A 54817-nucleotide genomic window follows, 5' to 3' on the forward strand; every position below is an offset into this window, starting at 1 on the left:
CTGCTGCAAGCCTGATCGTCATATCACGCTCATATGCGCTAACGCCCGTTGTTGCGTCTTTTGCGTCGATCGTAACCGTAAAAGCTGTCTCGTGGCTCGATGTATTTTTGGCTACCATTAGCGGCAGATCAAGCCTTTTAGCGTTCGCCTCATCCATCGCAAGACAGAGCACGCCCTTTGCATGAGTGATAGCAAAATTTACCTTTTGCATGTCGCTACTAGCTGCTGAAAATACTAGATCGCCCTCATTTTCGCGGTCCTCGTCATCGACCATAACGACCATTTTGCCATTTTTTATATCTTCGATCGCTCTTAGTACATTTTCTAGTGCCATAATTATCCTTTTATAAATTTTTACGATTATATTGATATTTTGATAACTAAGAGATAAAAATAATATTTTTTCTTTGTCGGTAATCACTTTTGAGAAAAAATAGAATTTACACCAAAATTTAAGCTTTTGAGACTAAATTTAACTATTTAGTAGGATAAATTTATCTCACAAAAGCATAAAATTTAAATGTATATTTCATAATAAAACAAATTTTGACTTTAAATTTTAAAATATGCCTTAGACAAAGACAAATTGCTATTTTAGTTCGCTAATGACGATATGAAAGATAATTGAAATTTACGTTAAATAAAAAATTACAGTTTGATAAGTAGGTTTAAAAATTTAAATATTTTTATTTAAAAACGCGAGCCAAATTAGGCTCTCATCGTTATTTTAGCTATAAAAGTAAAAAATTTTAATAGAGAAAATATATTCAATCTGTTTTAAAGACAATATTTTATGTATTATTTTACATATTATTTAATAGAATATTTTTATAAAAATTTTGCATTAAATTTAAAAAGACAAAAAAATAAAAATGGATATGAAAAATTTAAAGTAGATGGCGCAGCGGACGGGGCTCGAACCCGCGACCTCCGCCGTGACAGGGCGGCATTCTAACCAACTGAACTACCGCTGCACCTAAGAGCAATGGTGGTCGCTATAAGACTCGAACTTATGACATCCACCTTGTAAGGGTGGCGCTCTACCAACTGAGCTAAGCGACCTAAAATTTAAAATATCTGGCGACCCTTAGAGGATTTGAACCTCTGTTCCTACACAGAGAAAGTAGAGTCCTGAGCCACTAGACGAAAGGGTCATAAACCCAAAAAATGGTGTCCTGCGTTGGATTCGAACCAACGGCCCCCTCATTAAAAGTGAGATGCTCTACCGACTGAGCTAGCAAGACATGATTATTTAAAAAAGAATTGAGATTATACAAAAAACATTATTATATGTCAAGAAAAAACCTGCTATATCCGATCGTCTTGATATATTAAGATCAAAACCAAAAAAATACTATACAATTGCATCCAACTTAGTAGATAAAGGATGCTCTCTTTATGAAAATTTTTTTTATAAAATTTACACTTAGTATCATTGTAGTATTTATTGTAACACAAGTGTTTTTCTTAAGGATATACTTAGTTCCAACAAGCTCAATGGAACCAACATATAAGATTGATTCGGTTATAGTTGCAACTCTTTTTGACTACGGTATATTAAACCCATATAGCCCTTTCTCGCAGACACCTCTTATATCATCAAAAGCCGATAGTGGGCACATATTAGATTCTACTGCTCGTCCAGAGCGTGGAGAAGTGATAATTTTTAGAAATCCACTAAGTCCAAAAACTCATCTTATGAAACGCGTCTTCGCTGTTGGTGATGATGAGGTTCAGTTCGCTTGTGATGGTCTTTATTTGAAACGTCCGCAAGATAAAGAATTTATTTTTGATCCGTATAAAGAACAATTTGCGGGCATACACTATGATGAAGATAGTGTAATAATATTTAATACCTTAGAACATGAGTATCAAAAAGAGTTAAAAGAAACTCTTAATGACGCAGATACTTCAGAAATAGCTTCATCTAAATCAAATTTTGATACTCAAGATTGTCAAAATGCTTTTATATGGAAGTTAGAAAAAGATACGTTTTTCATGGTTGGCGACAACCGTAATCACTCTTTTGATAGTCGTTTTTTCGGGGCAGTTCCATATAAATTTTTAGTTGGCAAAGTTAGATGGTAGCTATTTTGACACAATTTAGAAAAACGTCTTGACCAAAGATTAAAATGAAGCAAATTATCGGATCAATGAAATTTAAAGAAGGTTATGATAATTTTTATCAATCATAATTAAAACAAAAAATATGACTTTATAAAACCCACTTGTAAAAGACAAGCAGGTTTTAAAATGTTTTATTTCTCTAGTTTTTCTTTAAGTTTTTCTTTTTTAGATTTAGCTTTTGAAGCAGCTTTTTCTTTCTTTTCTTTTACTTTGTCAACAACTTTGTCTTTTTCGCCTTTTGCTTTTTCACTCATACTAGTTTCATCTTCTTTACTAGAAGTTAGCTCTTCTTTAGTTTTAGAAGCTTTCTTTTTAAATTTATCTTTTTTATCAGAGATTTTTTCTTTCATCTCGTCTTTTGCCTCATCCATTTTCTTCTTACCAGCTTTTGCTTTTTCGCTTACTTCGCTCTTGCCAGTAGTAGAAATTTCACCTTTTAGGTTATCAAAAGTTTTATCACCGATGCCATTTACATTTTTGAGATCGTCGATTGAATTAAATTTATTTGCTTTTCTATACTCGATGATAGCATCTGCTTTTGCACTGCCGATACCATCAAGGCTCATAAGTTCCTCTTTTGTAGCTGTGTTTAGATTGATTGCTGCCATAGCCATAGACGCAATAGCTGCAAGTGAAATCAAAATCTTTTTCATTTTTTGTTCCTTAAAAGTAAATTTGAAGTAAAATTCTAGCAAAGAGTAATTAATGAAGTATAAATATGGAGTAATATAAAAATTATTTTAAAATGGTTTAGAGAAGAGAATCCCTGAAAAATTTCAGGGAAAAAGTTTTATTTTCTAAGTTCGCGGATCTTAGCTGCTTTACCGCGTAGTTCGCGTAGATAGAATAGCTTAGCTCTTCTAACACGACCTTTTCTAAGAACCTTTATCTCTTCGATAGAATCGCTAAATATTGGGAAAATTCTCTCAACACCAACACTGTTAGCGCCGATTTTTCTGATGATAAATGTTTCGCCAGTACCGCTACCACGTCTAGCTATACAAATGCCTTCAAAATTTTGAATTCTCGTTTTGTCTCCCTCGTGAATACGAGTAGCCACACGCAATGTATCTCCTGCACGGAAGTCAGGGATATTCTTACCAGCAATTTGAGCATTTTCAAACGCTTCAATGTATTTATTTCTCATGTTTTTCCTTATTTATGTGGCTTTAGCTTTTGATATAAATCAGGGCGAAAGTACCTTGTTTTGCAGTGAGCCATCTTGTTTTTTAAGTTGTGGATTTTAGCATGATTACCCTTTAAAAACTCTGAAACTACAAAGAGGGATTTAAAATTATCAGGTTTTGTAAAAGATGGGGCTTCAAGCAAATTATCTTCAAAACTCTCCACTTCAAGGCTCATGTCGTTTCCCAAAACCCCAGGCACGTTTCTTGATATCGCGTCACTCATACAAAGTGCTGGCAGCTCTCCGCCAGTTAAAATAAAATCACCTATGCAAAGAACTTCGTCCGCCCAAAGTTCAACAACTCTCTCATCAAGACCTTCGTATCTGCTGCAAACAAAGCAAATATGATCTTTTTTGGAAAGTCTTTTTGCATCATTTTGACTAAATTTTTTACCAGCCGGTGTCAAAAATATCACATGGGCATTTTTATCTTTTTCTTTTAGAAATTTGATCGACTCATCTAAAGGCTGCGGAAACATCAAAAGCCCTGCTCCACCTCCGATCATATAATCATCAACTTTATTATGTTTATCGTTGGTAAAATTTCTTGGGTTTATAAAATCAATTTCAATAAATTTATTGCTAATCGCACGTTTTAAAATAGAATCGCAAAAGTAAGGTTTGACTAAATTTTCAAAAAGTGTAATAAACGTAAATTTCATGAATTTTCTAAGATATCTCTAGCACCTTTTACCAAAATCTCTTCACTATCCAAATTTACGTTTTCGATAAAATGCTCCAAATATGGAATATAAAAATTCTTTGGTTTGCCACCCGCAATAAGCTCTTCATCAGTTTTTATGTATAAAAGTGAATTTGCAAAATTATCTTGGATATCTTCTACGATACCCAAAATTTCGCTATTTTCTATAACTTTTAATCCAATAATATCAAACTGAAAAAATTCATCTTTTTTTAGTTTGCAGTTTTTTCTAGTAAGCTCTTTTGTAGTGTAGATAGTTCTATTTACAAGTGTTTTAGCTATGTCTAAGTCATCAAAATTTTCAAACAAAACCAGCTCTTTTGATCTGTTATAGTCTTTTATGATGAGCTGATCATTGTTTTTATCAAAAAAAGTCGCGCCCTTTTTAAATTGCTCTGGGAAGTCGCTCTTGTTGTGAAGCTTTAAATAGCCCCTTAAACCAACACATCTCCCGATGGTAGCGACTTCAACAATATCACTATTCAATAGCTTTTACCGTTACTCTATAACTTGTATTGTCTTTAGCTTTACAGCCAATAATAACGGTCTTTATAGCATTTATCATTTTGCCGTCTTTGCCGATAAGTTTTCCAGTATCAACCTTATCAGCACTTATAATGATCTCGACAAAATTTTCACCAAGCTCTTGACGCTCAATAGTCACCTTTTCAGGAAAATCAGCTATCAGCTTGGCGTATTCGTATAAAAAATTTTCAACCATTATTTTGTAATTTGTGCAACTCTATCGCTAAGTTTAGCACCAACACTTTTCCAGTAGTCCAATCTCTCTTTGTTGAAATTTATAACATTTGGCTCAACCATAGGGTTATAATAACCAATGCTCTCTATCCAACCGCTGTCGCGTCTTTTTCTGCTATCTGTAACAACTATACGATAAAAAGGTCTTTTTTTACGTCCCATTCTTGTTAGTCTTACTACTGTTGCCATATTATATTCTCCTCTTGTTTTTAAATAAAGCTTAAATTTAGATAAAAAATATCCAAATTTAAACCCTTTTATCAAACAGGTCTTTTTAAATTTGCTTGTGAAAGCATATTTGCAAGTCCTTTTGCCCCACCCTTTCCTGAAAATTTCTTAGCAAGCTTTGAAGCATTTTCAAACTGCTTCAAAAAGCGATTTACCTCTACTTGAGATAGTCCTGAACCAGCTGCCAAACGCCTTTTTCTGCTATTGTTTAAAAGGTCTGGATTTTCACGCTCTTTTTGCGTCATAGAGTTTATCATAGCCTTAATATGCAAAATTTCTTTTGAATTATCAAGGTCTATATCTTTTATCTGATTTGCAATATTTGAAAGTCCAGGTATCATACCCATCAAAGACTTCATACTACCAAGCTTTTTAACACTTTCCATTTGATCCAAAAAGTCATTAAAGTTAAACTGACCTTTTTTTATCTTTTGATTTAGACGCTTTGCCTCTTTTTCATCGATAATAGTCGATGTTTTCTCGACCAAAGTAGCTAAGTCACCCTCGCCCATTATACGGCTTACGATGCGGTCTGGTATAAAACTCTCGATATCAGCTACTTTTTCGCCAGTACCGACAAATCTAAGTGGGATATTTAGCTGTTTTGCGATGCTAATAGCTACGCCGCCCTTTGAGTCAGAGTCAAATTTAGAAAGGATAACTCCAGAAATTCCCAAAATTTCATTAAAACTTGTAGCTGTCTTTACGGCATCTTGTCCGCTCATAGCGTCAGCTACATAGAAAATTTCATGTGGATTTATCGCATTTTTTACATCTTTTATCTCTTGCATCAACTTTTCATCGATCGCAAGACGACCAGCAGTATCCACTAAAAGCACGTCATAAAGGCCGCTTTTTGCTTTTTCTAGTGCTTCTTTTGCTACTTTTATAGGGTTGTTTTCGTTTTCTATATAAAAAAGATCGATCTCATTTGCAACACAGAGCTGTCTTAGCTGCTCAACCGCTGCTAATCTTTGCAAGTCGCAAGCCGCAACTAAAACTTTTTTCTTTCTTAGTTTTAGATAGTTTGCAAGCTTGATAGTTGTCGTTGTTTTACCGCTACCTTGCAAGCCAGCCATCAAAACAATGGTTGGCGCAACTGGCGCATAGACAAAGCCTTGATTGCCAGGAGCTGTTAAGATAGTCGTTAAATTTGACTTGATCGCATCTAGAAAATTCTTTTGGCCAACGCCAGTTTGCTTTAGTTCGCTTTCGATAGACGCGAGTAGATCTTTGGTGACTTTGTGGTGAACATCAGCTTTTAAAAGAGCTTTTTTTAGAACGTCAAGTGCGTTTTTTAGAGCTTTTTCGTCATCTACAAAACGTATCTTGCTAACGGCTAATCTAAAAGACTCGCTAATTTGTTCGAACACTAATCACCTTTCTAAGTTGTTATTAAAGGGCGTATATTACTAAATAATTTCTTTATTGCTCTTTAAATTTCAAATTTATTAGATAGCTCAAATCCAAGAGAGTTAAATTCTCTTGGGATCGGCGCTTTAAATTTATAGTCTAAAAGAGCGATAGAATAGGCATGCAAGAACATTCTATTTGCCCTATTTTTGCCGTATTTCTCGTCACCAACGATAGGTAAATTTAAACTAGCCAAATGCACTCTTATCTGGTGCGTCCTGCCTGTTTTTATGACAACTTTTACCAGCGTTTTTTTACCCACAACCATGAGCGGTGAAATTTCACTGATCGCTTCTTTGCCATCTTTTGATATCTTTGAAAAGGCGCCATTTTTATTTTTTATCGTTAAGATCGGCTCATTTACGACGACCTCCTCGCTCATAATGCCCCTAACTGCTGCCACGTAAATTTTCTCAACCTTCATCTTTTTAAACTCATTTATGGCAAGGCTAGCAAATTCGTCATTTTTTACAAGAAGCAGCACACCACTTGTGTCTTTATCGAGCCTATGAAGGAGTGGAAATTTATAAATTTGACTGATTTTTTCACTAGTTACGGCAGCTGGTTTATTAATTGCTATTAAATTTTCATCTTCAAAGATAACGCTTGGCTTTGGCATCTCTTCGACGCTAAATTTAGTATTTTCGCTCATTAGCGCACGAGCGATCATCACCTTTTGTCCCTTGGCATAGACTAGCCCGCTGTCGATTAGCTCCTTTGCCTCGTTGTTTGAGATGTTTTTTTGCTTGGCTAAAATTTTATACGCTTTTTCTTCACTCATAAAGTGCTCCTTATATCTTCTATAATCGCATCAGCGCTGGCCTGCACGGCGATCTTACTCTTTTTGGCGTCACTATCTATTATGTCGCCGATCTTGCTAGCCTTTGCGATATAGATATTTTCAACTAGGCCAAATAACGCCTTTTGGTTAAATATAAACTCACCGCTAATTATCACTGGGTTAAATTGTGCGCACTCGATTGGATTGTGTCCGCCGATATTTGGCACAAAACTGCCTCCAAGTACGACTATATCACTAATAGCATAGACATTTACAAGCTCGCCTAAAGCATCAAGCAAATTTACTTTAGCTTCAAATTTATGTGTTTGGCTAAATTTAGCAAAGCTAAAGTCATGCTTTTTAGCGTACTCGCTAGCTAGCTTTTCCACCTCTGCAAATCTCTCAGGGTGGCGTGGTGCGATGATTAAAAGATCATTTTCTTTTAAATTTAAATTATCTAAAATCATCTCTTCTTCGCCCGCATGCGTACTTGCTAGCACGATCACTCTAGCTTTTGGCTTTTCATAAACTCTACTCACGCTTGGTAAAAACGCAGCTTTTATGTTGCCAACAACCTCTATTTCACCTGCTCCTAGCGTTTTTAGCCGCTCTTTATCAAGCTCGCTTTGAGCGTAAATTTTATCTATAAATTTAAAAAGATATCTGTAAAAAAAGCCAAATTTCAGGTAGCTTTTGTAGCTTCTATCTGAAATTCTTGCATTTATCAGTATCACGCGACTACCTTTTAGCTTCGCCATGAAAACTAGCATGAGCCAAAGCTCAGCCTCAAAAATGACTAAAATTTTGCTCTTTTTTAACCAAAATGGCAAGAAAATTTCAAATGGCAAAAATCTCGTGTTAGAACAAATTTTGCTTGCCGCTTCAAAGCCCGTATTTGTCACAACGCTTAAGCCTTTGCTATCAAATTTTTGCATCAAAGGCTTAAGCGCTTGCACTTCGCCAAACGAGCAAGCGTGAAAATGCACATCTGCATCTTTAAATTTAGGATTATTAAAGAGAAAAAAACGTGCTGGGATTGATCTATGATATTTTTTTTTGAAACTTAATAAAAGTAGAAAAATAGCCCCAAAAAAATAGAGTATTGAGGCTAAAAAATAATATATTATTATCACGAAAGTGTGTTATTGCTCTTGTTTATACAAAATTCTGCCACAATGCGGACAAGTAACGATATCTTCGCCCTTTATAACAGACGAAAAAGTTTTATCATTTATCTGCATAAAGCAGCCATAACAAGCTTGTTTTTTAACAGGCACAACGGCTGTGTTGTGAGCCCATTTTCTGATCTTTTCGTAAAATGCTAGGATCTTTTGATTCATCGCAGCGACAAGTTTATCTTTTTTAGCATAAACCTCTTTGCGCTCTTTTTCGATCTTTTCAAGCTCAGATGAAACCTCGCTTTTTATCTTTTCTAAATTTCCTTCAAGCTCTGTTTTTTTAGCGTTTAGCTCATCTTTTTGAGCATTTTTATTGTCTATTAGTTTTTCAAGTCTAGCGATCTCTTCATTTGCTGCTTCAAGCTGCTCTTTTGCGATATCTTCTTCAAGACCTAGCGCTTTTATCTCTTTTTCGCTTTTTGCGCTTGAGCTTTTTTTAGCTACGTCTTTGATCTTTGCGCTAAATTCTGCGATATGAGCGTTTGTGCCTGATTTTTGTGATTTTAGATCATTTACTTCTTCGTCAAGTCTTTCTACATTAACCGCTATAGTTTCACACTCTTCTTCTATGCTTTTATAGGCTTTTTCTACTTCTTGTATGCGCGGCGTAAAACCATCTATTTGTTTGTCAAGATCAGATAATTCAACTAATTGTTGCAAATATTTATTCATAATGTTTCCTTTTTTTGTTAGCAATATGTAAATGGGTTTTTAGAATTGCTTATTATAACTTCAATTTTTAGATTTTGCAAATATTTTGCTAAAAAATCACTAAAATAACGCTCGCTTTCATAGTGGTTTATGTCGATCAAATTTAGTCCATTTTCCTTTGCATAAAGGGCTTGGTGATACTTTAAATCGCCTGTTAAAAAGGCGTCTGCTTTGACATCTTGCATGAGATCTGCGCCACTTCCAGTGCAGATGCAAATTTTAGAAATTTCATCTTTTGTATAAACTGCTCTTAAATTTTCTAGCCCAAGTTTTTCTTTTACAAATTTGCAAAGCTCAGCAAATTTCATCTTCACATCAGCGTAGATCAAAAAGCCCTCTTTACTTGAAATTTCAAGCCCCAAAACATGCGTCACAAATTTTTCATTTAAAAATGCAAGGTCGGCATTTGTGTGAAGTGAGATGAGCGAGATATTTTTTATCATCATCTCTCTTATGAGCGAGCTTGGATAGAGGCTGTAGTCTAGGCTCTTTAGCCCTTTAAAAATAAGCGGATGGTGAGTGATGATGAGCGAGTTTGGCAAGACATTTTGCAAAAGCTCGCTATCAAGATCAAGACTTAGATAAATTCGCTCAAATTCGCTATCAAATGAGCCAACTTGAAGGCCACTATTGTCCCAAGACTCTTGGCTCGCAAATGGGCAAATTTCATCTAAGATTTTATAAATTTCAGCTATTTTCATCAAATTTTACTTTTACTCTAAGCTCTCTTTATATGTTAGCGCGCACTCTTTTGCAAGCTCGCGAATTTTTAAAATGTAGTCTTGTCTTTGTGTAACGCTGATCGCTCCGCGCGCGTCAAGCACGTTAAATGTATGAGCTGCAAGCATGCAGTAGTCGTAAGCTGGCAGTGAAATTTTAGCCTCCAAGCAACGCTTACACTCGTTAAATGCGTTTTCAAACTGGTTAAAAAGCATATCAACATTTGCCACTTCAAAGTTATATTTACTCCACTCATACTCGCCTTGTTTATGCACGTCGGCGTAGGTTACGATGTTGCCATTAGAGTCGTCCCAAACGATGTCATAGACGCTATTTACGTCTTGTAGATACATAGCTAAGCGCTCAAGACCGTATGTTATCTCGCCAGAGATGAGCTCGCATGCGATGCCGCCAACTTGTTGAAAATAGGTAAATTGCGTAACCTCCATGCCATCTAGCCAGACCTCCCAGCCAAGTCCCCAAGCACCAAGTGTAGGGCTCTCCCAGTTGTCTTCGACAAAGCGGATGTCGTGATTTTTCAAATTTAGACCAAGTCTTTCAAGGCTTTTTAGATAAAGCTCTTGGATATTTTCTGGACTTGGTTTTATGAGCACTTGAAACTGATAGTAAGCGCCAAGGCGGTTTGGGTTTTCGCCGTATCTACCATCAGTCGGACGGCGGCTTGGAGCTACGTATGCGGTCGCCCAGGGCTTTGGTCCAAGGCTTCTTAAAAATGTCGCTTGGTGATATGTGCCCGCACCTGCTGGCATGTCGTATGGCTGAAGTATGACGCAGCCTTGCTCTTGCCAATAGTTTTGAAGCGTTAGTATTATTTGTGAAAATGTCATTTTTTGCCTTTTATTTTATTGATATATAAATTTCTATTTTATCTTTTAGGTATTTTTCAAAGTCTGTTTTATAGGTTCTTTCTAGCTCGCTACTTTCAAAATATCTCCAAATTTCATCCCAAAATTTTGCAACATTTTGTGGCTCATTTGCAAAGCTAAAAAGAGCGTACTTTCCGCTTTGTATATTTAAATTTTCACTATCTTTTTGGCGTGATATTGTGCCGATGAAGTTATCGTAATGTCCATTAAAATCACTTTCGTAGTTACAGTAAACACTATAAATTTCACTCTTGCCATCATAGTATTCACTCATAAATTTGGACCATAAAGCTGGAATTTTGCCGTTGCCGTCCATTTCATCTTCATTTTTAGTGCGAGTTTTTACTCCATAAATTTCAAAGCTATTTTCTAAATTTATAATCTTCATAAACTACTTTTGTCCGTTAAAATTTTCAACCGCTTGGTTCCACATGAGCTTGTATTTTCGCTTTAGAAATTCAACTTCATCTTGTGAAATTTTAAGCTGTTTTGTAAGCGTCTCGACCGTTTTTCTATCCTCGTCATAGAGCTCTTGCATCGAAATGAGCGCCTCTTTTAAAAATTTATTCTCATTTCTTAAGGTCTCAAGCGTCTCATCTTTTGCGTCAAGCACCTTTTCGTGTAAATTTAGTATCGTGCCGATCGTCTTTTCAACAAAGGTAAAACCATCTTGGGTTTGCGGCTGCAAAGATAAATTTTGCGAAACACTAGGCACCACGCTCATCGTTCCCTCGCTCGCTTCTATCAAAATTTCTCCATTTTCCTCTTTGGTTTTTAAAACGCCACGATTTATCATATCCTCGATAACTTCGCGCTCCAAGTGCACAAGTTTGCAAAATTCATCAACTCCAAGATAGGTCTGCACCGCTTCTCCTTTTATAGTATCACTTCAACCTTTGAAGAGTCTTCCTCTAAAGCCTTTATCTTTGCCTCTCTATCGGCCTTTAGCGCACTTGCTAGCCCCTCATCTTCAAGGGCTAAAATTTGCACCGCAAGATAGGCTGCATTTATTGCGCCAGCCTTGCCGATAGCTAAGGTTGCCACTGGCATACCACTTGGCATTTGCACAGTTGAGTAAAGTGCATCAACGCCGCTAAGAGCCGAGCCAGCCATTGGTATACCGATCACTGGCTTTGTTGTATTTGCAGCGATTGCACCAGCTAGGTGGGCTGCCATGCCAGCAGCTGCGATGAAGACTTTTGCGCCCTTTTTCTCGGCATTTGCGACGTACTCGCTAGTTCTTTTTGGGCTTCTGTGGGCTGAGCTGATTATCAGTTCATATTTTATGCCAAATTTCTCCAGAGTCTTTGCCGTCTCGCTAACGATCTCATAGTCGCTTTTACTTCCCATTATAATAGAAACAAATTTCATATTTTCTCCCTTAAAAAACTAAATTTTGGCAGCTTAACGCCAAGGTTTATCTCATTTTCATTGCCACTGTGAATTTCGCTCATGACCTTGCCTTTTTTGGTGATGAGCTGCTTAAATTTGATAAATTTCTTGCCATCTTGCGAATAGACCTTAGAGATTTCATTTTCACTATCAACTATATGCGAGCCAGTAGGTGCTACGATCTCATAGCTATTGCCTGGGAAAATTTTATACTTGCACTTAAAAAACTCGCCGTCTTCACTTATAGCATTTACCTGATGAGTGCCCTCTTCTAGGCTGCTCGTATGGTTTTGCGTATCGGTTCGCTCATAAGGTCTATGCACTAAGTAGCCGTCAGTAAAACCGCGATTTTTCAGCGTATTTATCTCATTTTCATAAATTTGCGCGTCAAATTTATCATTTAAGGCATCATCTATCGCCATTTTATAGGCTCTTGCTGTGCAAGCTGCGTAGTACTCGCTCTTTGTGCGGCCCTCTATCTTAAAGCTATCAATGACACCGCTATCAACGATCTCTTTGATGTGTGAGATGAGGCAAAGATCCTTTGAGTTCATGATGTGAGTGCCGTTTTCGTCCTCTTCTAATCGGAAAAGCACGCCGCTCTCTTCGTTTTTGGCGTAGAGTTCATATTTAAACCTGCAGTCATTTGCGCAGCTGCCGCGGTTTGACATACGTCCGCTTTGCACTGAGCTTACCAAGCACCTGCCAGAGTAGGCAAAGCACATCGAGCCATGGACGAAAATTTCGATATCAAGGGTTGGAATTTCCTCTTTTATCTTTATAACATCTTTTAAATTCATTTCACGTGCCACGACGATGCGTTTTGCGCCCATATCGTGATAAATTTTAGCGTCTAGCACGTTCATAACGTTTGCCTGAGTTGATAGGTGTATCTCGATATCTGGAGCGATCTCTTTTGCTAGGCTCATAACGCCCGGAGTTGCGATGATAAAGGCATCTGGCTTCATCGCTGAGATGGTTTGCAAGTGCCTTTTTAGCGGCTCTATCTGAGAGTTGAAAGGAAAGGCATTTATGGTCGCATAAAATTTCTTTCCCTTTTCGTGCGTGTAGTCTATCGCCTCTTTGAATGTTTCAAGGTTAAACTCCCTTGCCGATCTAGTCCTTAGCGAAAAGCTAGCCACCGAGCCATAAACAGCGTCGGCTCCGTATTCAAGGGCGATTTTAAGTTTTGTTAAATTTCCAGCTGGAGATAAAAGCTCAGGCCTTTTTAGCACTATTTTTTACCTAGACTTTCTATCAAGGCTTCGATGTCATCGTTGCTGACAAGGTTTTCAGTCGTTGTATCACCAGCGATATGAACAGCTGAACCAACACGCTTATCATCATCGATACGACCTTCAAACAATGTATTCATATATTTGCTAAGTGCTCTCATAACGTTGATAACGCGCTCGATCTTTTGTCTGTGGATGTCTTGATACTGCATCATATCCATAGCCATCATGATCTCATCTTGTCCCATTTGTAAATTTGAGATGATATTATCGATCGTGCCAAGAAGTGCGTTGTTTTTCTCCAAAGCTTCGCTAAATGCGGCGATATTTGGAAATTTTTCACTTAGCGTCGTAAATAGCTCAACGTTTGAGTTTATCGCGTCTTTTAGGCTATTTGAGTCGCTCTCAGCGTCCATAAAAAAGTTATTTATCGTCTCAAGCTTGTCAAACATCTGAGTAGCTTTCTCTTCGCTATCTCTTGTCACATCGTCAAGCTGATGCACCATTTTATGGTCTTCAGTCGGTGGTGGTGGTGGCCAAACGCCGTCCGCGCTCACTCTGTAGTTTTCGCTCTGTTTTGAGCTACTCTCTGACTTTGCTTGTGGCTCATCTGCTTTAGCACTCATTGCCTCTGCAACTTCTGCTACCTCGTCTGTTTCCTCTTTGACGTCCGCGACCTCTTGGCTGGCATCTTTAGTATCACCTAAATCATCCTCTAATCCGCCCGCCATAAGCGCGTCAAGTTCCTCTTGGGTCATAAAAGCTCCTAATAAAATTTGCCTTGATTATATAGGATTTAAATAAAAAGAAAGTTTAAAAAGTATGCGTTTATCTTTAAATTTATCAAATTTTAGGTAGCATTTTTGAAAAATAAACGACTTTAAAAGGCTAAAAATGACCGTCGATCTTCACAACCACACACCTCTTTGCAACCACGCAGTTGGTGAACCGCTAGAATTTGTGAGATGCGCCATAAAAGCTGGCACAAAATACTTTGGCTTTAGCGATCACGCGCCGATGAACTACGATGAAGCTTATAGGATGAAATTTGAGGAGATGCAAAGCTATGAAGACGAAATTTTACGTTTAAGAGATGAATTTAGCGGTGAGATAGAAATTTTACTTGGCTATGAGATGGACTTTTTAGATGGCTTTATGGACGAGCGAGTTTTTGCTAGAAAGGTTGATTATCTAATAGGCTCTGTGCATTTTTTTAACGGCTGGGCGTTTGACAACCCTGAATTTATCGGTGGCTACGAGGGCAAAGACTTGGATCAAATTTGGCAGGAGTATTTTGACCACATAGAAAGATCGGCTAGACTTGGTAAATTTGACATCATGGGGCACATCGATCTTTTAAAGCTATTTAAATTTTTACCCAAAAAAGATGTCAGGATCCTAGCCAAAAACGCAGTAAAAGCGATAAAAGAGGCAAATTTGGTAGTCGAGATAAACGCAGCTGGCTTTAGAAAACCTATCGGCGAGCAATATCCAAGCGTAAATTTGCTAGAGTTAATCGCCGAAAATGACATCACTATTACCTTTGGCTCAGATGCTCATGCCAAAGAAGATATCGGTAAAAATGGCGAAATTTGCGAGCAGATAGCTAGAAATTTGGGATATTCAAAGTGTGCGATATTTAAAAACAGAGATAGAGAATTAGTAAAATTTTAGTTTGGGGTCAAATAAAATATAAAAATAATCTTAAATATAAAATTTTGTGATACAATACGAAAATTAAAAACCAGAAGGAGATAAAAAATGGGAAAATTTGTCCAAAACATCGATCATTTTTTTGATTTTTGCAAAGAAAATGAAGTTAAATTTGTAGATTTTAGATTTACTGATCTAAACGGCGCTTGGCACAGCATAAGCTATAACATAAAAGCTGTTACAAAAGAGAATTTCACAAACGGCATCCCAATGGACGCTAGCTCGATGAACGGCTGGCAGCCTATCGACAAAAGCGATATGATAATGAAGCCAGAAGCGACATCTGCGTTTTTGGACCCATTTACCTCTGACATCACAGTCGTTGTTTTTTGCGATATCTACGACATTTATAAAGGTCAAATTTATGAAAAATGCCCTCGCTCGATCGCAAAAAGAGCGATGCAATATGTAAAAGATAGTGGGCTTGGCGACGAGGCATATTTTGGCCCTGAGAATGAATTTTTTGTATTTGACAACGTCAAAATCATCGACAGCCCAAACTGCGCGATGTATCAAGTAGATAGCGAAGAAGGCGAGTGGAACGACGCTGCGGACTTTAAAGATAGCTACAACACAGGTCACCGCCCACGCAGAAAAGGCGGCTACTTGATGACTCAGCCAATCGACAGCATGGTCGATCTAAGAGCTGAAATGATGCAGGTTTTAGAGCAAGTTGGCCTTGAAGTATTTTTAGGACACCACGAAGTCGCACAAGGTCAAGGCGAGATCGGCGTGAAATTTGGCAACTTAGTCGAGGCTGCTGACAACGTTCAAATTTACAAATACGTCGTTCGCATGGTCGCTCACCTAAACGGCAAGACAGTTACATTTATGCCAAAACCGCTTTATGGCGACAACGGCAGCGGCATGCACGTGCATCAATCAGTTTGGAAAGATGGTAAAAATTTATTCTACAAAGAGGGCAACTACGCAAATTTAAGTGACTTTGCAAGGCACTACATCGGCGGCGTTTTAAAACACGCAAGAAGCGTTGCAGCCTTCACAAACCCAAGCACAAACAGCTACAAACGCCTAATCCCGGGCTTTGAAGCACCATCTATCCTCACTTACTCTAGCCAAAACCGCTCAGCGAGCATCCGCATACCTTACGGCGCTGGCGAGAAGTCAGTTAGAGCTGAGATGAGATTTCCTGATAGCACAGCAAACCCTTATCTAGCCTTCTCAGCGATGCTAATGGCAGGCCTTGACGGCGTTAAGCACAAATACGAGCCAGTTGGTCCGATGAATGAAAATTTATTTAAACTTCACCTCGATGAGATCAGAGAGCGCGGCATCGAGCAGCTCCCACACACACTTCGTGGCAGCCTTGAAGCGCTTATTCGCGATAACGAATACCTAAAACCGATAATGAGCGATCTTTTCATCGACACTTATCAACACATGAAATTTGAAACTCAGGTTTGGCCTTACGAAGCACGTCCAACCGCTTACGAGTTTAAGACTTGCTTCTCTTGCTAAAACGCAATCTCCAAGCTCATTTTGGGCTTGGAGACTTCTTTAATCAAATTTAAAATATAAAATCCTGCGATTATTAAATTTAGAGCTAAATCCAATAAGCATTATCGCTTAGAAATTTCTTTTAACCACAACAGATAAATTTTTTAAAAATATAAAATCTATATAGTTAAATTTTGAACTAAATTTGGCTTTACACACAAGAATAAATTTTAAATTTAATAAGCCAAAACTCATGCAAATTTAGAAATTTAAAGCTTATACATAAAAATAGTCATAGCAGATAAATTTGAAATTCCAAATTTAATACGGCAGTTAAAATTTGAGCTAAATTTGATTTTGCAAACAAGGGGTAAATTTGCCAGAGTTTTAAATTTGCCTGCCTCATTAAGAGTTCAAATTTAACAAGCTCTAGCTCTTTTAAATTTGCAATATAAATTTAAGATTTTATTTAGTTAGGATAGCAGCAGATAATTTTATTAAAAGCTAAATTTGACCACTTTTATTTAAAAATTTACAAAAAAGCCAAATCCCTAGCTATTTTGCACTTCAGGCTGTCCAAAGAGCCTATTTGCCTCTTTTATAACGCCCTCTTCTCTTTGCTTTTTAAGCTCCTCTGGGCTTTTGCTCTGACTTAGCGACATCAGCTCTTTTGCAAAGTCATTTTGTGGCTGAGCTAGCGCATTTACCCTAGTTTCAGGCGCAGCAGGCTTGCTTGCTGGCTCATCTTTTTGCTCGTCTTGCTGCCTAGCCTTTATCTTAGCGATCTCCTCGTCAAGGTAGCTATATTTATCCTGTGGCTCTTGTGGCTTAGTTTGAGGCTCAGGCTTTGCCGCAGGAATTTGGGTTTTAGCATTTACGATCTTGATTTTTTTACCAAAAATTGTATGTAAAATTTCATGCATTATGCTCCAGCTTTTTTTGAAAAATGCCAGCTCATCGCCAGTTGCATTGACGACTAAGCCAAGCTCATTTTCATTTAAAAAGCTAAAACTTATGTGATTTTTAAAAATTTCTCCAAGTTCAAAGCTTCTATCATAAATTTTTGCCACAAACTGCTCGTATGGCGTCTTTGGTGCCTCTTTTATGGCTAAAATTTGCTCACTCACGCCAGCTTTTGGCTCGATCACAGCCACGTTAGGCTCGCTCTTAGCAAGCTTTATCGCTTCATCGATATCTTGTAAATTTAGCGCCTCTATCATCATAAATAGCATAAGCATCAGCACAAAGCCATTGTCGCTTGATACGCTTAACATCGACTTTGCCTGCGCCAAAATTCTAAAAAATCTCTCATATATAAGAAGCGAAAATTTTGGATCATTGTCTAAAAATCTCTGCTTTAAATTTGCCAAAATTTCATCTATGATCATCTCTGGCTCATAGGTCTCAAGCTCGGTTACAAGCACTCTTATGGCGTTTTTATCGGCATTTGCAACGTGCTCGATGATTTGCTCGATCCTACTTGGATCAAGAAGTCCGAGCATCGCTGCCACGCTTGATTTTGTGATATTGCTAGCGCCATAAATGATAGCTTGATCAAGCAGCGTTAGCGTATCTCTTAGCGAGCCGCCGCCACTTCTAGCTAGTATCTCAAGCGCCTCCCTCTCGTAGCTCACGCCCTCTTTGCTAAGGATAAATTCAAGGTGTTTTACGATCTCATATCTACTTATTTGTTTAAATCTAAAATGCTGCGTCCTTGAAAGCACCGTCGTTGGCAGCTTCAAAGGGTCGGTAGTCGCAAGGATAAATTTAACATAGCTTGGTGGCTCTTCAAGCGTTTTAAGAAGGGCATTAAACGCCTCTTTTGTTAGCATATGCACTTCGTCGATGATGAAAATTTTATATCTAGCAGCCGTAGGAGCGTATTTTGTCTGCTCGATGAGCTCTCTTATATCGTCGATCTTTCTGTGGCTAGCTGCGTCCATCTCGATGATGTCCATGTGGCGTGACTCGTTTGCCATCACGCACTGCGCGCAGACCTCGCAAGGCCTAGAAGTTGGCCCTTTCTCGCAGACCAAAGCCTTTGCAAATATCCTAGCACTCGATGTCTTACCGCTCCCCCTAAGGCCTGAAAACAAATAGGCATGACTCACTCTGTTTTCGTCAAGTGCGTGGGTTAGGCTCTTGCTTACGGCTTCTTGTCCGATGAGCTCATCAAAATTTTTTGGTCGATATTTTAGGGCTAGTGCTTGCAACTGCTTTCCTTTTTGCAATTTTAATTTGCTGATTTTATAAAAAAAGGCATAAATTTATGGTTATGATAAAGTTAAATTTCGCTAAATTTAAGCCAAACTTTAGCGAAAAGGATAAATTTGCAAGCATTTATATCTGGATTTTTCACCTCTTTATCGCTCATTTTAGCCATTGGCGCGCAAAACGCATTTGTCCTAAAACAGGGCATCAAAAGAGAAAATATCTTTATCATCTGCCTTATTTGCGCCATTAGCGACGCCCTCTTGATCTTTGCAGGGGTTTTTGGGCTTGGTAGCCTCGTGCAAAACTTTTCCATCATCAAGCAAATCGCCCTATATGGTGGCTTTTTATTTTTGCTTTTTTACGCACTAAAGAGCTTTCACACATGCTTTTTTAAGGACCTTAGCATGGATACTAGCGGCGAAAATGTGAAATCAAATTTAAAGAAAAACATCCTTTTAACGCTCGCATTTACTTGGCTAAACCCTCACGTCTATCTTGACACGATGATCCTAATAGGCTCGGTTTCGACTAAATTTAAAGATGAAAATTTGATATTTGGCGTGGGAGCTAGTCTTGCCTCATTTTGTTTTTTCTTCTCACTTGGCTATCTGGCTAGGTTTTTAGCGCCCATTTTTGCAAGGCCCATCTCTTGGAAAATTTTAGAGTTTTTTGTCGGTCTCATCATGCTCTCCCTTGCTTTCATGCTCATTTTTGCTAGCTTCTAGCCTCTTTTTTAGAGCCTCTTTTTTGCGAAGTTCGAGTGCATGGGCTTCATTTAGCGCGTCTTCGCCATCTAAATTCGCTCCGTCTAAAAATTTGCGGTAGTCTTCAAACTGCCTATTTTTTATCCCCCAAAGCACGCCAAAAAGCAGGGCCGCCCCCATCAAAACCGAGATAAAAACAAGCATCGCAAGAGTCGTTGTATCCACTATTTGTCCTTAAATTTTCTAACTATAAAAAGCGAGTTTAGTATGACGCTTAGTGAGCTTGCCGACATAAAAAGCGCGGCAAATAGCGGCATGACGTAGCCACACACGGCAAATGGCAGGCTAAGGGCGTTATAAAGCAGGCAAAAGAGTAAATTTTGCTTTATCGTTTTGTAGGTAAATTTTGAAATTTTCACCGCTTTTACAAGGCTTTGAAGGCTATCATCAAGTAGCACCACGTCGCTTTTCTCTAAGCTCACGGCTGCGCCACTTCCCATGCAAATAGCCACGTGAGCGAGGCTAAGCGCAGCTGCGTCGTTTATGCCGTCTCCAACCATCAGCACGTTTTTGCCCTGCTGCTTAAGCCCAGCTATAAATTTAGCCTTTTCATCAGGCAGCATCCCTGCTCTAAACTCGCTCACACCAAGTTCATCTGCCACGTTTTTTACAACATTTTGCACGTCGCCACTTAGGATGCACACTTTCATGCCAGCACTCTTTAGCTCGTCCATCAAAGCCTTTGCCTCGGGCTTTACGCTATCTTTTAGGTAAAATTTAGCCACCAGCTCGCCCTGCTTGCCCACAAAAAAGCTCACATTTTCTTCGCACTCATCAAATTTCACCCCACTTTCAGCCAAAAAACGCCTACTTCCAGCCACAAAACGCTCACCCATAATATCAGCACTAACTCCCTTTGCCACGCTTAAATTTGCATTTTCAAGCTCAACTTTCTTTGCGCCTTTTTGTTTTAAAAACTCAGCCACCGCCACGCTTATTTGGTGGTTTGAGATGAGACAAAGCGAGTAAATTTTATCAATGCTCACGCCATCTTTTACAAAAAACTCGCTCACTTCAAATTTAGCCTTTGTAAGCGTCCCAGTCTTGTCAAACACTGCTACATCGCATTTTGCTAGACTTTCAAAAAATTTAGCCTCCTTAAAAAGCACCTTGTTTTTAAAAGCAACCCCAAGGGCGCAGACACTGCTAACTGGCGTGGCAAGGGCAAGCGCACAAGGGCAAGCGATCACGATGACGCTCACGGCTGTGACTACCGCTTCTGAAAAGCTAAATTTAAAATACCAAAACCAAAATGTAAAAAAAGCTAGAGTTAGCACGCCAAGAGAGAATTTTGAGGCGATTTTATTGACTGCTAGCTCGATATTTGGCTTTTTTAGCTCTGCGTTTTGGAGTAAATTTATAAGCTTATTAAGATATGAGTTTTTAAAAATTTGCCTTGCCTCATAGACGATCTGTCCGTTTAGACAGACAACGCCGCTTTTTACCTCGCCCCCACAGCTTAGTAAAAGTGGCAAACTCTCACCTGTTAAGCTTGAGCTATCCACGCTCGCCTCGCCACTAAGCACCACCCCATCAAGCAGCGCTCTCTCGCCTGATCTTAGCACGATCTTTTCGCCTAAATTTACATCCTTTGGCTCTTTTAAAATGTCCTTGCCGTCCTCTAAAACGCACACTTTTGCAAGCAGCATATCGCTTAAGAAATTTGAGGTCTCAAGCGCCTTTTTCTTGCCTAAAATTTCTAAAAATTTACCGATAAAAACAAAGGTTATGATCATCGCAACCGAGTCAAAATAGCTCTCGCCGCTTCTTGTAAGCATCGCAAAAATGGAGTAGATGTAGGTTATGCTAGCCCCAGTGATAACGAGCAGGTCCATATTTGGCGAGGCGTTTTTGATAGCGATCTTCGCCCCTTTAAAAAACTCGCTGCCAGTGTAAAAAAGCACAGGCGTTGCCAGCACAAACTGCGCGAAGCTTAGCAGGTCCTTCACATCGCTTCTGATACCGCTAAAGTAGCCGCCATACTGCGCGATCGCCAGCCACATGATATTCATCGTGGCAAAGACGCCAACAAGCGCTTTTGCGTAGAAATTTCTCCTTTTTTTGACTAGCTCGTCCTCTTTTTGGCTCGCCGCGTAGGCCTTTGGAGTGTAGCCAACGGCGTAAATTTTCTCGATTATTTGCTCCACCAAAAGCTCTTGCTCATCGTAAACGATGACTGCTTTTTGGCTAAGCGAGTTGATATTTACCTCCAAGATACCAGGCAGGCTAAACAGCGCCTTTTCAAGCAGCCAGATGCACGCCGAGCAGGTTATGCCGTCAATGAGAAGCGAAATTTTAGAAAACTCGCCCTCTTTTGTCACTAGCTCGCTAAAATTTGCCGCTAAATTTTTGACATTTGCGCCGCTACTTGCAGGATTTAGCGTGTTTTTGCCAAGGCGCTCATAAAACTCGCCAAGGCCACTTTCATTTAAAATTTCATAGACGCCTTTGCAACCAGCGCAGCAAAACTTAAGCCCGCCTTTGGCCTCTATCATCGCGCTTTCGTCAAAGCTTTGCTTACAGTGAGAGCACCTACACTTCACGGACGCTTCTTTTTAAGCTGATCTAAATAGCCATATATTGTGATCTTTGAGACATTTAGCTTGGCTGCTACGACCTCGATAGCGCCCTTGATGTTAAAAATGCCCTTTTCGTTCATAAAGCCAACGAGTTCTAGCTTTTGCTCTTTTTTGAGCTTCTTACCCTCGTTTTTGGCGATGATCTTGTCGATCAAGCCTAAGACGATCTTTGTCACATCGTCATTTTGCTCGCCATCTGGCTCATTTTCACTCGTTTTTAAGAAATTCCCAGCCACTTCAAAAAGGCTCTTTGCCACGCTCGCATCGACATTTACGCATATAGCTCCGATGATCTCTCCGTACTCGTCTCTGATAAATGCAGTTGAGGACTTCACCAGCTTTTCGTCTTTGGTAAAAAAGTAGTTTGCTACGTAGTCGTCTTTGAAATTTTTGCTATTTAAGACCTCGCTTACAAGGTGGTCAAAACTTTGTCCGACCTTTCTGCCAGTGACGTCGCCAGCTACGCAGACGACTGAGCGCTGTGGGTGAGAGAGATCGTGCAGCACGACTTCGCAGGCAAATGGCGAGCTTTTTTGGATCAAATTTGCCGTTGGGATAAATGCCTTTAATATAGGATGCATAAGGCGCCTTTTGTTTTTGTTTAAGTTTAGCCAAAATATTTTTAAATTTTCGATAAGAAAAATATAATTTTTTATGAAAATTTGTGAAATTTAAGTGGTAATAATAATTTTTTATCTATAATCCTTTAAATTTTTAAGGAGAAAATATGAAAATTTATGAGACCGAAATTTCAAAAAAGAAAAAGGCTCACTACTCTTTGGCGACCGAGCACAACGGCATCCTCTACATCTCAGGACAGCTTAGCATGGATCCAGAGACTAGGCAGATCCCAGATGGGCTAAAGGCGCAAACAAGGCAGGCTTTAAAAAACCTTGATAACGTGCTAAAGCTGGCAAATGCGACGAGAAACGACATCTTAATGTGCCGCATCTATACGCCAGATATCGACTTTTGGGACGAGATAGATGACGAGTATGCGCTATTTTTTGGTGATCACAAGCCAGCTCGTGTCGTAGTGCCGACAAACAAACTTCACTTTGGCTGCCTGCTAGAAATCGAAGCCACAGCGATACTTGATAGAAAAATTTAAAAAGCTTTAAAGGAGCAAAAATGCCTAAATTTATCTGCTCAAAGTGCGGCAAGAGCGCAGATTTTGAGACGCCTATATTTGCGTGCGAGTGCGGTGGGCTTTATGATCTGGAGTTTAAACCAGCCAAATTTGATCTAAATTTGATCGATCAGCGCGAGTTTAGCCTATTTAGATACCGCGAGTTTTTCCCTATTAAAAACGAGCTTTGGCGCGACATCAGCCTTGGCGAGGGGCTAACAAAGAGCGTGAAATTTGATGACGCACTCTACCTTAAAATGGACTATGCGATGCCAACGCTCTCTTTTAAAGATAGGGGTGCGGTGATGCTTATTTGGTTTTGCAAAACTCATGGCATCAAAAAGATCTTGCAAGATAGCAGCGGAAACGCTGGAAACTCGGTCGCTGCATACGCTGCTAGAGCTGGCATAGAGTGTGAAATTTACGTTCCAAAAGGCACAAGCGAGAAAAAGATAAAGATGCTTGAGTACTACGGCGCAAAGGCGGTTGTCTTTGACGGCACACGCGACGAGACGGCAGATGCTTGCAGAAAAAGGGCAAAAGATGAGGGAATTTTTTACGCAAACCACGTGTTTAACCCGCTTTTTTACCAAGGCACCAAAACATATATATATGAAATTTACGAGCAGCTTGGCTTTGTCCCTGAAAATCTCTTTTTGCCAGTTGGCAACGGCACCTTGCTACTTGGCAGCCAGATCGCGCTAAACGAGCTATATGAGGCTGGAGTGATCAAAAAACTGCCTAAAATTTTCATCGTTCAAAGTGAGAAGTGCGCGCCATTTTTAGGGGCAACAAACGAGCCACTTGCAATCAAGCCAGAGCCAACTTTAGCTGAGGGCATAGCGATAGCAAAACCTGCTCGTGGCGCTGAGATATTAGCTAGCCACTATGCAGGAGAGCGCGAGGTGATCACGATAAAAGAAGAGGATATTGAGCCAGCTAGAAATTTCTTAGCAAGCCGTAGTTTTTACGTCGAGCACACCACAGCAGCGATCTACGCTGCCTATGCAAGCTACGCAAAATCACACAAGATAGAGGGCAGAAGCATCATCTCGATGTGCGGTGCTGGACTAAAAAGCGAGCATTAAGATAAATTTGCAGGTCATTTTGCCTACAAATTTGCCTATTTTAGCGACTTTGGTCGTGGCATTTCTTGACAACAAAGTTTTATTTTTATAAAATGCCAAAACTTTCAAAAAACTTTTGAAGCCCAGAATTCTGCAATCTTATCCCCGCATTTAAAGAGGAAAAATGGAAAACAATAACCAAACCGAGCAAAGTGCTGCTCAAAACACAAAAACTACAAAAAAACATCAAGCATCAAGAACCCACGTACCAGTCGACGGACACAAGATCGAAGAGCTAAGAACGCTTAGCTTAGATGAACTAGTGCAGATCGCGAATGGCGTTGGCGTCGAAAATCCACGCGAATTTCGCAGACAGGATTTGATATTTGAGATACTAAAAACCCAGACAAAACAAGGCGGCTTTATACTATTTACTGGAATTTTAGAGATCACAAACGAGGGCTACGGCTTTTTAAGGGCTGTTGATGCGAATTTAAGCGACAGCTCAAACGACGCTTATGTTTCAAACTCTCAGATCCGCAAATTTGCACTTCGTGTGGGCGACATCATCACCGGCCAAGTAAGAGAGCCAAAAGATCAAGAAAAATACTACGCCCTTTTAAAGATCGAAGCGGTAAATTATATGCCTCTAGCAGATGCAAAGGAGAGGCCACTCTTTGACAACCTAACCCCACTTTTCCCAACTGAAAAGCTAAATTTAGAGTATGATCCGATGAAGCTAACGGGCCGTGTGCTTGATCTTTTCACGCCTATTGGCAAGGGTCAGCGTGGCCTCATCGTCGCACCTCCAAGAAGTGGTAAAACAGAGCTTATGAAAGAGCTAGCTCACGGCATCGCTAAAAATCACCCAGAAGCGCAGCTAATGGTGCTTTTGGTAGATGAAAGACCAGAAGAGGTTACCGATATGCAGCGCTGCGTAAAAGGAGAGGTATTTAGCTCGACATTTGACCTGCCAGCGCTTAACCACGTCCGCGTAGCAGAGCTAGTCATCGAAAAGGCAAAACGTCTAGTTGAGATGGGCAAAGACGTCATCATCTTGCTTGATAGCATAACCCGTCTAGCGCGTGCCTACAACACAGTAACCCCGCCAAGCGGCAAGGTGCTAACAGGCGGCGTGGATGCAAACGCACTTCACAAGCCAAAACGCTTCTTTGGCGCAGCTAGAAACATCGAACACGGCGGCTCTCTAACCATCATCGCAACAGCACTTATCGACACTGGCTCACGTATGGATGAAGTGATATTTGAAGAGTTTAAAGGCACTGGAAACAGCGAGATCGTGCTTGACCGCAACATCTCAGACCGCAGAATTTACCCAGCTATCAACGTGCTAAAATCAGGCACCAGAAAAGAAGAGCTACTTCAAAAGCCTGATGAGCTTCAAAAAATTTGGGCTATCCGCTCTGCGATCGCGACAATGGACGACGTCGAAGCACTTAAATTCTTATATGCAAAAATGCTAAAAACAAAAGATAATAAAGAGCTTCTCTCTATCCTAAACGAGTAAATTTAACTGAGTTTGAAGCGCTTGCTTTGAGCTCAAATTTCTTTTTTTACATCAAATTTATCAACAAATATTTCATAAATTTATTAATTTATTTTTTTCAGTTTTATTTTTTTTTTTTTGTAAAATCCGAATTTCTAACTTCTACAAAAAGGAAAAATATGAAAACAAAAGTCGTTCTTTCAGGCATTACAGTAACACTTGCTCTTGCTCTAACTGGATGTGGTGAGCCAACTACTTTGGCTGAAATTTGCAAAGCCGATATGGGTAGTATCAAGCACTTTAAAGGCGAAGTGAAGGTTTATAAAAGGATAAATTATGACTGGAAATATAATACGGAAACCCAAAAAGATGAGTTAAAAGAAGATGGCATTAAAGGCTATCTTATAGTTGATAAAGATACAAAAGTTGATCTAGAAAAATTTAACGTAAAAGCCGATGCTTTTAGTATGCCAAAAGGTAGCATACCCGAAAATACACCGCATATGTATATCTTAAAAAAATATGATGACATAGGCGAAGGTGATAAAACAGAAGTTTTAGCGACCCTAGAAACTTTAAATCCAAGATGTAATGTAGATGGCAGCCTAGAGCTCAAACAAAAAGATACAAAAATAATTGCAATAAAATAACAAAAGGTGGGCTAACCACCTTTTAAAAACTTACATCATCTCACTTTAAATTTATACGTCACTTACTAAATTTTTCTATATCTTGATTGATTAAATTTTCATATTCACAAAGCTCATTGCAAGTCTTTTTGCTCTGCTCGATAAGCTCGTCAAATTTAAATCCAAGCATCACGATACGATAAAGGTTGGGCTTGTGTTTTCGCCAGTTGTAAAGCGTTGCGACATCAACGTCTAAATGATAAGCCATATCACGTTTTGTCATCTTAGCCACTTTACACTCCTTTTTTTGAGTGATTTTATAAATTTTATTCTGATAAGAAAACAATTGAATTATTTTATGTTTTTTATTAATTTAATTGAATATTTAAACTTTATTTAATATAAGAAAATTTAAAATAGCCGCGTAACATTTTTTAAATAAGGAGTAAAAATGAAAAATGTAGTTTTAAAAGTTGCTTTAGGTTTAAGCCTAGCTAGTGCCGTTGCTTTAGCGCAAGGAGCGTTTGTGGGATTTGAAGGAGACTATTCTTTTAATTCAAATTTAACAGCAAAAAGCGACAATGGCAAATCAAAAGCTAAAAAAGCACAGCCAGGTCTTGGTATAAAAGCTGGTTATGACTTTGATGTAGCTAGAGTTTATGGTGCTTATATATATGATTTTAAAGTTAAGAAAACAGCAAATGACGAAGATAAAAGCGTAGCTGAGTGGAAAACTCATAAATTTATAGTTGGAGCTGACTACACTCCAAGCGTAGCAAAAGATCTTAAACTAGTTCTTGGTGGCTACACTGGTTTTTCAAAGCTTAAGCTAAGGGGTGGCGATGCTGAAAATCCGATGGAAAGTGCTAGCACGAACGGCTGGATACTAGGTGCAAGAGTTGGTGCTGAATACTCTATTAATGAAAATAATGCAGTTGAATTTGGCATAAAAGCTGACAGAACTGACTATGGTAAGATTAGTAAATTTGATTTTGTCGACACTAAAGAGACAAACGTCGGTCTTTATATGGGATATACATATAAATTTTAATAATTCGCGAGCTCAAATTTCAAAGCAAATTTGAGCTTTTACTAGAAACTATAAATTTACCAGTTTTTCTAAATTTTCGCCGTCTAAGCGGTAGGTTCTCCACTCAAGAGATTGATTTTTAGCGCCCATGCTTTCATAAAATTTGATACTTGGCTCATTCCAGTTTAGGCAGCACCACTCAAGCCTTTTTAAATTTTCATCCTTGCAAATTTGAGCTAGAAATTTAAAAAATGCCTTGCCGATGCCTTGATTTCTAAACTCTTTTTTGACGTAGATGTCCTCAAGATAGATCCCGCCAAGCCCTAAAAATGTAGAAAACGTGTAAAAATAGATAGCGTAGCCGATCGCCCTGCCCTCACTCTCGCAGATAATGGCTTTTGCGTGATTTTTATTAAAGATGGAGTCCGCGAAAATTTCATTTGTAAAAGTGACTTGATCACTCATTTTTTCGTAAGCTGCAAGCTCCCTTACAAGCTCGCAGATCACGTCTATATCGCCTCTAGTCGCTTTTCTTATTTGAAATTTCATTAGTTATCGCCAAAGAGTGCTTTTAGATCCTTGACCATTCCGCCGTCACTATCGTTGCTGCTAGTTTTTGAGCCAAGCTCGTTTAGCTCGATCTCATAGCCAGTTAGCATGCTTGCTAGGCGGATATTTATACCGTTTTTGCCGATAGCCTTGCTCTTTTGCTCGCTCGCAAGTGTCACGATCGCCTTGTTTTCTTCGATCTTTACAGATGTGATGATAGCAGGTGCCATAGCGCGAGCCACCAAAATCGCTGGCTCAGTGGTGTATTCGATCGCATCGATGCTCTCACCATGAAGCTCTTTGCTTACGGCATTTATCCTAACGCCCTTTGTGCCGACCGTTGCACCGACTGGATCGATGTTTGGAGTGGTTGAGATGAGCGCTACTTTTGCCCTTTCGCCAGGGATCCTCGCACTTCCTTGAATGATGATGCCACCATCTTTTATCTCAGGCACCTCTGAAGTTAGCAGCGCCTCAAGAAATTTAGGTGAAGTCCTTGAAAGCTCGACCTTTATGCCTAAATTTTTATCTGTAAAAACTTTTCTAATGACCGCTTTTACCACATCGCCTACTTTAAATTTCTCGCCTTTTATGCGGTTTTTGCGTGGCAAGATGGCACGAAGCTCATCTATCTCGATAAAGGTGTTTTCGTCGTTATCGACTCTGACAACCGGACCAAATACCATGTGTCCGCTCATCTCGTTATATTTTTGTAAAATTTTCTCTTCGACTAGGCGTTGGATGTGATACTCAAGCTCCTTGTGAAGCGTTTGAGCGGCTGTTCTACCAAGGTTATCAAGGCTTAGCTCATAAGTGAGCTCGTCGCCGATCTCTACGCCACTGTCTATCTTTTTAGCCTCTTTTAAGCTTAAAAAGTGCTCATTGTCTTCAGCAAGCCTCTCATCGTCGTTTGCTACGATTGAAATTTTTTGATAAAGCTTTAAATTTTTATTAGCATCGATGCTCACGTCATACTCATAATTTTCTCCATAAACCCTTTTTGCAGTGTTTATCAAAGCTCTTATGACGCGCTCTTTTACATCTTCTATCTCTAAATTTTTCTCATTTGCAATTGACTCGATTATATCTGAAATTCTTTCCATTTTTTCTCCATTGTGACGATAAATTTCGGGGATTTTTCGTGAAGTTTTGAAATTATACATAAGCCATACTTTTAATAACATTAAGCTTGTTATTAACTTTTATTTAATCCTTTTTTTATGATGATTTGGGTATATTGACCGATTAAAATTTAAGATTTTGAAAGGATTAAAAATGGAGCTAAAACTTGCAAGAGCCGAATTAGACGCAAAACCAAAAACGATTTCACTAGAAAAGATAGAGGCAGCTGTCGAAAAAGAGGGTCAGAAAATTTTCTATTTTGATAAAGAAAATACGCACAAACAGCTAATCGCCTTAGTCGAGCACTTTGAAGAAAAAGGGCTAAGCGTTTATCACAGAACCGTAAAATACGGGCTTGATGATAGCGATTATATGTATGAAGTGCATATACTTTAATGAGTAAAAAACTCTTTATCCAAACTCTAGGTTGTGCTATGAATGTTCGTGACAGCGAGCATATCATAGCCGAGCTCTCACAAAAAGAAGACTACTCCTTAACACAAAACATCGAAGAAGCTGATTTAATCCTTATAAATACCTGCTCAGTTCGTGAAAAGCCAGTTCATAAGCTCTTTAGCGAGGTCGGAGCCTTTGAAAAAGCCAAAAAAAGAGGCGCAAAGATAGGCGTTTGCGGCTGCACTGCAAGCCATTTGGGTAGTGAAATTTTCAAGCGTGCGCCTTATGTTGATTTTGTCCTTGGTGCAAGAAATGTTAGCAAGATCACAAAGGCGGTAAATACGCCTAAATTTATCTCAACCGACATCAACCACGACGAGAGCGAATACGCATTTGGCGAATTTAGAGGCTCGCCATACAAAAGCCACATCAACATCTCGATCGGCTGCGATAAAAAATGCACCTACTGCATCGTCCCACACACCAGAGGCGATGAAATTTCTATCCCTTCAAGCCTCATCCTAAAAGAGGTAGAAAAGGCCGCAAAAAGCGGCGCAAAAGAGATATTTTTACTAGGGCAAAATGTTAATAACTACGGCAAAAGATTTTCAGGCGTGCAAGAAAATATTGATTTTAGCGACCTTTTAGTAAAGATAAGCGAGATAGAGGGCGTTGAGAGGATAAGATTTACAAGCCCTCACCCACTTCACATGGATGATAAATTTCTTGAAATTTTCACTAATAACCCAAAAATTTGCAAATCTATGCACATGCCACTTCAAAGCGGAAACACAAAAGTTTTGCGCGAGATGAAGCGCGGATACACAAAAGAGTGGTTTTTAGACCGCGCGCTAAGACTTAGAAAGATGTGCCCAGATGTTAGCATCTCAACTGATATCATCGTCGCATTTCCAGGTGAGAGCGATAGCGAATTTGAAGATACGATGGACGTCCTTGAGCAAGTTAGATTTGAGCAAATTTTTAGCTTTAAGTATTCGCCTCGTCCGCTTACAAAGGCAGCTACTTTTACAAATCAAATAGATGATAAAACAGCTTCAGAAAGGCTAACGCGCCTGCAAAATCGCCACAGCGAAATTTTAGACGAGATAGTAGCGGAGCAAAAAGATAAAATTTTTGATGTATATTTTGAAGAGCTAAGGGCAAATGGCGGCGTTGCTGGGCGAAGTTTTAACAACTTTTTGGTTCAAGTTGATGGCAGTGAAGAGCTTCTTGGCACTATGCAAAAAGTAAAGATCACAAACCCAAAACGAATGGTTTTGTATGGCGAGCTGCAAATTTAAAAGCACCCTTGAAAAGCTCGCCCTAAACGTAGGCGTCTTTTTCATCTACATTTTGATGTGGCTCATTTTTCTAACCTGCAAAAAGAGCTACACTCCAAATTTCTTACCACAAAATGGCTGCGTCGTCGTCTTTTGGCACGGCAGACTTAGCTTTATGAGCTTTGCTTACAGACGCTGGTGGAGCAGCCGAAACAGAAAACAAGGCAAGGTGATAATAAGCGACCACAAAGATGGCGAGCTAATCACCAGAATAATCAAATTTTTTGGCATCGGCACCATTAGAGGTAGCAGCTCAAAAGGCGGTGCAAGGGCGCTCATAGAAGCCTTAAGAGAGATAAAGCAAGGCCACGACGTCATCATCACACCAGATGGCCCACGCGGACCAAGACACAGCGTCGCAGACGGAGCTGCGGTGATCGCACAAAAATCATCTTGCGAAATTTATGCTCTAAATTTCGAAGCAAACTCGTTTTGGGAATTTAAAAGCTGGGATAAGATGATACTTCCAAAGCCATTTTCAACTATAAAATTTAGCCTCTCAGCACCTTTTAGCGTGGCAAATTTAGAACAAAAAGAGGCAAAAGAGAAGATACAAAATGAGCTTTGGCAAGCCTCACAAAATGACGGCGGCAAGAGCGTGCTACAAAATAAAGAGGACTTTAGGTCAAATTTAAAAATTTGGTGGAAAAAATATGCTCATAAAAATCCGCAAATAAGCGATGAGATAAGAGAAATTTTGGACGAAATTTATGAAAAATAAAATCTCTATCTTTATTGCCATTTTTATAATAGCCTTGTTTGGGCTATTTTTTTACAGCGACAACTCCTACAAGCTCGCTCTTGAAGCGAAATTTTACTACGAGAGTAAAGAGTATGAAAAGGCTATAAATTTAAGCCAAAAAGCCCTTGATCTTGACGCCTACAACAAGATGGCCGCCACCACGCTTAATCAAAGCAAGGCAGCTATAAAATTTAGCTCATACATAAAAAATGGCAAAGAGTATCTTGATCGCATCAAAAAAATGAGCCAAAATGGCGTCAGTAAGGCTGATAATGAGCGCATCAAAATGATGTGTGATGTGATGATAGAGGATTTTGAAAGCTTAAAGAATTCTGCACTTCTTAATGATGAGCTAAAAAGCGAAGCTCTGAAGATGAAAGAGGCGTTTGCAAAACTAAAAAACGAGCTGTTTTAAACTTATTTAATCCCTTTTTAGCTAACATACCAAAAATAATGCACTAAATTTAGGAGAGTTATGTCTTTTAGCATCAAAAAGCTTTTTTCAAACCTTTTCTTAAGCGCCGTGATCGAGGGCAATGAGTGCGTTTTTTACGGTCAGGTCTTTAGAAATGGCAAGCTTATAAAAACCATAAATGCTAAATTTACAGACATAAGCATCGATAGTGTCGATGAAAAAGTTTTAAAATACATAGAAGAGCAAGAAAAGGCTTATTTTGGCGTCTATGTTTCGCTCTTTTTTAACGACGACTCACAAGGTGCGCTGCCTACTGCTAACTTTGACGAGTACAAGAAATTTAACATCAACACGCAAAATTTAACCAGCCTTGTGATGCAAGATAGCTGGAGCATATATGCAAATTTAAACGCTATAAGAAGATATAAAAACATCTTTGGACAAGGTAGTGTCGATCTTATCTACTCGCCTATCGCCCTGCTCTTTCACGAGCTTTTAAAGCGTGGAATTTCACCAAAAACCACGCTATATCTCTATATCCACTCGCACTCTTTTGCGCTTGCGATATTTAAAGACAAGCAGATGAAGCTCTCTACGTTTTTAAATATGAGTGACGCTGAAGAGGGCAACGAAGAGATAGAAAGCCTAAAAGAAGAGGATATAACAGACATAGATAACCTCATCGTCAAAGAAGAAGATGGCGCAACGGCGCTTGATGATTTCAAGAGTTTGGATGATTTCTTAAGCGATGATAAACCAAAAGAATTTGAAGATCTAAACTACGAGCTAAACATGCCAGCTTCGACCAATGTCGAGAAGTCAGTGGCGATCTTTGGGCGCGATATGAAGATGTTTGACTACATCGCAAAAGCTATGAAAGAATTTTATGAAAACCCAATCTACGGCGGCGATTTTATCGAGCAGATCATCGTTTTTGAAAACACAAAGACAAGCGCGACCTTTTTACAATACCTGCAATCAGAGCTATTTGTGGAGACATCAAGCTATCCGATCAATACAAATCACATCATGAACGAGATCATGCAAGAAGAGATAACACTATGAAATTTAGCTTCATCACTCCAGAACCAAGACCGCTTCTATCTATCTTTAGCAAGCTCTGGCTAAGCCTCATAGGCTTTGTCTTTGCGGTGCTTTTGGTGGCAAATTTCTTCATCGTTTATAAAAACTACTCAACCAAAAAAAATATAGAATTTCTAGCAAATGAGCAAAAAGAGCTTAGCCAAAAGATAGTCACTACGGATGAAATTTCAGCCAAACTTGCCGTGCAGATAGACTCTGCAAACGACATCTTTACGTCAAATTCTATCCTAAAGCAAAGCTTACACAATCTCTTTGACCTTGTGCCTGATAGCATCACGCTTGAAGAGGTCTTTATGGATAAAAACTCGCTCATCATACGCGGCATAACGCCAACAAAGGATGTCTTTAACCAACTCCTAGCCTCGCCGCTAAGGTCTATTTTCACCACGTCAAACACTAGCTTTTATCAGAGCAAAAACGGCTGGTACGGCTTTATAAGCACAAATAAGATTGATAATTCTGAGGGATATAATGAGTAAAAAAGATACGAGCTTAGAAAAAATCGACCCAGTAAAGCTTTTACTTTTTATATTTGCTTTTATCATAGTTTGTTTTATTATGATATTTGGCTTTATCGTGCCAAACATAAAAGAATTTAAAAGCCTCTCAAGACAAAACTACTCGCAAACCTCATCATATACGAAGGTAAAAAACGAATTTGAAGCTAAATTTAAAGCGCTTGAAGCGACAAGACAAAAAGATGGTGCTATCATCTTGGCCTATGATACAGCTTTTGATAAGGATAAATTTATAAATTTCGCATCGCAATTTTTTAGCGAGGTAAGCCTTAGCAAGATAGAAGAAGGCGAGAATAACGCAACTGAAAAGTTCTTTAGATACCGCCTAAATGTCACCAGCTCACTTAAAACCCCGCAGAAATTTTATGACTTTCTAGATGCACTTAGCAGCTACGATAGCATCATAAAAGCAGAATTTCCTATCGTGATGAAGGGTGAAAACGACAAGATTCACACAACTTTTAATATAAAAGTTTTTGGGTTAAAGTAACCAAATTTAATAAATTTCTTCGCATCAAATTTAAAACTGCACCGCTCTTAGCAAAAACATAGGTATAAAAAAGCTAGAGCCATCTCTACTATAAAGCTCTTACACGCGCAGATGCTGGCGCACATAAAGCGAGGTTGCAAAACTATACAAAGAGCTTCAAACCACGATTATAATGGCGACAAAAGATATTTTTGAAAGCAAGGATCAAATTTTAAAGAAATTTACGAATACGATATGAAGAGCAAGCAGCTTTTCAAAAATGGTGAAGAGGTGCAGATGCCAAAAAATGAGGCAAAACTCTTCTTTTTGCTCGTGAGTAATATAGAAAAAGTGGTGAGTTATGAAGTGATAGAAAACTACGTCTGGAGCGAGAAGTCGATGAGTAACGAAGCACTTAGAATGACTATCAAAAAGATAAGGGCAAAAACTGACGCCAACCTCATCAAAAACATCTCAGGCGTTGGGTATAGACTTAGCGGATCAAACTAAATTTAACTTTGTGTAGCTTTTATAAATTTAAGCTACACAAATTCTTACTTTTTATCCACACATTTGCCAAGTTGGCAGGCTCTTTTATAAAGTGCGTCTGCCTTTGTTTCATCGCCACTTAGCTTTGCAAGCAAGAAGCACGACTGAGCATACTCAAGCTCGCAGCTCTTTGCCAAAAGCTTTAAAACTCTAGCCTCAGCCTTGGTTCTATCTATCTTATGAGTTTTTAAATTTTCGCTTTCGATGTATGACTTTAGCCCCATTGCCTCGTTGTAGCAGCCAACACCGTCGCCACTATCGCAAGCTAGTTTATAAAGCTTTAGAGCTTTTTCGATATCTTTTTGCTCCTCAACCAGCCCTTGCTCATAAATTTGACCTAAATTTGAGCAAGCCGTCGCAAGCCCAGCGCTGCAAGCCTTTTCATAGTAGCCTTTTGCCTTTACGAAGTCCTTTTCGTTGCTAAAATTTACAGCTAGGTTGTTACAGTCGATGCTATTTCCGCTCTCGCAGTTTTGTACCATCTTCTCTTTTTCAAGCTCAAGACGCTCCGCCCTAGCCTCCTCATCACTTTGCCAAAAGCCAAAGCTCACCATCTTTTGCCACGACCAGCAGCCACTTAGCATAAAGCTAGCAGCTACGATAAGCCCAAAATTTAAAACTTTTTTCACTTATTTTCCTGCTTACATGCCAAGCTTTGCGCCTAGTCTTTTCATCTGTGGGCACGCCTTGTTTAGACCGCGAAAGCAAGCGACTTTGTAAATTCCATAAGCTCTCTTTTCATCCTTGTTCATACCAAGACCTAGCTCATACATCGCACCGATATTTGCGCAGCTTGGCAGATCTCCAGCGTTGCAAGCGTTTGTGTAGGCCTCCATCGCTAGGTAGTAGTCTTGTTTGACGATCTCGCCCTTGCGGTAGGCATTGCCTAGATGATAGCAAGCTTGCACACCGCCACTGTTGCAGCTATCTTTGTAGATTTCGACCGCTTTTTTTGGATCTTTTTTCACGCCAAGGCCGTTTTCATAGAGCGTGCCAAGGTTTGAGCAAGCAAGCTGCACTTTCGCATCGCAAGCCTTTTTATAGTTTGCGTAAGCGTTGTCATACTCTTTCATAAGCTCAAAATTTACACCCAAATCGTTGCAAGCTTCAGCATCGCCGCTCTCGCACTTTGGTGTTAAAAGATCGATGGCATTTTTTGAAATTTGCTCTTTGTTTTGCACCACTTTTTCGTCCTTTGGTTGCTGCCATGAGTCATCTTGTTTTGGCGTATCCCCGATGCCGATGACATTTAAGCAGCCTGTGAAAAATAGAGCGGTTAAAAGTAGTAGATATTTTTTCATTTTTGTCCTTTTAGTATTGTCCAAACAAGTCATTTAGGGCTTCGCTGATGCTTGGGTGAGTGAAAATTTGGTTTTTAAAGAAATTTGCATCTGCTTTTAAATTCATAGCGATCGCGATCTCGTTTATGATCTCATTTGCGTAGATGCAGTGAAAGCTCGCCCCCAAAATTTCGCCGCTACTAGCTTCAACGATCGCTTTTAGCATGCCCACATCGTGATTTAGCACCTTTGCTCCTGGCACTGCCGCCATGCTAAGCTTTAGCTCCTTGAAATTTAGCCCAAGCTTGCTAGCTTCTTTTGCATTTACGCCAACTCTTGCTAACGGAGTGTCGGTAAATAGCACATTTGCGTGGATGCTTCTGTTTTGTGTAGTGCGTTTTTTATCGCCAAAAATTTGCGAGAAAACTATCCTAAAATCATCCAAGCTAGTGTAGGTAAAAAGCTCTCCGCCGCGCACGTCGCCCACTGCGTAGATGTTTGATACATTTGTTTGAAGGCGCTCATTTGTCTTTATAAAGCCTTTTTCGTTTAGCTCGACGCCAACTGCTTTTAAATTTAGATCATCTAAATTTGCCACTCTGCCAAGCGCTACTAAGAACGCATCTGCCTTGATAAGTCTATCTTCATTATCTTGTTTGAAATTTAGCGCATTATCTTTTAGGCTCTCTATCTCGCAGCCCTCTAAAATTTCGATGCCTTGCACGTTTAGCGCATCTTTTACACTTTTAGCTATATCTTCATCTTCGTTTTTTAGCAGTTTTGAGCGTCCGACGATGGTCACTTTTGAGCCAAAATTTGCAAACATCGATGCAAACTCGATACCGATAAATCCGCTGCCAACGATGACAAGATGCTTTGGCATAGTTTTTAGATCGAGCAAGGTTTTACTTGAAAAGACGTTTGAGTTTGTTATCTCAAATGGTGCATACGCCTCTTTTGAGCCAGTGTTTATGATGATAAACTCGCCTTCAACGACTTTTTGCTCGCCACTTGAGGTTGTAACTAGGACGCTATTTTTATCTTTAAACGAGCCAACACCATCGATCACGTCGATATTTTCTTTATCATTTAGCATCGCGTAGTTTTTAGAATTTAAAGCTGAGATTAGCTTATTTTTGTTTTCGATACTAAGCGTGTAATACTCGTTTTCAACGCTATTATCTGCATATATCGCCTCTTTTGCAGCTGTGATTAGACGCTTTGTCGGTATGCAGCCCACGTTTATGCAAGTGCCTCCATACATCTTTGGCGATCTCTCGATTAGCGCGACTTTTTTACCAAGCGCAGCAGCCTTTACAGCTAGCGTTTTGCCAGCCTTACCAAATCCAATAATAACAATGTCATATTTCATTTAATTTCTCCTATTATGTAGTATGTAGTTTCGTTTATCTTTTTGATATCCATTTTGTATTTATTTGCCCAGCTTTTGATGATCTCATCAACACGCTCTTTTATCTCTTTGACGGTTGCGACATTTTTTATCTTTAGCCTATCCTCGCTCCCGCTCATCGCTACAAAGCAAAGGTGCGGCTTTAGATGATCGTTTAGCTCGATCACACTCTTTGGCAAAAGGCCGTCAGTGTTATTTAAAATTCTACGCATATGCTCAGTGGTCGTTTCATCTATGTTGTAGCCAAGCTGTGTCAAAAGTGCGTTATGATCCATATCGTTCCTTTTTGCTTAAATTTGCGATCATTATAAGATAAAATTCGATAAAATCGCCTAAATTTTCAAGGACAAATATGAAAAAATTTATCATTTTTCTATTTAGTATTTTGCTATTTTGGGGCTGTTCGGCGCAGCAATTGTCGCAAAATTTAGGTCTTAGCGAGCCACCACTTGATCCTGAAGTAGAGCAGATAGCAGACGCCATCTATCTATATAACGAAGGCAACTACCCAAAAGCTTGCAAGAGATTTTATGACTACGCAAAAGATGGCAATGTCCTAGCCATGCAGCAAACTGGCGTTTGTTTTCGTGACGGCAAAGGCTTTAGCAAGGATATCTTAAGGGCACTTTTTTGGTTTGAGACAGCTGGCAGATACGGCAACATAGACGGGCTAAGAAGTGCTGGATACATCTATGAGTACGGCCTTGGGGTCAATAAAAATTTAGAAAAAGCGATATATTTTTACGAAAAAGCCACAAGCCTTGGCTCAAGTGAAGCTAGCTACGATCTAGGGCTTATATATCTTGGTAAAAATGACTATAAAAAAGCGAAAATTTATCTTGATGAGGCTTGCTATCATGGCAAAGAAGAGGCATGTATGAAGCTAAAAGAGATGAAATTTTAGCTCTTAATTAGTTTCAACAGAATTTAGAGCTGAATATCCAATCAAAATCACACTTGCTATCATAAGAACAGATACAAAAATTCCCATTTTTATCCTTTATTTTTTTAAATCTTTTATCTCTTTTAATATCTTTTTAGACTTTGCATTGCCAAGCAATATCAAAATTAATAAACCAACTGCACACATGCAAACACTATAAAATTCTAGCTTGTCAGCATAGTCCTTATAGTGAGTAAAAATCCAACTAATAAGACCAACCAATATTGTAACAAAAATTCCAAGCCAAAATTTTAGCATGCCCAAGCGCTCTTTGGCTTCGTCCAATTTTGGCATTCTCTTCCTTTTTTGTTTTTGTAATTATAGCATTTTAACGTATAAATTTAACAGCTAGCTATATTTTAGCTCCTACGCATCCGCCTTCTGAGCGATCAATACGCCCTCTATCATCTTTTTGATATCTCCATCAAGTATCGCGTCAGTTTGTGAGTATGCCTCGCCGCTGCGGTTGTCTTTTACCTGCTGGTATGGGAAAAGCACGTATGATCTTATCTGGTGTCCCCAGCCGATCTCGCTCTTTTCGACGCTGTTGCTAGCCTCTTGCTGTTTCATCAGCTCAAGCTCGTAAAGGCGAGACTTTAGCATCTTCATCGCTGTGGCTCTGTTTTTATGCTGGCTACGGTCGTTTTGACACTGCACGACGATGCCAGTTGGTATATGAGTGATACGGATGGCTGATTCTGTTTTATTTACGTGCTGACCTCCCGCGCCGCTAGCCCTATAAGTGTCTATCTTTAGATCTTTCTCTTCTATCTCGATCTCTATATCATCATCTACTTCAGGGCTCACCATAACGCTAGAAAAGCTTGTGTGGCGGCGTCCTGCGCTATCAAATGGGCTTGTACGAACGAGCCTGTGGATGCCATTTTCTGCTTTAAAATATCCATAAGCGTTTTCACCCTTTACAATAAAACTCACATCCTTTAGCCCTGCCTCTTCTCCCTCTTGAAAGTCCAAAGTCTCGACCTTAAAGCCCTCACGCTCGCAAAATCTAAGATACATCCTATAAAGCATGCTCGCCCAGTCGTTACTCTCGGTGCCGCCAGCTCCAGGGTGGATCGATACGATCGCGTTTTTGCCGTCATCCTCGCCACTTAAAAGCATAGAAATTTCTAAATTTACTATCTTTTCATCTAAATTTTTAGCATCTTCAAATAAAGAATTTATAGTCTCCTCATCATTTTCAGAATTTGCTAGCTCAAAGAGCTCCTTTGCGTCGCTAACTGCTTGGTGAGCGTCGCTAAATTTAGCAAGCATGTTTGAAATTTTTGTCTTTTCTTTATTTAATGCCCCAGCTCTTGCGATATCTTGCCAAAAGCTAGGGTCTTGCTCTATGGCCTCGATCTCTTTTAGCCTAGCCTTGATATCATCAGGCTTTACGATAGAGCCTATGTTTTCAACTTTTGTTTGTAGCTTCTTTAAAAGCTCGTTGTATTCGTAACTATCCAAGTTTTTCTCCATAAATTTTTGCCGATTTTAGCCAAAAGTTGCTTACATTTTTAAATTTACGCCCTTTTAATCCTTTTTTGTTACAATGCCAAGTTAAAATTTAGATAAAAAGAGTCAATATGCAAATCATAAGAACTATAAAAGAACTTGAGGAATTTGTCTCAAACGCAAGCGGCAAGATCGGTTTTGTCCCAACAATGGGCGCACTTCATGACGGACACATTAGCCTTATCAAAAAATGTGTGAGCGAAAATGAGATAAGCATCGTCTCAACTTTTGTTAATCCAACTCAATTTCTACCAGGCGAAGACCTGGAAAAATACCCAAGAAAAGAGCAAAGCGACATCCAAATTTGCGAGCAAAACGGCGTTAGCGCTATCTTCATCCCAAACGAAAATGAGCTTTACTTTGAAGATGAGCCGCTCATCGTCGCTCCAAAGAAGCTTTCGACCATTTTAGAGGGCAAAACTAGACCAGGACACTTTGATGGCGTCTTAAGAGTGCTAAATAAGCTATTTCGCCTAACTCGTGCAAATAGCGTCTATATGGGCAAAAAAGACACTCAACAACTAATCATCGTGCAAAATATGATAAAAACATTTTTCCTAAACATCGAGCTAGTTGCCTGCGATATCGTTAGAGAGCCAGACGGCCTAGCACTTTCAAGCAGAAACGTCTATATCTGCGACGAAGATAAGTGCAACGCGCTAAGGCTTTCAAGGTCGCTAAATAAAGCACAAAATTTGATCCAAAACGGCGAAGAAGACGCAAGCGAGATCAAAGCAAGCATGCTTGAGGTACTTGAGCCGCTAAAAGTTGATTACGTCGCGGTTACGGATAGAAATTTAAATGAAATTTCAAAGATAGAAAAAGGCAACACCATCATCTTAGTAGCCGCCTTTGTAGGCAAAACTAGGCTAATAGACAACATCTGGATCTAAAAATGCCAAAACTTCATCTAATCTCGCTTGGTTGTAATAAAAATTTAGTTGATTCTGAGATCATGCTAGGACGCTTGCAAAACTACGATATCACAGACGATATCAGCGACGCAGACGTCATTATCGTAAATACTTGCGGATTTATCAAGTCTGCCAAAGAAGAGAGCATACAAACCATCCTTGAGATGCACGAAGCTCGTAAAAATGGCTCTTTGCTGGTAGTGACTGGCTGTCTTATGCAGCGTTACAAAGATGAGCTCATGAAAGAACTGCCAGAGGTCGATCTCTTTACCGGCGTGGCTGATTATGACAAGATCGACGAGATCATCTTGAAAAAGCAAAATTTATTTAGCCCGCAGACTTATCTGCAAGCAAACGAAGAGCGTGTGATAACTGGCTCAAACTACCACGCCTACATCAAAATTTCAGAGGGCTGTAACCAAAAGTGCAGCTTTTGCGCGATACCGACATTTAAGGGCAAGCTAAAATCGCGCTCACTTGAAAACATCACAAATGAGGTCAAAAATTTGGTTAAAAAAGGCTACTACGACTTTAGTTTTTTATCCCAAGACTCAAGCTCATACATGCGCGATCAGGGCGTTAGCGACGGGCTAATAAATTTAATAGACGAGATAGAAAAGATAGAAGGCGTAAGGAGTGCTAGGATACTTTATCTCTACCCAAGCACGACCAGTAGGGAGCTCATTTCGCGCATCATCGCTTCGCCCATCTTTCACAACTACTTTGACATGCCAATCCAGCACATCAGCGAAAATATGCTAAAGATAATGAAGCGCGGAAGTGGCGCTAAAAAGATAAAAGAACTTTTAAATTTGATGAGAAATGCCGAAAATTCATTCTTGCGAACTGGCGTCATCGTGGGACATCCAGGCGAGAGCGAGGAGGATTTTGAAGAGCTTTGCCAGTTTTTGGAAGAGTTTAAATTTGATAGAATTTCCGCCTTTGCCTACTCAAAAGAAGAAGACACTGCCTCTTTTGAAATGGAGCAAATCCCAGCAAAAATCATCTCAAAAAGGCTAAGTAAGATAGAAAAGATCACCAAAAAAGTGATAAATGAGAGCTTGCAAAAAGAGCTTGGCAAGCAAATTTACGCATCGCTTGAGGGCATTAGCAGCGAGGGCGAGATGTTTTACGCTGCCAAAAAAGATATCTGGGACAAAGATATAGACGGCGAAATTTTGATCAATGAAAGCGACGTAAAAGAGCTTGAGATCGGCTCGCTTTACCTTTGCGAGGTCAGCGACGTGGTTGATCAAAAACTAGTCGCCACCATCGTCAAAAAAGCAAAATGATAAGCCAAAATGTGCTTGGTAGGCTAAGTGCTGGCGCAAACCTGCTTGCCTTCTCGCACGGTATCGATAGCACTGCACTTTTTTACATTCTACACGAGGCTGGGGTCAAGTTTGATCTAGCCATAGTCGATCACAACGCCAGAGAGCAGAGTAAAATTGAAGTTGAAAGCGCCAAAGAGCTTGCTAGTAAATTTGGTAAAAAAATCTACATAAAAAGCGTAAATTTAGGTAAGTCAAATTTTGAAAAAAACGCGCGCGAGGCGAGGTATGAGTTTTTTGGAGAAATTTGCCAAAAATTTGACTATGAAAATTTGATCCTAGCGCATCAATTTGACGATAAATTTGAGTGGTTTTTGATGCAGCTTGGCAAGGGCGCTGGGCTAAAAGAGCTATTTGGCATGAGTGAGCTTGAGAGAAGAGAGCACTTTTGGCTAGTAAGACCACTTTTAAATTTACGCAAAAAAGAGCTTCAAAACTACCTTGACGAGCGAGGATTACGCTACTTTGTCGATGAGACAAATTTAGAGGGCAAGCTTAAAAGAAGCTTTGTGAGGCTAAATTTTAGTGAGCCATTTTTGGACGAGTATTTTAGCGGCGTGAAAAAAAGCTTTGAGTTTTTGGAGGCTGATAGGCAAAACCTGCTGCCAAATATCACAAAAATGGATGATGAAATTTTCATTATAAAAAATGATAGTAACGTCGTTCGGGGCGTTGATATGGCGGCAAAAGAGCTAAATGTGCTTTTAAGCAAGGCTCAAAAAGATGAGCTAAGCGCAAATTTAGCAAAGCAAACAAGCGTGGTGCTAAGTGGCAAGATCGCCGTTGGCTACGCTGATGAATTTGTTTTGGTAACGCCATTTTGCAAAGCCGTAATGCCAAAAATTTTTAAAGAAAAGGCTAGAATTTTAAAGCTCCCAGTAATAAATAGAGGCTATTTATTTGCAAATGACACTCAGATAGAACATCTTTCTAAATTTTTTAGTAGATAGAGCGTTTTAGGCTATAAATTTGATCTACCAAAGGTTAATTTAAACTTTTTATCACCAATTTTTTACAACAATCTTAACAAGTCTGCAAAAATTTAAATTTCTATCTGCAAATTTAATCTACAAAGGTCAAATTTAAAACTAAATTTTACTCCACTCTCACAAGCAAAAAGCAACCACCCACATTAGCAATTAGAGCAAAAACTGCAAATTTGGTTTTGGATATTTTTCTCTAACATAAACTGCTTTTGCATTTAAATTTATAGTAAAAGGCAATAAATTTGACCCACAAAAGAGCAAAATTAAAGTTTTAACACTAAATTTTACCCTTATGATCCTCACACTAAAGCGTTAAGCCTGCAAAATTTAAAATTTCTATCGGTAAATTTATTTATTTTTAGTTTATTACAACTATTTTTGGGGCTTAAATTTAGCTACAAATTTAATCTGATAAGCAAAAATTTAAAGCCTTAAGCAGCAAATTTACTCAGGTCTTAAGGTAAATGCTCGCTTCAACCTTGGCTAATACAGCACTAAACCTGCAAATTTTCTATACTAAAAGTCAAATTTAATCTATCGAGAGCCAAATTTAGGGCAATAACTAATAAATTTAACTTATGACTGTTTTAAATTGCAACCGCGCACCACAACGACAAAAAACTATCTGTGATATAAATTTCTCAAGCAACAAAACTCTAAATTTATCCACATATCTTTGTTGCAGAATAGCCACCCATCTTTAGACTTAAATTTAAAAATCACAGCGCTCTTTTGGCTTTAATGTCGTATATTAAATTTAACTTTGCTACCAATAACAAAGATATATGAAACTAAATTTTATAAACGAGATAGTGAAATTTGTTTCTTACTAAATTTAAAATTTAGCCTCAACCGATCTGCGATATCAAATTTAATAAACGCGTCCAAAAAGTCAAATTTATAAATCAGCGCCAGTCCCAGCAAAAGCCAGCCCATAAAACAAATTTAGACAAACCAGCGATTTAAATTTTACCTCATCAAAGCCGTTTGCATAAAATAATGCGTAAAATTTTATAAATTTTATTACGCACTAGGCGAGTATTTTTTCTATCAGCTCTCTTTTTAGCACAAAGTCATAGCCAAAAGCATCCACAACGACACCAGCATAACTACTCTCTTTTAGCATCGCAAGATACTCTTTTAGTCCTATCTCTATGCTCTCTTGCTCGCTGTCGTTTCGCCAAAGCTTCATCGCCTCTTTGCTAGTAAATGCCGGAAAATAGCTAAGCTTTTCGCCCTCATCTTCAAGCAGGATAAATTTGATATTTGAGCCCTCTTCTTCATAAACAACGCCGCCATCAGGCTTTGCAAGTGCTTGGTTTAAAAGCACTGGAGCAAAAAAGCTAGCCTTTTTTAAAGCCGATATCAAATTTACCTCATTTTGCTGACTGGGATCACTTAAAAATTTATCCATCGCTTCTTGCATTTTAGCCCCTAAAAGCCTCATCTACGGCCTGGCAGATCGTGTGGATGAAAAAAATATGCGACTCTTGAATTCTTGCTGTATCGCTTGAGCTAACGACTAAATTTAGATCACATCCTTCATTCATCGCACCACCGCCTTTGCCGCTAAGTCCAAGCACCAATGCGCCCATTTTCTTGGCACTTTTTATCGCCTCAAGGACGTTTTTGCTGTTGCCACTTGTTGAGATCGCCACGAGCAAGTCGCCCTCCTGTGCCAAAGCCTCAAACTGGCGTGAAAAAACATAGTCAAAGCCGTAGTCATTGCCAATAGCCGTAAGTGCCGAAGTATCGGTAGTTAGCGCGATGCCTGGCAGTGCTTGACGCTCGCTTTTATATCTGCCAGTTAGCTCGGCCGCAAAGTGCTGTGCGTCCGCCGCAGATCCGCCGTTGCCACATATCAGCACCTTTTTGCCATTTTTTAGCGTATCAGCCACCATCTGGCAAGCACGCTCCAAGTTACCCAGCAAATTTACATGCTCGCTAAAAGTCTTTTGGTGAGCCTCAAGCTCATTTTTTATCATCATTTTTAGCATCTTTTATCCTTTTTATTATCCCTGTTGTGCTTTTGCCCTCGACAAAGTCAATCAGCCTGACCTCTTTTACGATATCGCTGCCAACGACCTCTTTGCCTTTATAATCAGCCCCTTTTACAAGCACGTCAGGCTTTATCTTTGTTATCAAATTTAATGGCGTATCCTCATCAAAAATCACGACATAATCGACAAATCCAAGCCCGCTTAGCACGCAGGCTCTATCTTCTTGCGAGTTTATAGGTCTTGCTTCGCCTTTTAGCCTCTTAACTGAAGCGTCCGAGTTTAGCCCAACGACCAAAAGATCGCCAAGCTCCCTTGCGCGCGCTAGGTATTTTACGTGCCCAGCGTGCAAGATATCAAAGCAGCCATTTGTGAAAACGACCTTTTTCTTGCCCTTTTGGCTCAAAATTTCTTCTAGCTCCTCGACACTTTTAAGCTTGTGCTCGAAATTTGCCCCAAATGAGCTATTTAACAGCTGCTCGATCTCGCTAAAACTAGCAGTTGCGCTGCCGATCTTAGCCACGACGACGGCTGCTGCGAGGTTTGCTATCTTTATAGCCTCTTTTATATCAGCCCCAGTTGCTAGCATGTAGCCAAGTGTGGCAAGCACCGTATCTCCAGCACCAGTGACGTCAAAGACCTCTTTTGCCTTAGCAGCAAAGATGTGTAGCTTGTCGTCATAAAGCGCGATGCCCTCTTCTGAGATCGTGATGATCGAATAGGTCAAATTTAGCTCGTCCTTTAGCTGTTTTATCGCCTTTTCAAGCTCGGCCTTGTCTTTTATCTTTAAATTTGTAGCCTCGCTCGCCTCTTTTTTATTTGGCGTTAGAAGGGTCGCGTTCTTGTACTTTGAGTAGTCGCTGCCTTTTGGGTCTATGAGCACTGGAATATTTAGCCTCACGCACTCGTTTATGATCTCTTGGCAGACTTTTTCGCTAAGCACGCCTTTGCCGTAGTCACTTAGCAAGACAGCCTTGAAATTTGCAAGATTTTCTTTTACTTTTAAGACAAGCTCATCTTCTAAATTTATCTTGACAACACTCTCTTTATCGATCCTGACAACTTGCTGGTGAGATGCCATAATGCGGCTTTTTATCGAGCTCTCACGCCCTTTTTCAGTAAGGATGAGCTCATCTTTTACATTTAGCTCAGCAAGCTTCTCTTTTATCTTTTTACCAGCCTCATCATCTCCTAAAACACTAGCCACGCTCACATTTGCGCCAAGTGAGAGTAAATTTCTTACTACATTGCCAGCGCCACCAAGCGTGTAGGTTTCGTTATTTATCTTTACAACTTGCACTGGCGCTTCAGGCGAGATGCGCTCGCAGCTGCCCCAGATATAGTGGTCCAGCATGAGATCGCCGACGACTAAAATTTTAACTCTCTTAGCCATTTAGCTCTTCCTTATAAATTCTCTTTATCTCTGGCAAGTAGTCTTTTATCGCCTCTTCTAAGCTCCAAGTAGCGCTAAAACCAAATGCCTCGCGAGCTGGGGCTACGTCGGCCTCTGTGTGAAACTGATAAGAGCCGATAAATGGATTTTTGATATATTCGTTGCCTAAATTTACGCCGATCTCGCGCTGCAAGATGTCAGCGATATCTTGAAAGCTTCTAGCCTTGCCAGTAGCTGCGTTATAGACACCACTTGGTGCATCAAGCGCTTTTATGTTTGCCTCAATGATATCTTTTATATAGACAAAGTCGCGTTTGATCTGGTCGCTACCCTCAAAGAGCCTTGGGGTCTTGCCAGCTAAAATTTGAAGTCCAAATTGAAGCACCATCGAGGCGGTTTTATTTTTGAAAAACTCGCCCTTACCAAAGACGTTAAAATACCTCAGTCCAACCACGCTCACGCCGCGCTTTGCGTAAATTTTATTGATATTATCCATGCTTAGCTTGCTAAAGCCATAGACGTTATTTGGCGCTTCGCACTCGCCGACGGTTTGCGGGCTCTTTGCGTTGCCATAAGTCGCCCCTGAGCTAGCGTAGATCATCTTTGCGCCCAAGCTCTCGCAGATATCAAGCAAATTTACAAAGGCATTTACATTTGTTTTTATTAGCTCGTCTTGCTCTTTTACGGTCGTATCAGAGATCGCTGCTTCGTGGTAGATGACGTCTGGGCGAAAGCTTTTTATCTTTTCAAGCGTGCTAGGGTCGTTGATATCGCCAGCGTAAATTTCGCCCTTAAAGCCAAGTAAATTTTTAAAATGGCCAAAGCTTTTTAGGTTGCCGTTGCTAAATGTCTCGTCGTTTCTAAATTTATCCACGACAAGCACGTGAGCGTCTTTATAGTTTTCATCAAAATAGTGCGCCAAAGCTGAGCCGATAAAGCCAGCACCGCCAGTTATAACTATCTTTTTTCCGTTTAAATTCATAGTGATTTTTCCTTTTTTAGCTTATTTAAAACATCTCTTACATCTTTAAAATTTATGCCATCAAGCAAGAAATTTCTGCCCACACCTGCTCTTTTGCCAGCCTCGACGTCGCTTGGTTTATCGCCTATCATGATCGAGTTTTCAAGCTCTATGTAAAACTCTTTGCAAGCATCAAGTATCATTTTTGGATTTGGTTTTCTGCAGGTGCATTTTTGCTCTGGAGCGTGCGGACAAAAATAGACTTTGGTGATAAAAATTTGCTCTTTTTTAAAGCTTTCTAGCATAAATTTGTTTAGAGCGTCAAACTGCTCCTGCGTGTAGTAGCCCCTGCCGATGCCTGATTGATTTGTCACGACAAAGAGCTTGTAGCCAGCCTCAGCAAATTCCCTCAACGCATCAAAAATGCCATCAATAAATTTAAAGTCTTTGATCTCGCAAACGTATCCAGCGTCCTCATTTATGACGCCGTCTCGGTCTAAAAAAAGTGCTTTGTTGGCTGTTTCTTTTATCATTTGGTGATTATAGCCAAAATATTTTAACCCGCCCCTTGCAAATTTACATTTTTGTATTATAATGCCGGCACGTTTTTTAAAAAGGATGACAAATGAAAAAACTACTAATCGTTTCAAGTGTTGCAGCACTACTTTCAACTGCTGCTTTCGCTGCAGATGGCGCTACTATCTATAAAAAATGCGTTGCCTGTCATGGCGCTAAAGCTGAAAAAGTTTTCAATAACAAAGTTCCAGCTTTAACATCACTTGATGCAGCAGCTATCGAAGCAGCTCTAAAAGGCTACAAAACAGGAGCAAATAAATTTGGTCTTGGCGCTATGATGAAACCGATCGCTACTCCAATGAGCGACGACGACATCAAAGCAGTTGCAGAATACATCCAAACTTTAAAATAATCACAGGGGCGCTCGCCCCTTTTTTCTACAAATTTAAACTCACACCAAATTTTAAAATCCTTTTTGGCAGATAGTCATCTAAGTTGCTGATCGTGCCATTATCTATCTCTATTAAATTTAGATTATATTTTTTATAAAGCTCTATCTTTTGCTCTTTTCTTTTTATATACGCCTCATCATCTTCATATCCCCAAAATTCTATATAAATCTTGCCTTTTGGTATGTAGAAATCACAATATATATCCTCTTTTATCGGCACTCTTTTTTCATAAGCATAAGCTATGTCTTCAGTAAAAGTTTGCGCTAAACGTATCAGCTATATTTCTTTGGTTAAATTTTACGTAAGATTTTTGGCGCAGCTTTCGCCTCATAAATTTTGTTATCAAATTTACTAAAATGACAAATATTATGATAGGCAGCGCAAAGCTAAAAAACGCTGGCAACATGATGGATAGTAAATTTGCCGTATCAAAAAGTTGCATTTTAGCTTTCCTTGCTGTGCGGGGAGATCAAATTTTGCTTTTAGATGATAAACTCTGGCTCAAATTTAGAGCCATTTACCCTGACAACTCTTGCTGGTATGCCAACGACTGTTGCGTTTGCTGGGACATTTTTTAGTACAACCGAGTTTGCGCCGATCTTGGCATTTTCACCGATAGTTATGGCACCAAGTATCTTTGAGCCAGCGGCGATAGTCACGCCATTTTTAATGGTTGGATGGCGCTTGCCACACTCTTTGCCAGTGCCGCCAAGCGTCACTTGATGATACATCATCACATCATCACCGACCTCAGCCGTCTCGCCGATAACCACGCCCATGCCGTGATCTATGAAAAATCTCCTACCAATCTTTGCCCCTGGGTGGATCTCGATGCCTGTTAGAAATCTTGCTATTTGTGAGATGAGTCTAGCTAGAAAAAACCACTTTTTTTCATATAAAAAATGAGAAATTTTATGAAACAAAACCGCATGGATGCCAGGAGTGTTTATGAGTATCGCTAAAAAGCAACAACTATGCACCGATGGGTCTTTTTCACGGACAGTTTGAACTAGCTCTTTTAGACTCTCCCACATATTTTACGCTCCGTAAAGCTCTGTACTTAGGTATCTCTCGCCGTTATCTGGAGCTATGAAAAGCACTTTTTTGCCAGCGCCAAGTCTTTTAGCCACTCTTTTTGCAGCCACGTAAGAAGCGCCGCCACTTATGCCTATCATCAAGCCATCGCTCTTTGCGATCGCTCTAGCTGCGTTTAGTGCGTCATCGTTGCTTACTTTTTCTACTTCGCTAACTAGGCTCATATCCATTGTATTTGGTAAAAATCCAGCTCCGATGCCTTGAATTTTATGTGGTCCTGGGTTGCCGCCACTTAAAACTGGTGATGCCTCAGGCTCTACTGCGATGATCTTAGTGTCATAGCCTTTTTCTTTTAGAACCTTTGCCACGCCGCTTATCGTGCCGCCTGTGCCAACGCCTGCTACAAAGGCATCAAGCTTGCTAAAGTCAGCCACGATCTCAGCAGCTGTTGTTAGCTCGTGAGCTTGTGGATTATACTTGTTTTCAAACTGGCTTAGCATTATGTGATTTGGCTGAGAAGCTAGCTCAGTAGCTCTTGCGATCGCTGCTTTCATACCGCCAGCTGCAGGAGTTAGCTCAAGATGAGCGCCATATGCAGCCACGATCTTGCGTCTTTCGATACTCATGCTCTCAGGCATGCAAAGGATCACTTTAAAGCCAAGTGCAGCACCGCACATAGCTACGCCGATGCCTGTATTTCCGCTTGTTGGCTCAACGATAGTGTCGCCATGTTTTAGTGTGCCATCAGCTAGCATTTTTGTGATCATATTAAATGCGATCCTATCTTTTACAGAGCCGCCTGGATTAAAAAACTCTAATTTTACGTAAATATCAGCCTCGTCAGCACCTGTTTTAACCTTTACGATAGGTGTATTACCGATCGTTTTTACGATGTTATCGTAGATCATCACTTCTCCTAAAATAAATTTCTCGTAAATTTAGCATAGAATTTAAAATAAAACATAAAAAGTCCTAATTTGCGCTAAATTTAAAATAAAAATTTAGTTTTTAATGCTATCAAGCACCTCTTGTCCGTTTTGGCTTAAAATTTTGCCTTTGAAATTCTCTTTGCAAAACTCTAAAATAAGTGCATGATAGAGCTTTAAAACCTCACTTTCGTCAAATTTCTCGCTATCAAGAAATTTATAAATTTCATCATAATCAAGCGAGCTAAACCACTCAGCCGCCTCGTCATAACACTCGAAATTATAGTCAAAATATGCCATTATCCTAAGTGCATAAGCATCAACAACCATGTAAGGCTTGCCACAAGCATAAGCAAGTATCGCGTCGCAAGTCTCAGCGCCAACGCCTTTTACGTTTATGAGCCACTCACGGCTAACGTTTTCTTTAAAATTATCAAAGCTCTCAAATTCATTTTTTATAGCCAGACAAAGCGTCTTTAGCCGTTTTGCCTTTGTGTTATAAAAACCACTTGGCTTTATGAGCGTGGCAAGCTCGCTATTTTCAAGCGTGCAAATGCCTTGCAGGCTATCTTTGCCTGCTTTTTTTAGATTATCTAGCGCTTTTTCAACATTTTTCCAGTTGGTATTTTGCACCAAAATAGCGCCCAAAACAACCTCAAAAGTGCCCTCGCCTGGCCATTTTAGCTCATCAAAATTTCTCTTTTTGTAATTTAGTAGGGCTAAAAACAGATCAGTTGATCTCATTTTAAATTTTCTTTAAAAGTTAGATAAAACTGCTTTGCCGTCCTGCCACTCCTGCTGGCTCTTAGGGTAGCGAAATTTTTAGCAAGCGTATGAAGCTCCTCTTTGTCGCCAGTGTAGTCCTTAAAGTAAAAATCAATCATTTTTAGATACTCATCGTAGTTGCCTTGATAAAAGCTGATCCAAAGACCAAAGCGGTCTGAGAGCGAAATTTTCTCCTGAGCTGCGTCGCTGTAGTGGATTTCTCCGTCTATTAGCTGCGAGTTTTCATTTTCACTTTTAAACTCGCTTATTAGGTGGCGGCGGTTTGATGTGGCGTATAAAAGGACGTTTTTAGGAGGCTTTTGGATAGAGCCGTCCATAATAGGCTTTAGAAATTTATACTCATTACTGCCATTTTCAAAGCTTAGGTCGTCACAAAAAATGATAAATTTAAACTCGCTTTTTCTGATCTCATCAATGATGTCGCCAAGATATTTTAGATCCTCGCAGCCAATCTCAATGATACGAAGCCCCTCTTTATAAAATTTAGTAAAAACAGCCCTTACAAGGCTTGACTTGCCACATCCTCTCTCGCCCCAAAGAAGCACATGATTTGCCTCGTCGCCAGCTATAAAATTTCTAGTATTTTTTAGCAAAATTTCTTTTTGTTTCTCTAGCCCATAAAGTGAGTCGATATCGACAAAATCAATATCCTCAACCGGTTTTAACATCCCTTTTGTACTTCTATAAATCGCTGCGTACTTCATACCCCAATCTATCATCTCTTATCCTTTCTTAGATAGACCAAAATTTCAGCCAAAACATCGTCGTCGTCCTTGCTGCGTGACTTTAGCCTGATCTTCTCGTCATCATTTTTTGTTATTAGTATATTTTGTTCGCTATTTGAGATCGTCTTTATGCCAGCTTTTAGAGCTAAAATTTTGATGATGATAAGGTCTAAAAACTGCTTTGTAAATGTATCTATCTTGCCAAATCTATCCTCAAGCTCGCTTTGTATCTCATAGACTTCACTCACTTCTTTGCACTTGCTAAGGCGCCTGTAAATTTCAAGCCTTAGCCTATCTTCTCTTATAAATTCTTGATTTAAAAAGGCGCTCACGCTAAGCTTTAGATCGATCTTGTCAAGCTTTGCGGAGTCTTGATTAAGAAGCTTATTGATCTCATCTTCTAGCATCTTTAGATATAGCGAGTAGCCGATAGCCTCGATGTGACCGCTTTGCGCCTCGCCGATGATGTTACCCCCGCCCCTTATCTCAAGGTCGTGATAAGCTAGCACCGAGCCAGCTCCCAAAAATGAGTTGCCCTCAAGTGCTACAAGGCGTTTTAGCGCGTCCTTGCTAATGGCGTTTTTATCCTCCACCAAAAAGTAGCAATAAGCCTGCTTGTCGCTTCTACCCACGCGACCACGGAGCTGATGCAGGTCAGCCATGCCAAATTTATTAGCATTTTCTACGATTATGGTGTTTGCATTTGGCAAGTGGATGCCGCTTTCAACGATGCTGGTGCAAAGCAGCAAGTCATACTCGCCCCGCTCAAATTTCATCATCTCATCTTCAGCGACTTTTGCATTTATCTTTGAGTGAAGTATCAAAATTCTAAGCTTTGGCAAAATTTTCCTTAGATCATTTGCCGTCTGCTCGATGTCTGCGATGTGGTTGTGGATGTAAAAGGTCTGCCCGCCACGTCTTAGCTCACGCATGATCGCCTCTTTGACGACCTTTTCGTCCCACTCTCTCACGCTTGTTCTCACATCCAGCCTCGAGCTTGGCGGAGTGGCTAAAATGCTATATGTTTTTATCTTGCTAAGCGCCATATTTAGGCTTCTTGGTATCGGTGTGGCACTCATGCTTAAGATGTGCGAGTGTTGAGAAATTTCTTTTAGCTGCTCTTTTTGCTTAACGCCAAATTTATGCTCCTCATCAACCACGATAAGCCCTAAATTTTCAGCCTTTACGCCAAGAAGCGCATGCGTACCCACGCAAACTATGGGCTCATTTTCTTTTAGCGCTTTTTGCAGGCTTGATTTTTCTTTGGCGCTTGAGAAGCGATCCAGCCTAAAGACCTTTATGCCAAATTTGCTAAATCTCTGGCTTAGCGTCTTGTAGTGCTGCGAGCTAAGAAGTGTTGTTGGCACGAAGAAAAGTGCGCTAAAACCTGATTTTATGCAGGTAAATATGGCATTCATAGCAACTTCGGTCTTGCCAAAGCCGACATCGCCACTAAGCAGCCTATCCATAACTTTTCCGCTTTTTAGCTCATCTTTTATATCATTTACAGCTTTTTGCTGGTCGCTCGTGTATGAAAAACCAGCGTCTTGGACGAAATTTAGATAAGAGATGTCCTCTTTTTGTAAAATTTTGCCTGCGATTAGCTCCCTTTTTGCTGCCATCGCCACGATCTTTGAGGCGATCGCGAAGAGTTTTTCTCTAACCTTCTCTTTTATCTTGGCAAAATTTGCCTTGCCTAAGCGATCAAGCACCGCCATAGAGCCATTTTGCGCGATGTAGCGATCTATCAAATTTAGATGTTCAACCGGCAAAAGAAGCTTGTCGTCATTTTGATAGGCGATAACCACAAATTCTTTCGTCGCGCCCAAAACCTTGATCTTTTCAAGCCCCAAAAACCGGCCTATGCCATACTCTTCATGCACGACGTAGTCATTTACTTTTAGCTCATCCACCACGAGGCTTGAGCGTTTAACTCGCCTTTTTTTCTCAAATTTATTTAGTGAGACTACGATCTCGTCGCTTGAGGTTAAATTTACTACTAAAGGCGAAATTTCAAGCTTTACGTTGGCAAAGCCATCAAGCTCGTAGCCCTTAAAAAGCCCCTCATTTCTTGAAAGAACGGTTATACTTTTGCTCTTATTTAGCTCAAAAAAGTCAAAATTTAAAGTAACTTCTAAGTCTTTATAGACCTTTGGCTCGGACAAAATTTCAATGCCCTTAAATTTCTCTTCAGGTGCGTCATAAATTTCAAAATCGATCTTTTTAACAAGCTTTGAGTCAAATTCTTTTAAGTAGTCGCTAAAGCTATCTATCGCCCAAAATCCAAGTGAATTTAGATCACTCACCAAGGCATCACTTTGCATATCCTCGATCTTTTGACTCACTTTTTCAAACTCATCTTTGCTAAGATTTGCGATAAAAGGCACGATCTCGGCCTCGCATAGCTCATTTTTGTTGCTTATCTGCGTGGCGGTGTTATAGTTTCTGATGCTCTCCACCTCATCGCCAAAGAGCAAAATCCTAACAGGATCATCCATATTTACGCCGTAAATGTCGATCACTTCGCCACGTATGCTAAACTCGCCAACGCTTTCAACGATATCGACGCACTCGTAGCCAAATCGTATGAGCAAGTCGGCAAATTCGCTTAAATTTAAATTGTCTTTTAGCTTGATCGTTGAGCTCTCTAAGTTTTTTTGCGTTGGAAGTGGGTTTAAAAGCGTGCTAAATGGGCTTATGATGATCTTTTTGCCATCAAATTTATAGTATTTGCTAAGAACGGATGAAATTTCAAAGAGCTCTTCATTAAAGCTTCTTAGATCATCGCCTTTTTTAGCTCTAAAATCAGGTAGTTTAAAGGCGCTAAAGCCAGCAAAACTGGCCGCATCAGCGCAGAGTGCCGCCTCTTTGTCATCTTCGCAGATGAGAATTTGTGGGGCGTGTGTTAAAAGATACTCATAGACCTTTGCTTGCATAGTACTCTTTTAAAAAGGCTTCGGCCAGGTGAAACGAGCCAAATGCTAGGTAAATTTTGCCGTTTTTTGCCTCTTTTATATCGTTCATATCGCTTG

At 39.7% G+C, this 54817-nt stretch carries 66 protein-coding genes and 4 tRNA genes (2 of these 70 cut by a window edge); 22 read left to right on the top strand and 48 right to left on the bottom strand.

Features of this window, described 5'->3' with window-relative positions; translation table 11 throughout:
• The 5 genes from B9N65_RS00275 to B9N65_RS00295 form a co-directional block, all read right to left on the bottom strand.
• On the bottom strand, positions 1-334 hold the start of the coding sequence (locus B9N65_RS00275; protein ID WP_087582331.1) for a bifunctional 3,4-dihydroxy-2-butanone 4-phosphate synthase/GTP cyclohydrolase II. Its footprint begins 680 nt before the window's first position; only the first 334 of its 1014 coding nucleotides appear in the window; the start codon lies at positions 332-334; the stop codon falls past the left edge of the window.
• Between the two features lie 563 nt (positions 335-897).
• Positions 898-974: transfer RNA gene (locus B9N65_RS00280), tRNA-Asp, on the bottom strand.
• Between the two features lie 12 nt (positions 975-986).
• A tRNA-Val gene (locus B9N65_RS00285) sits at positions 987-1062 on the bottom strand.
• A gap of 16 nt (positions 1063-1078) precedes the next feature.
• Positions 1079-1154 (bottom strand) — tRNA-Glu (locus B9N65_RS00290).
• A gap of 14 nt (positions 1155-1168) precedes the next feature.
• A tRNA-Lys gene (locus tag B9N65_RS00295) sits at positions 1169-1244 on the bottom strand.
• 154 nt (positions 1245-1398) lie between these two features.
• Between B9N65_RS00295 and lepB the strand changes: the two genes are divergently transcribed.
• Positions 1399-2088 carry a signal peptidase I gene (lepB, locus tag B9N65_RS00300; RefSeq protein ID WP_087582332.1) on the top strand — a complete coding sequence of 230 codons (690 nt, stop codon included), beginning with the start codon at positions 1399-1401 and terminating at the stop codon, positions 2086-2088.
• A 170-nt stretch (positions 2089-2258) separates the two neighbouring features.
• Here lepB and B9N65_RS11375 read toward each other — a convergent pair whose 3' ends face one another.
• From B9N65_RS11375 to B9N65_RS00385, 17 genes are all read right to left on the bottom strand, one after another.
• Complete coding sequence (locus B9N65_RS11375) at positions 2259-2780, bottom strand: ComEA family DNA-binding protein (protein WP_087582333.1); 522 nt, start codon at positions 2778-2780, stop codon at positions 2259-2261.
• Positions 2781-2917: 137 nt separating this feature from the next.
• Entirely contained in the window at positions 2918-3274 is a 357-nt protein-coding gene (gene rplS / locus B9N65_RS00310) for a 50S ribosomal protein L19 (protein WP_002941851.1), read from the bottom strand.
• A gap of 8 nt (positions 3275-3282) precedes the next feature.
• Positions 3283-3975, bottom strand: coding sequence for a tRNA (guanosine(37)-N1)-methyltransferase TrmD (trmD, locus tag B9N65_RS00315; RefSeq protein WP_087582334.1), 693 nt, complete (start codon positions 3973-3975; stop codon positions 3283-3285).
• On the bottom strand, positions 3972-4502 hold the full coding sequence (gene rimM, locus B9N65_RS00320) for a ribosome maturation factor RimM (protein ID WP_087582335.1): 531 nt from the start codon (positions 4500-4502) through the stop codon (positions 3972-3974). The genes trmD and rimM overlap by 4 nt, the downstream gene beginning before the upstream one ends.
• Positions 4495-4737, bottom strand: a complete 243-nt coding sequence (locus tag B9N65_RS00325) for a KH domain-containing protein (RefSeq protein WP_009293991.1) — start codon at positions 4735-4737, stop codon at positions 4495-4497. Before B9N65_RS00325 ends, rimM begins: the two co-directional genes overlap by 8 nt.
• Entirely contained in the window at positions 4737-4964 is a 228-nt protein-coding gene (gene rpsP, locus B9N65_RS00330) for a 30S ribosomal protein S16 (protein ID WP_009293992.1), read from the bottom strand. Before rpsP ends, B9N65_RS00325 begins: the two co-directional genes overlap by 1 nt.
• Positions 4965-5035: 71 nt before the next feature.
• Positions 5036-6376, bottom strand: coding sequence for a signal recognition particle protein (gene ffh / locus B9N65_RS00335; RefSeq protein ID WP_021085569.1), 1341 nt, complete (start codon positions 6374-6376; stop codon positions 5036-5038).
• 62 nt (positions 6377-6438) lie between these two features.
• Positions 6439-7197 carry an RluA family pseudouridine synthase gene (locus tag B9N65_RS00340; RefSeq protein WP_087582336.1) on the bottom strand — a complete coding sequence of 253 codons (759 nt, stop codon included), beginning with the start codon at positions 7195-7197 and terminating at the stop codon, positions 6439-6441.
• Positions 7194-8330, bottom strand: a complete 1137-nt coding sequence (gene waaA, locus B9N65_RS00345) for a lipid IV(A) 3-deoxy-D-manno-octulosonic acid transferase (RefSeq protein WP_087582337.1) — start codon at positions 8328-8330, stop codon at positions 7194-7196. The genes B9N65_RS00340 and waaA overlap by 4 nt, the downstream gene beginning before the upstream one ends.
• A gap of 9 nt (positions 8331-8339) precedes the next feature.
• Positions 8340-9047: a zinc ribbon domain-containing protein gene (locus B9N65_RS00350; RefSeq protein WP_087582338.1), complete on the bottom strand. Its 708-nt coding sequence runs from the start codon at positions 9045-9047 to the stop codon at positions 8340-8342.
• A gap of 17 nt (positions 9048-9064) precedes the next feature.
• Complete coding sequence (locus tag B9N65_RS00355; RefSeq protein WP_087582339.1) at positions 9065-9787, bottom strand: Nif3-like dinuclear metal center hexameric protein; 723 nt, start codon at positions 9785-9787, stop codon at positions 9065-9067.
• Between the two features lie 12 nt (positions 9788-9799).
• A complete protein-coding gene (glyQ, locus tag B9N65_RS00360) occupies positions 9800-10654 on the bottom strand; it encodes a glycine--tRNA ligase subunit alpha (RefSeq protein ID WP_002941957.1) in 855 nt (284 codons plus the stop codon).
• A gap of 10 nt (positions 10655-10664) precedes the next feature.
• Entirely contained in the window at positions 10665-11081 is a 417-nt protein-coding gene (locus B9N65_RS00365; protein ID WP_087582340.1) for a GyrI-like domain-containing protein, read from the bottom strand.
• A 3-nt stretch (positions 11082-11084) separates the two neighbouring features.
• Positions 11085-11558, bottom strand: a complete 474-nt coding sequence (locus B9N65_RS00370; protein ID WP_087582341.1) for a DUF3972 domain-containing protein — start codon at positions 11556-11558, stop codon at positions 11085-11087.
• 11 nt (positions 11559-11569) lie between these two features.
• A complete protein-coding gene (gene purE / locus B9N65_RS00375; protein ID WP_087582342.1) occupies positions 11570-12064 on the bottom strand; it encodes a 5-(carboxyamino)imidazole ribonucleotide mutase in 495 nt (164 codons plus the stop codon).
• Positions 12061-13320, bottom strand: coding sequence for a peptidase U32 family protein (locus B9N65_RS00380; RefSeq protein WP_087582343.1), 1260 nt, complete (start codon positions 13318-13320; stop codon positions 12061-12063). Before B9N65_RS00380 ends, purE begins: the two co-directional genes overlap by 4 nt.
• Positions 13320-14078, bottom strand: coding sequence for a chemotaxis protein (locus B9N65_RS00385; RefSeq protein ID WP_087582344.1), 759 nt, complete (start codon positions 14076-14078; stop codon positions 13320-13322). The genes B9N65_RS00380 and B9N65_RS00385 overlap by 1 nt, the downstream gene beginning before the upstream one ends.
• 136 nt (positions 14079-14214) lie before the next feature.
• Here B9N65_RS00385 and B9N65_RS00390 point away from each other — a divergent pair, with 136 nt between their 5' ends.
• The gene (locus B9N65_RS00390; protein WP_009294011.1) at positions 14215-14994 is read left to right on the top strand and encodes a histidinol-phosphatase; all 780 of its coding nucleotides are present in this window, start codon (positions 14215-14217) and stop codon (positions 14992-14994) included.
• Positions 14995-15081: 87 nt separating this feature from the next.
• On the top strand, positions 15082-16512 hold the full coding sequence (glnA, locus tag B9N65_RS00395; RefSeq protein WP_087582345.1) for a type I glutamate--ammonia ligase: 1431 nt from the start codon (positions 15082-15084) through the stop codon (positions 16510-16512).
• A gap of 530 nt (positions 16513-17042) precedes the next feature.
• On the opposite strand, the gene B9N65_RS00400 is transcribed toward glnA, so the two are convergent.
• Entirely contained in the window at positions 17043-18704 is a 1662-nt protein-coding gene (locus B9N65_RS00400) for a DNA polymerase III subunit gamma/tau (protein ID WP_087582346.1), read from the bottom strand.
• Positions 18705-18821: 117 nt separating this feature from the next.
• Here B9N65_RS00400 and B9N65_RS00405 point away from each other — a divergent pair, with 117 nt between their 5' ends.
• Entirely contained in the window at positions 18822-19430 is a 609-nt protein-coding gene (locus B9N65_RS00405) for a LysE/ArgO family amino acid transporter (RefSeq protein WP_180385103.1), read from the top strand.
• On the opposite strand, the gene ccoS is transcribed toward B9N65_RS00405, so the two are convergent.
• Genes ccoS through B9N65_RS00420 form a run of 3 tightly spaced genes read right to left on the bottom strand, consistent with a single transcriptional unit; the run spans position 19365 to position 22629 of the window.
• Positions 19365-19634 carry a cbb3-type cytochrome oxidase assembly protein CcoS gene (ccoS, locus tag B9N65_RS00410; RefSeq protein WP_087582348.1) on the bottom strand — a complete coding sequence of 90 codons (270 nt, stop codon included), beginning with the start codon at positions 19632-19634 and terminating at the stop codon, positions 19365-19367. The genes B9N65_RS00405 and ccoS overlap by 66 nt on opposite strands.
• Positions 19634-22012 (bottom strand): heavy metal translocating P-type ATPase, encoded by a 2379-nt coding sequence (locus B9N65_RS00415; RefSeq protein ID WP_087582349.1) that lies wholly within the window; start codon positions 22010-22012, stop codon positions 19634-19636. Before B9N65_RS00415 ends, ccoS begins: the two co-directional genes overlap by 1 nt.
• On the bottom strand, positions 22009-22629 hold the full coding sequence (locus tag B9N65_RS00420) for a helix-turn-helix transcriptional regulator (protein WP_087582350.1): 621 nt from the start codon (positions 22627-22629) through the stop codon (positions 22009-22011). Before B9N65_RS00420 ends, B9N65_RS00415 begins: the two co-directional genes overlap by 4 nt.
• Before the next feature lie 146 nt (positions 22630-22775).
• Between B9N65_RS00420 and B9N65_RS00425 the strand changes: the two genes are divergently transcribed.
• The 4 genes from B9N65_RS00425 (at position 22776) to B9N65_RS00440 (ending at position 26401) form a co-directional block, all read left to right on the top strand.
• The gene (locus B9N65_RS00425; RefSeq protein WP_087582351.1) at positions 22776-23159 is read left to right on the top strand and encodes a RidA family protein; all 384 of its coding nucleotides are present in this window, start codon (positions 22776-22778) and stop codon (positions 23157-23159) included.
• A gap of 20 nt (positions 23160-23179) precedes the next feature.
• On the top strand, positions 23180-24265 hold the full coding sequence (locus B9N65_RS00430) for a pyridoxal-phosphate dependent enzyme (protein ID WP_087582352.1): 1086 nt from the start codon (positions 23180-23182) through the stop codon (positions 24263-24265).
• A gap of 163 nt (positions 24266-24428) precedes the next feature.
• A complete protein-coding gene (gene rho / locus B9N65_RS00435) occupies positions 24429-25772 on the top strand; it encodes a transcription termination factor Rho (protein WP_002941811.1) in 1344 nt (447 codons plus the stop codon).
• A gap of 158 nt (positions 25773-25930) precedes the next feature.
• Positions 25931-26401 (top strand): hypothetical protein, encoded by a 471-nt coding sequence (locus B9N65_RS00440; protein WP_012139936.1) that lies wholly within the window; start codon positions 25931-25933, stop codon positions 26399-26401.
• A 58-nt stretch (positions 26402-26459) separates the two neighbouring features.
• Here the strand turns inward: B9N65_RS00440 and B9N65_RS00445 are convergent, their stop codons facing one another.
• The gene (locus B9N65_RS00445) at positions 26460-26672 is read right to left on the bottom strand and encodes a transcriptional regulator (protein WP_002941953.1); all 213 of its coding nucleotides are present in this window, start codon (positions 26670-26672) and stop codon (positions 26460-26462) included.
• Between the two features lie 159 nt (positions 26673-26831).
• Here B9N65_RS00445 and B9N65_RS00450 point away from each other — a divergent pair, with 159 nt between their 5' ends.
• On the top strand, positions 26832-27431 hold the full coding sequence (locus B9N65_RS00450) for an outer membrane beta-barrel protein (RefSeq protein ID WP_087582353.1): 600 nt from the start codon (positions 26832-26834) through the stop codon (positions 27429-27431).
• A gap of 48 nt (positions 27432-27479) precedes the next feature.
• Here B9N65_RS00450 and B9N65_RS00455 read toward each other — a convergent pair whose 3' ends face one another.
• Together B9N65_RS00455 and nusA are read right to left on the bottom strand one after the other, a co-directional pair.
• Positions 27480-27959 carry a GNAT family N-acetyltransferase gene (locus B9N65_RS00455; protein WP_087582354.1) on the bottom strand — a complete coding sequence of 160 codons (480 nt, stop codon included), beginning with the start codon at positions 27957-27959 and terminating at the stop codon, positions 27480-27482.
• Positions 27959-29062, bottom strand: coding sequence for a transcription termination factor NusA (nusA, locus tag B9N65_RS00460; RefSeq protein ID WP_087582355.1), 1104 nt, complete (start codon positions 29060-29062; stop codon positions 27959-27961). The genes B9N65_RS00455 and nusA overlap by 1 nt, the downstream gene beginning before the upstream one ends.
• Before the next feature lie 172 nt (positions 29063-29234).
• On the opposite strand from nusA, the gene B9N65_RS00465 reads away from it, so the two are divergent.
• The 8 genes from B9N65_RS00465 (at position 29235) to B9N65_RS00500 (ending at position 34575) form a co-directional block, all read left to right on the top strand.
• Complete coding sequence (locus B9N65_RS00465; RefSeq protein WP_002941786.1) at positions 29235-29477, top strand: HP0268 family nuclease; 243 nt, start codon at positions 29235-29237, stop codon at positions 29475-29477.
• Positions 29477-30778 carry a tRNA (N6-isopentenyl adenosine(37)-C2)-methylthiotransferase MiaB gene (gene miaB, locus B9N65_RS00470; protein WP_087582356.1) on the top strand — a complete coding sequence of 434 codons (1302 nt, stop codon included), beginning with the start codon at positions 29477-29479 and terminating at the stop codon, positions 30776-30778. Before B9N65_RS00465 ends, miaB begins: the two co-directional genes overlap by 1 nt.
• Positions 30759-31538 carry a lysophospholipid acyltransferase family protein gene (locus B9N65_RS00475; protein WP_087582357.1) on the top strand — a complete coding sequence of 260 codons (780 nt, stop codon included), beginning with the start codon at positions 30759-30761 and terminating at the stop codon, positions 31536-31538. The genes miaB and B9N65_RS00475 overlap by 20 nt, the downstream gene beginning before the upstream one ends.
• The gene (locus tag B9N65_RS00480; protein WP_087582358.1) at positions 31528-31974 is read left to right on the top strand and encodes a hypothetical protein; all 447 of its coding nucleotides are present in this window, start codon (positions 31528-31530) and stop codon (positions 31972-31974) included. Before B9N65_RS00475 ends, B9N65_RS00480 begins: the two co-directional genes overlap by 11 nt.
• A 60-nt stretch (positions 31975-32034) precedes the next feature.
• A complete protein-coding gene (locus B9N65_RS00485) occupies positions 32035-33039 on the top strand; it encodes a hypothetical protein (RefSeq protein ID WP_087582359.1) in 1005 nt (334 codons plus the stop codon).
• The gene (locus B9N65_RS00490; protein WP_087582360.1) at positions 33036-33557 is read left to right on the top strand and encodes a hypothetical protein; all 522 of its coding nucleotides are present in this window, start codon (positions 33036-33038) and stop codon (positions 33555-33557) included. Before B9N65_RS00485 ends, B9N65_RS00490 begins: the two co-directional genes overlap by 4 nt.
• Positions 33550-34086, top strand: coding sequence for a hypothetical protein (locus tag B9N65_RS00495; RefSeq protein WP_002942078.1), 537 nt, complete (start codon positions 33550-33552; stop codon positions 34084-34086). The genes B9N65_RS00490 and B9N65_RS00495 overlap by 8 nt, the downstream gene beginning before the upstream one ends.
• A 234-nt stretch (positions 34087-34320) precedes the next feature.
• Positions 34321-34575 carry a winged helix-turn-helix domain-containing protein gene (locus tag B9N65_RS00500; protein ID WP_087582361.1) on the top strand — a complete coding sequence of 85 codons (255 nt, stop codon included), beginning with the start codon at positions 34321-34323 and terminating at the stop codon, positions 34573-34575.
• Positions 34576-34619: 44 nt separating this feature from the next.
• Here the strand turns inward: B9N65_RS00500 and B9N65_RS00505 are convergent, their stop codons facing one another.
• Genes B9N65_RS00505 through B9N65_RS00520 form a run of 4 tightly spaced genes read right to left on the bottom strand, consistent with a single transcriptional unit; the run spans position 34620 to position 37580 of the window.
• Complete coding sequence (locus B9N65_RS00505) at positions 34620-35243, bottom strand: tetratricopeptide repeat protein (protein WP_087582362.1); 624 nt, start codon at positions 35241-35243, stop codon at positions 34620-34622.
• A gap of 12 nt (positions 35244-35255) precedes the next feature.
• The gene (locus B9N65_RS00510; protein WP_087582363.1) at positions 35256-35915 is read right to left on the bottom strand and encodes a tetratricopeptide repeat protein; all 660 of its coding nucleotides are present in this window, start codon (positions 35913-35915) and stop codon (positions 35256-35258) included.
• A gap of 10 nt (positions 35916-35925) precedes the next feature.
• Positions 35926-37266 carry a dihydrolipoyl dehydrogenase family protein gene (locus tag B9N65_RS00515; protein WP_087582364.1) on the bottom strand — a complete coding sequence of 447 codons (1341 nt, stop codon included), beginning with the start codon at positions 37264-37266 and terminating at the stop codon, positions 35926-35928.
• Positions 37263-37580, bottom strand: a complete 318-nt coding sequence (locus B9N65_RS00520) for a type II secretion system protein (protein WP_087582365.1) — start codon at positions 37578-37580, stop codon at positions 37263-37265. The genes B9N65_RS00515 and B9N65_RS00520 overlap by 4 nt, the downstream gene beginning before the upstream one ends.
• A gap of 77 nt (positions 37581-37657) precedes the next feature.
• On the opposite strand from B9N65_RS00520, the gene B9N65_RS00530 reads away from it, so the two are divergent.
• Positions 37658-38209: a tetratricopeptide repeat protein gene (locus tag B9N65_RS00530; protein WP_087582366.1), complete on the top strand. Its 552-nt coding sequence runs from the start codon at positions 37658-37660 to the stop codon at positions 38207-38209.
• Positions 38210-38305: 96 nt separating this feature from the next.
• Here B9N65_RS00530 and B9N65_RS00535 read toward each other — a convergent pair whose 3' ends face one another.
• Both B9N65_RS00535 and prfB read right to left on the bottom strand, forming a co-directional pair.
• Complete coding sequence (locus B9N65_RS00535) at positions 38306-38533, bottom strand: hypothetical protein (protein WP_141083825.1); 228 nt, start codon at positions 38531-38533, stop codon at positions 38306-38308.
• 81 nt (positions 38534-38614) lie between these two features.
• Positions 38615-39715 carry a peptide chain release factor 2 gene (gene prfB / locus B9N65_RS00540; RefSeq protein ID WP_087582368.1) on the bottom strand — a complete coding sequence of 367 codons (1101 nt, stop codon included), beginning with the start codon at positions 39713-39715 and terminating at the stop codon, positions 38615-38617.
• A gap of 119 nt (positions 39716-39834) precedes the next feature.
• Between prfB and panC the strand changes: the two genes are divergently transcribed.
• Genes panC through tilS form a run of 3 tightly spaced genes read left to right on the top strand, consistent with a single transcriptional unit; the run spans position 39835 to position 42958 of the window.
• Entirely contained in the window at positions 39835-40656 is an 822-nt protein-coding gene (gene panC / locus B9N65_RS00545) for a pantoate--beta-alanine ligase (protein WP_087582369.1), read from the top strand.
• Positions 40657-40658: 2 nt separating this feature from the next.
• The gene (rimO, locus tag B9N65_RS00550; RefSeq protein WP_087582370.1) at positions 40659-41969 is read left to right on the top strand and encodes a 30S ribosomal protein S12 methylthiotransferase RimO; all 1311 of its coding nucleotides are present in this window, start codon (positions 40659-40661) and stop codon (positions 41967-41969) included.
• The gene (gene tilS / locus B9N65_RS00555) at positions 41966-42958 is read left to right on the top strand and encodes a tRNA lysidine(34) synthetase TilS (RefSeq protein WP_087582371.1); all 993 of its coding nucleotides are present in this window, start codon (positions 41966-41968) and stop codon (positions 42956-42958) included. Before rimO ends, tilS begins: the two co-directional genes overlap by 4 nt.
• 1066 nt (positions 42959-44024) lie before the next feature.
• Here tilS and B9N65_RS00560 read toward each other — a convergent pair.
• The 5 genes from B9N65_RS00560 to gmhB are packed head-to-tail and all read right to left on the bottom strand — an operon-like array spanning position 44025 to position 47878.
• Positions 44025-44420 carry an SseB family protein gene (locus B9N65_RS00560; RefSeq protein ID WP_087582372.1) on the bottom strand — a complete coding sequence of 132 codons (396 nt, stop codon included), beginning with the start codon at positions 44418-44420 and terminating at the stop codon, positions 44025-44027.
• 1 nt (position 44421) lies between these two features.
• The gene (gene gmhA / locus B9N65_RS00565; RefSeq protein WP_087582373.1) at positions 44422-44991 is read right to left on the bottom strand and encodes a D-sedoheptulose 7-phosphate isomerase; all 570 of its coding nucleotides are present in this window, start codon (positions 44989-44991) and stop codon (positions 44422-44424) included.
• The gene (gene rfaE1 / locus B9N65_RS00570) at positions 44966-46384 is read right to left on the bottom strand and encodes a D-glycero-beta-D-manno-heptose-7-phosphate kinase (protein WP_087582374.1); all 1419 of its coding nucleotides are present in this window, start codon (positions 46382-46384) and stop codon (positions 44966-44968) included. Before rfaE1 ends, gmhA begins: the two co-directional genes overlap by 26 nt.
• Positions 46377-47366, bottom strand: coding sequence for an ADP-glyceromanno-heptose 6-epimerase (gene rfaD, locus B9N65_RS00575; protein WP_087582375.1), 990 nt, complete (start codon positions 47364-47366; stop codon positions 46377-46379). Before rfaD ends, rfaE1 begins: the two co-directional genes overlap by 8 nt.
• Complete coding sequence (gmhB, locus tag B9N65_RS00580; protein ID WP_087582376.1) at positions 47363-47878, bottom strand: D-glycero-beta-D-manno-heptose 1,7-bisphosphate 7-phosphatase; 516 nt, start codon at positions 47876-47878, stop codon at positions 47363-47365. Before gmhB ends, rfaD begins: the two co-directional genes overlap by 4 nt.
• Before the next feature lie 92 nt (positions 47879-47970).
• Between gmhB and B9N65_RS00585 the strand changes: the two genes are divergently transcribed.
• On the top strand, positions 47971-48273 hold the full coding sequence (locus B9N65_RS00585; RefSeq protein ID WP_087582377.1) for a c-type cytochrome: 303 nt from the start codon (positions 47971-47973) through the stop codon (positions 48271-48273).
• A 25-nt stretch (positions 48274-48298) separates the two neighbouring features.
• Here the strand turns inward: B9N65_RS00585 and B9N65_RS00590 are convergent, their stop codons facing one another.
• The 8 genes from B9N65_RS00590 to B9N65_RS00625 all read right to left on the bottom strand — a co-directional run.
• Positions 48299-48532 carry a hypothetical protein gene (locus B9N65_RS00590; RefSeq protein ID WP_257640003.1) on the bottom strand — a complete coding sequence of 78 codons (234 nt, stop codon included), beginning with the start codon at positions 48530-48532 and terminating at the stop codon, positions 48299-48301.
• Positions 48533-48560: 28 nt separating this feature from the next.
• A complete protein-coding gene (locus B9N65_RS00595) occupies positions 48561-48755 on the bottom strand; it encodes a hypothetical protein (protein WP_087582379.1) in 195 nt (64 codons plus the stop codon).
• Between the two features lie 40 nt (positions 48756-48795).
• Positions 48796-49347: a serine O-acetyltransferase EpsC gene (gene epsC, locus B9N65_RS00600; protein WP_087582380.1), complete on the bottom strand. Its 552-nt coding sequence runs from the start codon at positions 49345-49347 to the stop codon at positions 48796-48798.
• A 3-nt stretch (positions 49348-49350) separates the two neighbouring features.
• A complete protein-coding gene (gene cysK, locus B9N65_RS00605; RefSeq protein WP_087582381.1) occupies positions 49351-50256 on the bottom strand; it encodes a cysteine synthase A in 906 nt (301 codons plus the stop codon).
• A gap of 93 nt (positions 50257-50349) precedes the next feature.
• Positions 50350-51018, bottom strand: a complete 669-nt coding sequence (locus B9N65_RS00610) for an endonuclease III domain-containing protein (RefSeq protein WP_087582382.1) — start codon at positions 51016-51018, stop codon at positions 50350-50352.
• Positions 51015-51779: an ATP-binding protein gene (locus tag B9N65_RS00615; RefSeq protein ID WP_087582383.1), complete on the bottom strand. Its 765-nt coding sequence runs from the start codon at positions 51777-51779 to the stop codon at positions 51015-51017. Before B9N65_RS00615 ends, B9N65_RS00610 begins: the two co-directional genes overlap by 4 nt.
• Positions 51776-54721: a transcription-repair coupling factor gene (mfd, locus tag B9N65_RS00620; RefSeq protein ID WP_087582384.1), complete on the bottom strand. Its 2946-nt coding sequence runs from the start codon at positions 54719-54721 to the stop codon at positions 51776-51778. The genes B9N65_RS00615 and mfd overlap by 4 nt, the downstream gene beginning before the upstream one ends.
• On the bottom strand, positions 54702-54817 hold the 3' end of the coding sequence (locus tag B9N65_RS00625; RefSeq protein WP_087582385.1) for a Mur ligase family protein. The gene runs 1087 nt beyond the window's last position; only the last 116 of its 1203 coding nucleotides appear in the window; its start codon lies beyond the right edge, outside the window — the gene reads right to left on this strand; it ends in the stop codon at positions 54702-54704. The genes mfd and B9N65_RS00625 overlap by 20 nt, the downstream gene beginning before the upstream one ends.

It is taken from the genome of Campylobacter concisus (genome assembly GCF_002165815.1).
Taxonomy (GTDB): Bacteria; Campylobacterota; Campylobacteria; order Campylobacterales; family Campylobacteraceae; genus Campylobacter_A; species Campylobacter_A concisus_BH.

What these genes read in the sequence shown, in the direction of transcription:
- nusA (WP_087582355.1), bottom strand. Translation starts at nt 29,062, where the DNA reads ATGGAAAGAATTTCAGATATAATCGAGTCAATTGCAAATGAGAAAAAT.
- lepB (WP_087582332.1), top strand. Translation starts at nt 1,399, where the DNA reads ATGAAAATTTTTTTTATAAAATTTACACTTAGTATCATTGTAGTATTT.
- B9N65_RS00340 (WP_087582336.1), bottom strand. Translation starts at nt 7,197, where the DNA reads ATGAGTGAAGAAAAAGCGTATAAAATTTTAGCCAAGCAAAAAAACATC.
- B9N65_RS00520 (WP_087582365.1), bottom strand. Translation starts at nt 37,580, where the DNA reads ATGGATCATAACGCACTTTTGACACAGCTTGGCTACAACATAGATGAA.
- epsC (WP_087582380.1), bottom strand. Translation starts at nt 49,347, where the DNA reads ATGTGGGAGAGTCTAAAAGAGCTAGTTCAAACTGTCCGTGAAAAAGAC.
- rfaD (WP_087582375.1), bottom strand. Translation starts at nt 47,366, where the DNA reads ATGAATTTAAACGGAAAAAAGATAGTTATAACTGGCGGTGCTGGCTTT.
- panC (WP_087582369.1), top strand. Translation starts at nt 39,835, where the DNA reads ATGCAAATCATAAGAACTATAAAAGAACTTGAGGAATTTGTCTCAAAC.
- B9N65_RS00430 (WP_087582352.1), top strand. Translation starts at nt 23,180, where the DNA reads ATGCCTAAATTTATCTGCTCAAAGTGCGGCAAGAGCGCAGATTTTGAG.
- rpsP (WP_009293992.1), bottom strand. Translation starts at nt 4,964, where the DNA reads ATGGCAACAGTAGTAAGACTAACAAGAATGGGACGTAAAAAAAGACCT.
- B9N65_RS00515 (WP_087582364.1), bottom strand. Translation starts at nt 37,266, where the DNA reads ATGAAATATGACATTGTTATTATTGGATTTGGTAAGGCTGGCAAAACG.
- B9N65_RS00350 (WP_087582338.1), bottom strand. Translation starts at nt 9,047, where the DNA reads ATGAATAAATATTTGCAACAATTAGTTGAATTATCTGATCTTGACAAA.
- mfd (WP_087582384.1), bottom strand. Translation starts at nt 54,721, where the DNA reads ATGCAAGCAAAGGTCTATGAGTATCTTTTAACACACGCCCCACAAATT.
- rplS (WP_002941851.1), bottom strand. Translation starts at nt 3,274, where the DNA reads ATGAGAAATAAATACATTGAAGCGTTTGAAAATGCTCAAATTGCTGGT.
- B9N65_RS00615 (WP_087582383.1), bottom strand. Translation starts at nt 51,779, where the DNA reads ATGATAGATTGGGGTATGAAGTACGCAGCGATTTATAGAAGTACAAAA.
- B9N65_RS00420 (WP_087582350.1), bottom strand. Translation starts at nt 22,629, where the DNA reads ATGCATCCTATATTAAAGGCATTTATCCCAACGGCAAATTTGATCCAA.
- miaB (WP_087582356.1), top strand. Translation starts at nt 29,477, where the DNA reads ATGAGTAAAAAACTCTTTATCCAAACTCTAGGTTGTGCTATGAATGTT.
- B9N65_RS00500 (WP_087582361.1), top strand. Translation starts at nt 34,321, where the DNA reads ATGAAGAGCAAGCAGCTTTTCAAAAATGGTGAAGAGGTGCAGATGCCA.
- B9N65_RS00495 (WP_002942078.1), top strand. Translation starts at nt 33,550, where the DNA reads ATGAGTAAAAAAGATACGAGCTTAGAAAAAATCGACCCAGTAAAGCTT.
- B9N65_RS11375 (WP_087582333.1), bottom strand. Translation starts at nt 2,780, where the DNA reads ATGAAAAAGATTTTGATTTCACTTGCAGCTATTGCGTCTATGGCTATG.
- glnA (WP_087582345.1), top strand. Translation starts at nt 15,082, where the DNA reads ATGGGAAAATTTGTCCAAAACATCGATCATTTTTTTGATTTTTGCAAA.
- B9N65_RS00355 (WP_087582339.1), bottom strand. Translation starts at nt 9,787, where the DNA reads ATGAAAATAGCTGAAATTTATAAAATCTTAGATGAAATTTGCCCATTT.
- B9N65_RS00455 (WP_087582354.1), bottom strand. Translation starts at nt 27,959, where the DNA reads ATGAAATTTCAAATAAGAAAAGCGACTAGAGGCGATATAGACGTGATC.
- B9N65_RS00450 (WP_087582353.1), top strand. Translation starts at nt 26,832, where the DNA reads ATGAAAAATGTAGTTTTAAAAGTTGCTTTAGGTTTAAGCCTAGCTAGT.
- B9N65_RS00560 (WP_087582372.1), bottom strand. Translation starts at nt 44,420, where the DNA reads ATGCAAGAAGCGATGGATAAATTTTTAAGTGATCCCAGTCAGCAAAAT.
- B9N65_RS00440 (WP_012139936.1), top strand. Translation starts at nt 25,931, where the DNA reads ATGAAAACAAAAGTCGTTCTTTCAGGCATTACAGTAACACTTGCTCTT.
- gmhB (WP_087582376.1), bottom strand. Translation starts at nt 47,878, where the DNA reads ATGATAAAAGAAACAGCCAACAAAGCACTTTTTTTAGACCGAGACGGC.
- B9N65_RS00530 (WP_087582366.1), top strand. Translation starts at nt 37,658, where the DNA reads ATGAAAAAATTTATCATTTTTCTATTTAGTATTTTGCTATTTTGGGGC.
- B9N65_RS00390 (WP_009294011.1), top strand. Translation starts at nt 14,215, where the DNA reads ATGACCGTCGATCTTCACAACCACACACCTCTTTGCAACCACGCAGTT.
- B9N65_RS00365 (WP_087582340.1), bottom strand. Translation starts at nt 11,081, where the DNA reads ATGAAGATTATAAATTTAGAAAATAGCTTTGAAATTTATGGAGTAAAA.
- B9N65_RS00385 (WP_087582344.1), bottom strand. Translation starts at nt 14,078, where the DNA reads ATGACCCAAGAGGAACTTGACGCGCTTATGGCGGGCGGATTAGAGGAT.
- B9N65_RS00465 (WP_002941786.1), top strand. Translation starts at nt 29,235, where the DNA reads ATGGAGCTAAAACTTGCAAGAGCCGAATTAGACGCAAAACCAAAAACG.
- B9N65_RS00480 (WP_087582358.1), top strand. Translation starts at nt 31,528, where the DNA reads ATGAAAAATAAAATCTCTATCTTTATTGCCATTTTTATAATAGCCTTG.
- B9N65_RS00610 (WP_087582382.1), bottom strand. Translation starts at nt 51,018, where the DNA reads ATGAGATCAACTGATCTGTTTTTAGCCCTACTAAATTACAAAAAGAGA.
- B9N65_RS00510 (WP_087582363.1), bottom strand. Translation starts at nt 35,915, where the DNA reads ATGAAAAAATATCTACTACTTTTAACCGCTCTATTTTTCACAGGCTGC.
- B9N65_RS00595 (WP_087582379.1), bottom strand. Translation starts at nt 48,755, where the DNA reads ATGCAACTTTTTGATACGGCAAATTTACTATCCATCATGTTGCCAGCG.
- rimO (WP_087582370.1), top strand. Translation starts at nt 40,659, where the DNA reads ATGCCAAAACTTCATCTAATCTCGCTTGGTTGTAATAAAAATTTAGTT.
- cysK (WP_087582381.1), bottom strand. Translation starts at nt 50,256, where the DNA reads ATGATCTACGATAACATCGTAAAAACGATCGGTAATACACCTATCGTA.
- B9N65_RS00425 (WP_087582351.1), top strand. Translation starts at nt 22,776, where the DNA reads ATGAAAATTTATGAGACCGAAATTTCAAAAAAGAAAAAGGCTCACTAC.
- B9N65_RS00585 (WP_087582377.1), top strand. Translation starts at nt 47,971, where the DNA reads ATGAAAAAACTACTAATCGTTTCAAGTGTTGCAGCACTACTTTCAACT.
- B9N65_RS00485 (WP_087582359.1), top strand. Translation starts at nt 32,035, where the DNA reads ATGTCTTTTAGCATCAAAAAGCTTTTTTCAAACCTTTTCTTAAGCGCC.
- purE (WP_087582342.1), bottom strand. Translation starts at nt 12,064, where the DNA reads ATGAAATTTGTTTCTATTATAATGGGAAGTAAAAGCGACTATGAGATC.
- rfaE1 (WP_087582374.1), bottom strand. Translation starts at nt 46,384, where the DNA reads ATGGCTAAGAGAGTTAAAATTTTAGTCGTCGGCGATCTCATGCTGGAC.
- B9N65_RS00490 (WP_087582360.1), top strand. Translation starts at nt 33,036, where the DNA reads ATGAAATTTAGCTTCATCACTCCAGAACCAAGACCGCTTCTATCTATC.
- gmhA (WP_087582373.1), bottom strand. Translation starts at nt 44,991, where the DNA reads ATGCTAAAAATGATGATAAAAAATGAGCTTGAGGCTCACCAAAAGACT.
- B9N65_RS00475 (WP_087582357.1), top strand. Translation starts at nt 30,759, where the DNA reads ATGGCGAGCTGCAAATTTAAAAGCACCCTTGAAAAGCTCGCCCTAAAC.
- trmD (WP_087582334.1), bottom strand. Translation starts at nt 3,975, where the DNA reads ATGAAATTTACGTTTATTACACTTTTTGAAAATTTAGTCAAACCTTAC.
- glyQ (WP_002941957.1), bottom strand. Translation starts at nt 10,654, where the DNA reads ATGACATTTTCACAAATAATACTAACGCTTCAAAACTATTGGCAAGAG.
- B9N65_RS00325 (WP_009293991.1), bottom strand. Translation starts at nt 4,737, where the DNA reads ATGGTTGAAAATTTTTTATACGAATACGCCAAGCTGATAGCTGATTTT.
- rho (WP_002941811.1), top strand. Translation starts at nt 24,429, where the DNA reads ATGGAAAACAATAACCAAACCGAGCAAAGTGCTGCTCAAAACACAAAA.
- tilS (WP_087582371.1), top strand. Translation starts at nt 41,966, where the DNA reads ATGATAAGCCAAAATGTGCTTGGTAGGCTAAGTGCTGGCGCAAACCTG.